Annotated in this window: 63 protein-coding genes (1 of these 63 running past the window's edge); 25 read left to right on the plus strand and 38 right to left on the minus strand. The window is 68.4% G+C overall.

What is annotated here, in order from left to right; translation table 11 throughout:
* Window positions 1-575: 575 nt before the first annotated feature.
* Window positions 576-2,189, plus strand: a complete 1,614-nt coding sequence (locus tag OEZ60_RS17400; RefSeq protein ID WP_263338956.1) for a hypothetical protein — start codon at window positions 576-578, stop codon at window positions 2,187-2,189.
* A 215-nt stretch (window positions 2,190-2,404) separates the two neighbouring features.
* Window positions 2,405-2,803: a cupin domain-containing protein gene (locus tag OEZ60_RS17405; RefSeq protein ID WP_290428762.1), complete on the plus strand. Its 399-nt coding sequence runs from the start codon at window positions 2,405-2,407 to the stop codon at window positions 2,801-2,803.
* A gap of 126 nt (window positions 2,804-2,929) precedes the next feature.
* Here the strand turns inward: OEZ60_RS17405 and OEZ60_RS17410 are convergent, their stop codons facing one another.
* Window positions 2,930-3,217, minus strand: a complete 288-nt coding sequence (locus tag OEZ60_RS17410; RefSeq protein ID WP_263338963.1) for a DUF1330 domain-containing protein — start codon at window positions 3,215-3,217, stop codon at window positions 2,930-2,932.
* Window positions 3,218-3,382: 165 nt separating this feature from the next.
* On the opposite strand from OEZ60_RS17410, the gene OEZ60_RS17415 reads away from it, so the two are divergent.
* Window positions 3,383-4,279 (plus strand): DUF817 domain-containing protein, encoded by an 897-nt coding sequence (locus OEZ60_RS17415; RefSeq protein ID WP_263338965.1) that lies wholly within the window; start codon window positions 3,383-3,385, stop codon window positions 4,277-4,279.
* Here OEZ60_RS17415 and OEZ60_RS17420 read toward each other — a convergent pair.
* On the minus strand, window positions 4,230-4,601 hold the full coding sequence (locus tag OEZ60_RS17420; RefSeq protein WP_263338967.1) for a hypothetical protein: 372 nt from the start codon (window positions 4,599-4,601) through the stop codon (window positions 4,230-4,232). The genes OEZ60_RS17415 and OEZ60_RS17420 overlap by 50 nt on opposite strands.
* Window positions 4,602-4,688: 87 nt before the next feature.
* Here OEZ60_RS17420 and OEZ60_RS17425 point away from each other — a divergent pair, with 87 nt between their 5' ends.
* Complete coding sequence (locus tag OEZ60_RS17425) at window positions 4,689-5,450, plus strand: alpha/beta fold hydrolase (RefSeq protein ID WP_263338969.1); 762 nt, start codon at window positions 4,689-4,691, stop codon at window positions 5,448-5,450.
* A 3-nt stretch (window positions 5,451-5,453) separates the two neighbouring features.
* Here the strand turns inward: OEZ60_RS17425 and OEZ60_RS17430 are convergent, their stop codons facing one another.
* Window positions 5,454-5,741, minus strand: coding sequence for a hypothetical protein (locus OEZ60_RS17430; protein WP_263338971.1), 288 nt, complete (start codon window positions 5,739-5,741; stop codon window positions 5,454-5,456).
* A gap of 121 nt (window positions 5,742-5,862) precedes the next feature.
* Here OEZ60_RS17430 and OEZ60_RS17435 point away from each other — a divergent pair, with 121 nt between their 5' ends.
* Window positions 5,863-6,000, plus strand: a complete 138-nt coding sequence (locus OEZ60_RS17435; protein ID WP_263338973.1) for an entericidin A/B family lipoprotein — start codon at window positions 5,863-5,865, stop codon at window positions 5,998-6,000.
* A 6-nt stretch (window positions 6,001-6,006) separates the two neighbouring features.
* On the opposite strand, the gene OEZ60_RS17440 is transcribed toward OEZ60_RS17435, so the two are convergent.
* The 6 genes from OEZ60_RS17440 to OEZ60_RS22305 form a co-directional block, all read right to left on the minus strand.
* Window positions 6,007-6,186 carry a hypothetical protein gene (locus tag OEZ60_RS17440; RefSeq protein WP_263338975.1) on the minus strand — a complete coding sequence of 60 codons (180 nt, stop codon included), beginning with the start codon at window positions 6,184-6,186 and terminating at the stop codon, window positions 6,007-6,009.
* Between the two features lie 126 nt (window positions 6,187-6,312).
* The gene (locus OEZ60_RS17445; RefSeq protein ID WP_263338978.1) at window positions 6,313-6,687 is read right to left on the minus strand and encodes a putative zinc-binding protein; all 375 of its coding nucleotides are present in this window, start codon (window positions 6,685-6,687) and stop codon (window positions 6,313-6,315) included.
* A 420-nt stretch (window positions 6,688-7,107) separates the two neighbouring features.
* Window positions 7,108-8,157 (minus strand): SIR2 family protein, encoded by a 1,050-nt coding sequence (locus OEZ60_RS17450; protein ID WP_263338981.1) that lies wholly within the window; start codon window positions 8,155-8,157, stop codon window positions 7,108-7,110.
* 10 nt (window positions 8,158-8,167) lie between these two features.
* A complete protein-coding gene (gene lepA / locus OEZ60_RS17455) occupies window positions 8,168-9,967 on the minus strand; it encodes a translation elongation factor 4 (RefSeq protein ID WP_263338982.1) in 1,800 nt (599 codons plus the stop codon).
* Window positions 9,968-10,035: 68 nt separating this feature from the next.
* On the minus strand, window positions 10,036-10,359 hold the full coding sequence (locus OEZ60_RS17460) for a potassium channel family protein (RefSeq protein ID WP_263338984.1): 324 nt from the start codon (window positions 10,357-10,359) through the stop codon (window positions 10,036-10,038).
* Window positions 10,275-10,946, minus strand: coding sequence for an NAD(P)-dependent oxidoreductase (locus OEZ60_RS22305; protein ID WP_411709810.1), 672 nt, complete (start codon window positions 10,944-10,946; stop codon window positions 10,275-10,277). Before OEZ60_RS22305 ends, OEZ60_RS17460 begins: the two co-directional genes overlap by 85 nt.
* 156 nt (window positions 10,947-11,102) lie before the next feature.
* Between OEZ60_RS22305 and OEZ60_RS17465 the strand changes: the two genes are divergently transcribed.
* Both OEZ60_RS17465 and OEZ60_RS17470 read left to right on the plus strand, forming a co-directional pair.
* Complete coding sequence (locus OEZ60_RS17465) at window positions 11,103-11,537, plus strand: universal stress protein (protein ID WP_263338986.1); 435 nt, start codon at window positions 11,103-11,105, stop codon at window positions 11,535-11,537.
* Window positions 11,538-11,597: 60 nt separating this feature from the next.
* Window positions 11,598-13,100: an alanine/glycine:cation symporter family protein gene (locus OEZ60_RS17470; protein WP_263338988.1), complete on the plus strand. Its 1,503-nt coding sequence runs from the start codon at window positions 11,598-11,600 to the stop codon at window positions 13,098-13,100.
* Between the two features lie 52 nt (window positions 13,101-13,152).
* Here the strand turns inward: OEZ60_RS17470 and OEZ60_RS17475 are convergent, their stop codons facing one another.
* A complete protein-coding gene (locus OEZ60_RS17475; RefSeq protein WP_263338990.1) occupies window positions 13,153-14,160 on the minus strand; it encodes a C-terminal binding protein in 1,008 nt (335 codons plus the stop codon).
* 91 nt (window positions 14,161-14,251) lie between these two features.
* Between OEZ60_RS17475 and OEZ60_RS17480 the strand changes: the two genes are divergently transcribed.
* Complete coding sequence (locus OEZ60_RS17480) at window positions 14,252-14,533, plus strand: acylphosphatase (protein WP_263338992.1); 282 nt, start codon at window positions 14,252-14,254, stop codon at window positions 14,531-14,533.
* Between the two features lie 9 nt (window positions 14,534-14,542).
* Here OEZ60_RS17480 and OEZ60_RS17485 read toward each other — a convergent pair whose 3' ends face one another.
* Together OEZ60_RS17485 and OEZ60_RS17490 are read right to left on the minus strand one after the other, a co-directional pair.
* The gene (locus OEZ60_RS17485) at window positions 14,543-14,968 is read right to left on the minus strand and encodes a nuclear transport factor 2 family protein (RefSeq protein WP_263338994.1); all 426 of its coding nucleotides are present in this window, start codon (window positions 14,966-14,968) and stop codon (window positions 14,543-14,545) included.
* A gap of 83 nt (window positions 14,969-15,051) precedes the next feature.
* Complete coding sequence (locus OEZ60_RS17490; protein ID WP_263338996.1) at window positions 15,052-15,507, minus strand: Lrp/AsnC family transcriptional regulator; 456 nt, start codon at window positions 15,505-15,507, stop codon at window positions 15,052-15,054.
* A 132-nt stretch (window positions 15,508-15,639) separates the two neighbouring features.
* On the opposite strand from OEZ60_RS17490, the gene OEZ60_RS17495 reads away from it, so the two are divergent.
* Together OEZ60_RS17495 and OEZ60_RS17500 are read left to right on the plus strand one after the other, a co-directional pair.
* Window positions 15,640-16,689 (plus strand): Glu/Leu/Phe/Val family dehydrogenase, encoded by a 1,050-nt coding sequence (locus OEZ60_RS17495; protein WP_263338998.1) that lies wholly within the window; start codon window positions 15,640-15,642, stop codon window positions 16,687-16,689.
* 58 nt (window positions 16,690-16,747) lie between these two features.
* On the plus strand, window positions 16,748-16,945 hold the full coding sequence (locus OEZ60_RS17500; protein WP_263339000.1) for a heavy-metal-associated domain-containing protein: 198 nt from the start codon (window positions 16,748-16,750) through the stop codon (window positions 16,943-16,945).
* Between the two features lie 59 nt (window positions 16,946-17,004).
* Here OEZ60_RS17500 and OEZ60_RS17505 read toward each other — a convergent pair whose 3' ends face one another.
* Complete coding sequence (locus OEZ60_RS17505; protein WP_263339002.1) at window positions 17,005-17,337, minus strand: GYD domain-containing protein; 333 nt, start codon at window positions 17,335-17,337, stop codon at window positions 17,005-17,007.
* A gap of 84 nt (window positions 17,338-17,421) precedes the next feature.
* Complete coding sequence (locus tag OEZ60_RS17510) at window positions 17,422-17,880, minus strand: low molecular weight protein-tyrosine-phosphatase (protein ID WP_263339004.1); 459 nt, start codon at window positions 17,878-17,880, stop codon at window positions 17,422-17,424.
* A gap of 42 nt (window positions 17,881-17,922) precedes the next feature.
* Here OEZ60_RS17510 and OEZ60_RS17515 point away from each other — a divergent pair, with 42 nt between their 5' ends.
* Window positions 17,923-18,636 (plus strand): NAD-dependent deacylase, encoded by a 714-nt coding sequence (locus OEZ60_RS17515; protein ID WP_263339006.1) that lies wholly within the window; start codon window positions 17,923-17,925, stop codon window positions 18,634-18,636.
* On the opposite strand, the gene OEZ60_RS17520 is transcribed toward OEZ60_RS17515, so the two are convergent.
* The 3 genes from OEZ60_RS17520 to rpmB form a co-directional block, all read right to left on the minus strand.
* Window positions 18,633-19,067, minus strand: a complete 435-nt coding sequence (locus OEZ60_RS17520) for a copper chaperone PCu(A)C (RefSeq protein ID WP_263339008.1) — start codon at window positions 19,065-19,067, stop codon at window positions 18,633-18,635. The genes OEZ60_RS17515 and OEZ60_RS17520 overlap by 4 nt on opposite strands.
* Window positions 19,068-19,103: 36 nt before the next feature.
* A complete protein-coding gene (locus OEZ60_RS17525; protein WP_263339010.1) occupies window positions 19,104-19,463 on the minus strand; it encodes a hypothetical protein in 360 nt (119 codons plus the stop codon).
* A gap of 97 nt (window positions 19,464-19,560) precedes the next feature.
* Window positions 19,561-19,848: a 50S ribosomal protein L28 gene (gene rpmB, locus OEZ60_RS17530; RefSeq protein ID WP_263339012.1), complete on the minus strand. Its 288-nt coding sequence runs from the start codon at window positions 19,846-19,848 to the stop codon at window positions 19,561-19,563.
* A 189-nt stretch (window positions 19,849-20,037) separates the two neighbouring features.
* On the opposite strand from rpmB, the gene nthA reads away from it, so the two are divergent.
* Genes nthA through OEZ60_RS17545 form a run of 3 tightly spaced genes read left to right on the plus strand, consistent with a single transcriptional unit; the run spans window position 20,038 to window position 21,628 of the window.
* Entirely contained in the window at window positions 20,038-20,652 is a 615-nt protein-coding gene (gene nthA / locus OEZ60_RS17535; protein WP_263339014.1) for a nitrile hydratase subunit alpha, read from the plus strand.
* Entirely contained in the window at window positions 20,649-21,320 is a 672-nt protein-coding gene (gene nthB, locus OEZ60_RS17540; RefSeq protein WP_263339015.1) for a nitrile hydratase subunit beta, read from the plus strand. Before nthA ends, nthB begins: the two co-directional genes overlap by 4 nt.
* A complete protein-coding gene (locus OEZ60_RS17545) occupies window positions 21,317-21,628 on the plus strand; it encodes a nitrile hydratase accessory protein (RefSeq protein WP_263339017.1) in 312 nt (103 codons plus the stop codon). Before nthB ends, OEZ60_RS17545 begins: the two co-directional genes overlap by 4 nt.
* A 3-nt stretch (window positions 21,629-21,631) precedes the next feature.
* Here OEZ60_RS17545 and OEZ60_RS17550 read toward each other — a convergent pair whose 3' ends face one another.
* On the minus strand, window positions 21,632-21,883 hold the full coding sequence (locus tag OEZ60_RS17550; RefSeq protein ID WP_263339019.1) for a DUF167 domain-containing protein: 252 nt from the start codon (window positions 21,881-21,883) through the stop codon (window positions 21,632-21,634).
* Window positions 21,884-21,949: 66 nt separating this feature from the next.
* Here OEZ60_RS17550 and OEZ60_RS17555 point away from each other — a divergent pair, with 66 nt between their 5' ends.
* From OEZ60_RS17555 to OEZ60_RS17565, 3 genes are all read left to right on the plus strand, one after another.
* Window positions 21,950-23,047 (plus strand): class II histone deacetylase, encoded by a 1,098-nt coding sequence (locus OEZ60_RS17555; protein WP_263339021.1) that lies wholly within the window; start codon window positions 21,950-21,952, stop codon window positions 23,045-23,047.
* Window positions 23,048-23,112: 65 nt separating this feature from the next.
* Complete coding sequence (locus OEZ60_RS17560; protein WP_263339023.1) at window positions 23,113-23,691, plus strand: nitroreductase family protein; 579 nt, start codon at window positions 23,113-23,115, stop codon at window positions 23,689-23,691.
* Complete coding sequence (locus OEZ60_RS17565; protein WP_263339206.1) at window positions 23,691-24,380, plus strand: EI24 domain-containing protein; 690 nt, start codon at window positions 23,691-23,693, stop codon at window positions 24,378-24,380. Before OEZ60_RS17560 ends, OEZ60_RS17565 begins: the two co-directional genes overlap by 1 nt.
* A 127-nt stretch (window positions 24,381-24,507) precedes the next feature.
* Here OEZ60_RS17565 and OEZ60_RS17570 read toward each other — a convergent pair whose 3' ends face one another.
* The 7 genes from OEZ60_RS17570 to OEZ60_RS17600 all read right to left on the minus strand — a co-directional run bounded on the left by OEZ60_RS17570 (window position 24,508) and on the right by OEZ60_RS17600 (window position 30,940).
* Complete coding sequence (locus OEZ60_RS17570; RefSeq protein WP_263339025.1) at window positions 24,508-25,047, minus strand: hypothetical protein; 540 nt, start codon at window positions 25,045-25,047, stop codon at window positions 24,508-24,510.
* A 184-nt stretch (window positions 25,048-25,231) separates the two neighbouring features.
* Complete coding sequence (locus OEZ60_RS17575) at window positions 25,232-25,810, minus strand: hypothetical protein (protein ID WP_263339027.1); 579 nt, start codon at window positions 25,808-25,810, stop codon at window positions 25,232-25,234.
* Window positions 25,811-25,985: 175 nt separating this feature from the next.
* Window positions 25,986-26,495, minus strand: coding sequence for a CarD family transcriptional regulator (locus OEZ60_RS17580; RefSeq protein WP_263339030.1), 510 nt, complete (start codon window positions 26,493-26,495; stop codon window positions 25,986-25,988).
* 312 nt (window positions 26,496-26,807) lie between these two features.
* The gene (gene fdxA, locus OEZ60_RS17585; RefSeq protein WP_263339033.1) at window positions 26,808-27,146 is read right to left on the minus strand and encodes a ferredoxin FdxA; all 339 of its coding nucleotides are present in this window, start codon (window positions 27,144-27,146) and stop codon (window positions 26,808-26,810) included.
* Between the two features lie 115 nt (window positions 27,147-27,261).
* Window positions 27,262-27,582: an RNA-binding S4 domain-containing protein gene (locus OEZ60_RS17590; RefSeq protein WP_263339036.1), complete on the minus strand. Its 321-nt coding sequence runs from the start codon at window positions 27,580-27,582 to the stop codon at window positions 27,262-27,264.
* Between the two features lie 7 nt (window positions 27,583-27,589).
* Entirely contained in the window at window positions 27,590-30,370 is a 2,781-nt protein-coding gene (locus OEZ60_RS17595) for a helicase-related protein (RefSeq protein WP_263339038.1), read from the minus strand.
* Window positions 30,371-30,379: 9 nt separating this feature from the next.
* Entirely contained in the window at window positions 30,380-30,940 is a 561-nt protein-coding gene (locus OEZ60_RS17600; protein WP_263339040.1) for a tetratricopeptide repeat protein, read from the minus strand.
* 69 nt (window positions 30,941-31,009) lie between these two features.
* Between OEZ60_RS17600 and OEZ60_RS17605 the strand changes: the two genes are divergently transcribed.
* Both OEZ60_RS17605 and OEZ60_RS17610 read left to right on the plus strand, forming a co-directional pair.
* On the plus strand, window positions 31,010-31,297 hold the full coding sequence (locus OEZ60_RS17605) for an SCP2 sterol-binding domain-containing protein (protein ID WP_263339042.1): 288 nt from the start codon (window positions 31,010-31,012) through the stop codon (window positions 31,295-31,297).
* A gap of 4 nt (window positions 31,298-31,301) precedes the next feature.
* The gene (locus tag OEZ60_RS17610; protein WP_263339044.1) at window positions 31,302-32,234 is read left to right on the plus strand and encodes an alpha/beta fold hydrolase; all 933 of its coding nucleotides are present in this window, start codon (window positions 31,302-31,304) and stop codon (window positions 32,232-32,234) included.
* A gap of 4 nt (window positions 32,235-32,238) precedes the next feature.
* On the opposite strand, the gene OEZ60_RS17615 is transcribed toward OEZ60_RS17610, so the two are convergent.
* Window positions 32,239-32,964, minus strand: coding sequence for a peptidase (locus tag OEZ60_RS17615; RefSeq protein ID WP_263339047.1), 726 nt, complete (start codon window positions 32,962-32,964; stop codon window positions 32,239-32,241).
* A 150-nt stretch (window positions 32,965-33,114) separates the two neighbouring features.
* Here OEZ60_RS17615 and OEZ60_RS17620 point away from each other — a divergent pair, with 150 nt between their 5' ends.
* From OEZ60_RS17620 to OEZ60_RS17630, 3 genes are read left to right on the plus strand one after another with little or no spacing between them, the layout of a single operon-like run.
* Entirely contained in the window at window positions 33,115-34,941 is a 1,827-nt protein-coding gene (locus OEZ60_RS17620) for a M3 family oligoendopeptidase (protein ID WP_263339049.1), read from the plus strand.
* The gene (locus tag OEZ60_RS17625) at window positions 34,938-35,909 is read left to right on the plus strand and encodes a hypothetical protein (RefSeq protein ID WP_263339051.1); all 972 of its coding nucleotides are present in this window, start codon (window positions 34,938-34,940) and stop codon (window positions 35,907-35,909) included. Before OEZ60_RS17620 ends, OEZ60_RS17625 begins: the two co-directional genes overlap by 4 nt.
* Window positions 35,910-35,960: 51 nt before the next feature.
* A complete protein-coding gene (locus OEZ60_RS17630; protein ID WP_263339054.1) occupies window positions 35,961-37,133 on the plus strand; it encodes a dipeptidase in 1,173 nt (390 codons plus the stop codon).
* Between the two features lie 9 nt (window positions 37,134-37,142).
* Here the strand turns inward: OEZ60_RS17630 and OEZ60_RS17635 are convergent, their stop codons facing one another.
* The 4 genes from OEZ60_RS17635 to OEZ60_RS17650 form a co-directional block, all read right to left on the minus strand.
* Window positions 37,143-37,592, minus strand: coding sequence for a host attachment family protein (locus OEZ60_RS17635; RefSeq protein WP_263339056.1), 450 nt, complete (start codon window positions 37,590-37,592; stop codon window positions 37,143-37,145).
* A gap of 78 nt (window positions 37,593-37,670) precedes the next feature.
* Window positions 37,671-38,648 carry a Gfo/Idh/MocA family protein gene (locus OEZ60_RS17640; RefSeq protein ID WP_263339059.1) on the minus strand — a complete coding sequence of 326 codons (978 nt, stop codon included), beginning with the start codon at window positions 38,646-38,648 and terminating at the stop codon, window positions 37,671-37,673.
* Between the two features lie 102 nt (window positions 38,649-38,750).
* Complete coding sequence (gene rpoH, locus OEZ60_RS17645; RefSeq protein ID WP_263339060.1) at window positions 38,751-39,647, minus strand: RNA polymerase sigma factor RpoH; 897 nt, start codon at window positions 39,645-39,647, stop codon at window positions 38,751-38,753.
* A 167-nt stretch (window positions 39,648-39,814) separates the two neighbouring features.
* On the minus strand, window positions 39,815-40,867 hold the full coding sequence (locus OEZ60_RS17650) for an RluA family pseudouridine synthase (RefSeq protein WP_263339062.1): 1,053 nt from the start codon (window positions 40,865-40,867) through the stop codon (window positions 39,815-39,817).
* Here OEZ60_RS17650 and OEZ60_RS17655 point away from each other — a divergent pair.
* Window positions 40,854-41,186, plus strand: a complete 333-nt coding sequence (locus OEZ60_RS17655; RefSeq protein WP_263339063.1) for a DUF6476 family protein — start codon at window positions 40,854-40,856, stop codon at window positions 41,184-41,186. The two genes, OEZ60_RS17650 and OEZ60_RS17655, sit on opposite strands and share 14 nt — an antisense overlap.
* Here the strand turns inward: OEZ60_RS17655 and OEZ60_RS17660 are convergent.
* The 4 genes from OEZ60_RS17660 to OEZ60_RS17675 form a co-directional block, all read right to left on the minus strand.
* On the minus strand, window positions 41,170-43,935 hold the full coding sequence (locus OEZ60_RS17660) for a DUF2339 domain-containing protein (protein WP_263339066.1): 2,766 nt from the start codon (window positions 43,933-43,935) through the stop codon (window positions 41,170-41,172). The genes OEZ60_RS17655 and OEZ60_RS17660 overlap by 17 nt on opposite strands.
* Window positions 43,936-44,014: 79 nt before the next feature.
* A complete protein-coding gene (locus OEZ60_RS17665; protein WP_263339067.1) occupies window positions 44,015-45,025 on the minus strand; it encodes a YcjF family protein in 1,011 nt (336 codons plus the stop codon).
* Complete coding sequence (locus OEZ60_RS17670) at window positions 45,022-45,468, minus strand: GNAT family N-acetyltransferase (RefSeq protein WP_263339069.1); 447 nt, start codon at window positions 45,466-45,468, stop codon at window positions 45,022-45,024. Before OEZ60_RS17670 ends, OEZ60_RS17665 begins: the two co-directional genes overlap by 4 nt.
* Window positions 45,465-46,880 carry a YcjX family GTP-binding protein gene (locus OEZ60_RS17675; RefSeq protein ID WP_263339073.1) on the minus strand — a complete coding sequence of 472 codons (1,416 nt, stop codon included), beginning with the start codon at window positions 46,878-46,880 and terminating at the stop codon, window positions 45,465-45,467. Before OEZ60_RS17675 ends, OEZ60_RS17670 begins: the two co-directional genes overlap by 4 nt.
* A 94-nt stretch (window positions 46,881-46,974) precedes the next feature.
* Between OEZ60_RS17675 and truA the strand changes: the two genes are divergently transcribed.
* On the plus strand, window positions 46,975-47,742 hold the full coding sequence (gene truA / locus OEZ60_RS17680) for a tRNA pseudouridine(38-40) synthase TruA (RefSeq protein WP_263339075.1): 768 nt from the start codon (window positions 46,975-46,977) through the stop codon (window positions 47,740-47,742).
* A 370-nt stretch (window positions 47,743-48,112) separates the two neighbouring features.
* The gene (locus tag OEZ60_RS17685) at window positions 48,113-48,622 is read left to right on the plus strand and encodes a ribosome modulation factor (protein WP_263339078.1); all 510 of its coding nucleotides are present in this window, start codon (window positions 48,113-48,115) and stop codon (window positions 48,620-48,622) included.
* Between the two features lie 488 nt (window positions 48,623-49,110).
* On the opposite strand, the gene OEZ60_RS17690 is transcribed toward OEZ60_RS17685, so the two are convergent.
* The 4 genes in view from OEZ60_RS17690 to OEZ60_RS17705 are tightly spaced (at most 10 nt apart) and all read right to left on the minus strand, a layout consistent with a single transcriptional unit that may run on beyond the window.
* Window positions 49,111-51,225 carry a 3'-5' exonuclease gene (locus OEZ60_RS17690; protein ID WP_263339081.1) on the minus strand — a complete coding sequence of 705 codons (2,115 nt, stop codon included), beginning with the start codon at window positions 51,223-51,225 and terminating at the stop codon, window positions 49,111-49,113.
* Window positions 51,170-51,580, minus strand: a complete 411-nt coding sequence (locus OEZ60_RS17695) for a response regulator transcription factor (RefSeq protein WP_263339084.1) — start codon at window positions 51,578-51,580, stop codon at window positions 51,170-51,172. The genes OEZ60_RS17690 and OEZ60_RS17695 overlap by 56 nt, the downstream gene beginning before the upstream one ends.
* Entirely contained in the window at window positions 51,567-52,103 is a 537-nt protein-coding gene (locus tag OEZ60_RS17700) for a hypothetical protein (RefSeq protein ID WP_263339086.1), read from the minus strand. Before OEZ60_RS17700 ends, OEZ60_RS17695 begins: the two co-directional genes overlap by 14 nt.
* A gap of 10 nt (window positions 52,104-52,113) precedes the next feature.
* Window positions 52,114-52,619: the 3' portion of a DUF294 nucleotidyltransferase-like domain-containing protein gene (locus OEZ60_RS17705; protein WP_263339090.1), read on the minus strand. The gene runs 1,321 nt beyond the window's last position; the window shows 506 of its 1,827 coding nt (coding positions 1,322-1,827); its start codon lies off the right edge, out of view; its stop codon occupies window positions 52,114-52,116.

Below are 52,619 nucleotides of genomic sequence, written 5' to 3' on the forward strand. Positions count from 1 at the left end.
GACCCTCTGCGCCCGCTTCCCGCTCTACCCGAGCCTCTGAGCCCGGCGAGACCCGAACACGGCAAGGCCCCCGCGACAACGCGGGGGCTTTGTCTTTGGGGGCACAACGCGCAATGGTCCGGTTCGAAGGACGAACCTGACGTTTGATGTTCCTCGAAGAAGCATTTTTACTCTGCCGGCATCTGGCGTACGTCGCCCTGTGCGGGGCGGATGTAGAGCGACCGGATCCTTGCCCAGAAAGTCGCGCGGAGGGATGCACGCCCCTGACCGACTTTTCGAAACGGCATTCGTTATTGAGATACCGTTTGTTCTGCCGGTCACGCTCTTTCGCGGCATCGAGCGCGTTCATAAATGCGCCGGGAACTGTTGCGTCATAAAGTATCTCGTGCAGCATCTGACTTCTCCTTTTGGGAAGCGACGGCTGGTCCGCCGCACCAACGAAGATCAGTCTCCACGTCGCCTGTGATTGTCCCGTCAGCGCGGTCGTGAGTGGGCACTTGCGAGCGCTAGGACAAACGTGATTTCGCCGTTAATAATATCCTGATGATCGTTATTTCGCGCAGCCGAACCAAACCATGCTTCGCTTGAGCCTTTTTGGGCGCTTCTCGCTGACCGATGCGGGCGGTGCCGAAATTCCGATCAGGTCCCAGAAGGCGAAGGCGCTTCTTGCCTATCTTGCGCGGCCTCTTGGGCGGGCGCGGAGCCGGGAGGAAATCGTCGCGCTCCTCTGGTCCGACCGGGCCGAGGCCCAGGAGCGCGCCTCGCTTCGACAGGTGCTGACCGGGCTGCGCAAGGTTCTCGGGGCGAAGGCGGGCATGGCACTGCACACCTCGGATGAGGCGGTGGCCCTGAAGCCCGAGTGTATCGTGCTCGACGCCGGTGCGCCCGGCGAGGAGCTGCTGGCCGGCTTTTCCCTCCGCGACCCCGCCTTCGAGGACTGGCTTCGCGACGAGCGGCTGGCGGAGGAGAATGGCGCCGACACCGGACCGGCCTCGCCCGGCGCGCCGGCGGCTGCGAAGCGCGGTATCGCGGTGCTGCCCTTCGCCAATCTCAGCGGCGACCCGGCGCAGCAATACTTCTCTGATGGTATCACCGAGGACATCATTACCGAGCTCAACCGTTTCCGATCGCTCTTCGTGATTGCGTCGAACTCATCCTTCGCCTTCCGCGAGCGGGAGGTCGACCCGGTCGATGTCGGCGAGAAGCTGGGGGTTCGCTTTCTCGTCCAGGGCAGTGTGCGCAAGGCTGGCAACCGGGTGCGGATTTCGGCCCAACTCATCGACGCCAAGACGGCGGGCCATCTCTGGTCCGACCGCTACGACCGCGAGATTGCCGACATCTTCGCGCTGCAGGACGAGATCGCCGCCAGCGTCGCGACCATGGTCGGGGGCCATGTCGCGACCGCCGACCGGGTCGAGTCGTTGCGCAAGCCGCCGAACGACATCGACGCCCATGATCTGGTGCGCCGGTCCGACTGGCTGTATCTGAGCGACAGCACTTCTCCCGAGATCCGGAGACTCCTGGAAAGGGCGGTCGAGCTCGATCCGAGCTTCGCGGAAGCCCACGCGAAGCTGGCCGCCCATCGGGCCTACGAGGCCTTCACGCAGGCGCTACCGTTATCGGAGGTGGCCGCGGAGGTGCAGCGCCACGCGGCGGCTGCGTCGCGGCTGATTTCAGGCGAGTCGGATGTCCATGTCGAGCTTGCCAAGGCTTATGCGCTGATCGGCGAGCACCCGAGCGCGCGGCATCACCTGCAGCGAGCAATGGCGCTGAATCCCAACAGCTTTGTCACAATGGTGCATGGCGCCGAGACGATGACGCTCCTGGGCGACCATCGCGACGCCCTTGAACTGGTCGAGCTCGCCATGCTGCGGGATCCGTTCAAAGGATTTACCTTCCGGGAAGATCTGTTCGACATCAATTTCATGCTAGGCCGCTACGAGGCAGCCTTGGAGCAGTTCGTCGGCTGGCCCGATCCGGCGATCCACATGAGGCTCGCGAAGGCGGCCGCGCTGGCTCATCTCGGGCGAACGAAGGAGGCCGCAGCCGCGTTGCGCGATCTGGAGGCGCGGCGGCCGAAAGGCTGGGACGCGCGCGTTGTCGCACAGAACTGTTGTCGGATGTGCGCCCGGCCGGAAGACGGGGAGCGCTGGCTCGAGGGGTTCCGCAAGGCCGGATTGACGGTCTAAACGCTCTGCAAATTGCGGTAGGACCACCTTTCCGGGCTCAAACCGGACCCACACGACTTGCGGACATGCCCTTGTCGTTTGGGGGCCGCAATTCGTTCCGGACCATACCGAGCGCAGCCTCCTCACATCCCGGCCCTCGCCCCGATTTTCCTACGCCGCGCGCTGCCAATCACCTATCCTCGACCGATATGCGGAAAAGCTGAAAGGGCGTCAGGATGGGAAATTGCGTGAAATTGCGGCCCGGCGGGATCTATTCGGGCAAGCAGGGTTTCGATTACTTCGAGGGCATCGCGAAGGAGACCGTCGGTAGCCAGGGCGTCTGCATGCACCTTCTGACGATCCCTCCGGGTGGTCGCGCCAAGGCACACAAGCACGAATCCCACGAAACCGCGATCTATGTGATCTCCGGCTCGGCGAGGATGTACTGGGGTGAGAAGCTGGAACATGTCATGGAAACGAATGCGGGCGACCTGATCTACATCCCCGCCGACACGCCGCATCTGCCCTTCAACGACGGAACGGAGCCCGCCGTCGCAGTGATCGCGCGCACCGATCCGAACGAGCAGGAAAGCGTGGTCCTGCTGCCCGAGCTTGAGGCGCTTGTACCGCGGTGATGCCGAACCGTCGGCGGGACGCGGTCATTTAACGGGTTTGCGCCCGAAGCACGCCCTCGGGCGGGATGGCTTCGGCGATCCGACCGTTCGCAGCCACAGGCGCGGCAAAGCCGACGGCACCCCGGATCAGATCCCCTCGACCACGATGATGTCGTTGTCGCTGGATGCGGTCTGCCATTTCTGGGCATCCCGGTACTCGGGTGAGTTGTAACAGGCCAGTGCCGCCTCGAAGCTGTCGAACTCGATGACGACGTGCCGCTCGCGCGCCTTGCCCGCGAGGCACTCGAACCTGCCACCCCGGACGATGAAGCGCCCGCCGTACTTGTCGAACGGAATCGCGTTCGCCGCCTTGTAACGCTCGTAGGCCGCAGGGTCCGTCACTGTGATGTGGCCGATCCAGTATCCTTTCGCCATTGCGTGCCTCCCTTCGCATGGCGCGAGCGCGCGCTCCAGATCACGCTGCACGAACTTCGGGCATGTCGCAAGTGAAGCCGGACGGAAGTCAGGCCGCGCATTCCGCATCGGGAACCGCAGCAAGGGGGCGACAGCGCCCGCGCTTCGTGCCATCAACGCCCGATGATGACCGGTGGCACCCATCAGATCGAACGCGCGCTTGGCGTCTGGATGCGCGCCCGCCTGCCGCATGGCCTCGCGGAATTCGTGATGTTCATCCTGAAGCAGGGCTGGGCCTCGCTCTTCGGCGGGCTCCTTCTGGCCGCGCTCATCGTCAGCAGGGCGGTCTGGCAGCCGGACTGGGCTCTCCAGCGTTACGACGCGCTCCTGATCTTCGCCGTATCGGTGCAGGCGCTCTTTCTCTGGGCGCGGCTCGAGACCTGGAACGAGGCGAAGGTGATCCTGCTCTTCCACCTCACCGGCACCGCGATGGAGATCTTCAAGACCGGCGCGGGATCCTGGAGCTATCCCGAGCCCGGTCTCCTGAAGCTCTGGGGCGTGCCGCTCTTTTCGGGCTTCATGTATGCCTCGGTCGGCAGCTACATGGCGCGGGTGATCCGGATCTTCCAGATGCGTTTCACCCCCTATCCGCCCTACTGGATGACGGTCGCGCTGGCGGCGGCGATCTACGTCAACTTCTTCGCCCACCACTACCTGCCCGACATCCGCCTGGTCCTCTTCGCCGCGACGGTCCTGCTTTTCGCCCGCACCCGGATCTGGTTCCGGATCGGCGAGCGCGACTACTGGATGCCGCTGCCGGTCGCGGCCCTGCTGACCAGCTTTTTCCTCTGGATCGCCGAGAATGTCGGCACCGGAACCGGAACCTGGCTCTATGCCGGGCAGAACCCGCTCGACCGCGTCTCCTTCGCGAAGCTCGGGTCGTGGTACCTGCTGCTCTACGTGAGCTTCGTCACCGTGACGCTGGTCTACCGAAGCGTTCTCGGGGCCATGGCGCCCGCCGCCGGCGACGCGGTCACAGGAAACCCCGCCACGACAGGAGCGCCGCAACCACAAGGGCGGTGACGAGCAGCCCCGTCGCGATCCCGGTCAGAATGTCCAGGAAAAGCGCCTTGCGGCGCAGCCCGGCGCCGATCGGCTCGAGCTCGCGCCGGCAGCGGTGATAGGCTGCGGCGATCCGCTCGTGGTCGAGCCGCACCCGGAGCTTCGGCACCTGGTCCTCCTCGGCGGCGCGGGCCAGGTAGCCGGCATCGCGGCGCAACTTCCGCGACAGGCCACGCCCGCCGCGCCGCAGCTTCTCGGCGAGTCCGTCGCCCCGGATCCTGAGCCGGTCCTCGAGCAAATCGGCGATCCGCCCGGCCTTCTCGTGCACGGTCGCGTCACGCATGTCTTCCCCTCCGCCGACCAGACTACCGCGCCAGCGCCCGGCCCGCAACGCACTGGAAGCCGGCGCGACGCTCGGCTAGGAAGGGGCATGTTGACCTTCACCGATCACGGCGCTCCGACCGCGCTTCCGACGCTTCTCATCGTGCATGGGCTCTTCGGCTCGGCGCGCAACTGGGGCGCGATCCAGCGCCGTCTCGGCTTCGACCGCCGCGTCGTGGCGGTCGACATGCGCAATCACGGCGAAAGCTTCCGCGCCGAGCGCCACGGCTATCCCGAGATGGCCGGCGACCTCGCCGAGGTGATCGAGGCGATCGGCGGCCCGGTCGACCTCGTCGGCCATTCGATGGGCGGCAAGGCGGCGATGCAACTCGCGCTCACCCGCGGCGACCTCGTCCACCGGCTGGTCGTGGCCGACATCTCGCCGGTCGCCTATGGCCACAGCCAGGTGCCGCTGGTCGAGGCGATGCAGGGGCTCGATCTCAACGGGATCGAGGCGCGGTCGGAGGCGGACAAGCGGCTCGCGGGCGCGGTCGCGGATCCCGGCGTGCGCGCCTTCCTGCTGCAATCGCTCGACCTGAAGGGCGATGCGCCGCGCTGGCGGCTCAATCTCGACGTGCTCGGGCGCGAGATGGACAAGGTCACCGGCTGGCCCGGCACCGGAGGCCGGTTCGAGGGGCCGACGCTGATGCTCGCCGGAGCGCAGTCCGACTACGTTCTCCCCGAGCATCGGGCCGAGACCAAGCGGCTCTTTCCGAATGCCCGGTTCGCTAAGATCCCCGGCGCGGGGCACTGGCTGCATGCCGACAAGCCGCGGGAATTCGAGGCGGCGTTGCGGGCGTTTCTCGCCTGATGCCTAGCAATCGAGATCGAACCACGCCACGCCGGTGTCGCCGGGGATTTGCGTGACCATCGAATTGGAGACCACCCGGCAGCCCGTGACCTCCGCCGCCGCTTCCTCCATCAGCCTTGGCACCGGCGCCCGTTCGGCGCGGGTGAGATAGCCCATCCGCACCACCTCGGCCCGGCTGCCGGCGTGGTAGACGACGAAGCGGATCCCGCCCTTCGTCACCTCGTCGCGGATCGCGCCGAACATGCCCGGCGAGGGCGAGGCGCAGGCGGCGAGGAGGAGGAGGGCGGGCATGAGACGCATGGCGCCACCATGCGCGCCCTTGGTTAACAGCTGCTTAACACCCTGATTCTACCCTTGTAATGCGGCCGCTAAGTGCCCAGAATTGCACGGTATCGAACATGGAGAGATGACGATGCTGCGCCTGACACTGCCACTCCTCGCGCTTCTCGCGCTCGCCGCCTGCGAGACGGTCAAGGGCGCGGGGCGGGACATTGGAACCGCCGGCGACGCGATCAGTTCGGCGGCGCAGGACGTTCAGTCGGGGATCTGAACGGGCTCAGTTGGCGATCCGGCCGGCGAGGCCGGCGGCCGAAGCGCCGATGCCTGAGACGGCCGAGGAGGCCTTGATTTTCGGGGCGGAAGCCGGGGTCAGCCGGAAGCTCGAGCCCGGTTTCTGGCTGTCGTGGAGCGCGTAAAGGCCGAGGATGAGGATCCCGGCGACGAGGAATTTGGCCATGTCGGTCCTCCCGGTTGACCCCGACAAGGTAGCTCCACAATCGGGCGGAAATCGGGCCGGCGGCGGGCGGCTTTCCGTGCAGCCTGCGTCTGCCTTCCGTACAGCACGCGTCCCGACAGCGGGCGCTCAGGCCCGCGCCTCGGGCGTGAGGCCGGCGGCGATCCGGGCGAGGACCTGCTCGGCCTCCTCGGGGTCGAAATCGGTGCCGTAGCGCTTGCGCACCCCGAGGTCGGAGAGGAGATGGTAGCGGGTGGCGGCGACACCGTGGCGGGCGAGGCAGTTCTTCACGCAAGAGAGCGCGCAGCCGTCGAGGGCGACGATGGGGCGGCCGGATTTCGCGGTTCTGACCAGCTTCGGCACGTCGCCGCCGACGCCGGCGATGCAGGACATCTCGGCGAGCCCCTGCCGGTCGAGCCGGATCGCGAGGTGATTGGCCATCTGCGCGGCACTGGAACAGCCCGAGCAGGCATAGACGAGCGGCAGGTGATCGCGTGACGACATGGCGGGCCTCCCCTTCACCGCGCGGCAGGCTAGCAGCGGCGGGGCGGGCCGGACGCTTGGACAAAGTGACGCAAGGGAAGCGGGCGCCCGGAGGACCGGCAGGTGCGGGTCCAGTGGACCCGCGCCCGGTCCGATTGGCCGGAGCCGTGAGCCGGAGGGTGAGGCGTGGTCGGGCCTCGGCCCGATCAATCGCTCCAGAGGAGCGATTGAAACGCCGAACGCCCGGTCGGCAACGACCGGGCCGGGTGGGGGTATCGGGTAGCGCCGTGCGTTCGGAAATCGGGGCGCGCCTGCCTGGGCTGGCGCGGTAACGCGCCTGCCGGGGGCAGGCAGGCGCGGCCCGATTTGTCGGGGGACAAATCGGGCGGGAGGGGCGGTGATGTTCGGGACATGGCGGGCTGAATCCCGCACTACGGTTTGCTAATTTCTCAGATCTGCTTCCGATAGAAACATCGAGTGGCGCCAGATCAGTTCGCCAGCTCCAACCTCATGAAACTCAAGGTCATAGTCCGCGCCTCCGTACCACTCATGCCGCAGTATGTTTCTTGCTATCTGCAGATTATCTGCCGACATTCCAAACGATGTCCCCAAAACGCGACCTTTTGAGTACCTATCACCCTTGTTAGGTCCCAAGATCCTTATGTTTAGAGGTAGAAAGCTAAATCCCAAGAATATAAGAGTCTTGCAGTCCCTTATCCAATCCTTTGCCAGAGCAATCTGTTCCGAATCATGAACGCCCTCTGTAAAGGTCTTTATTTTTGACGCCGCCTCGACAAGGTATTGCGCATCGTCATTTCTTCCAAAATATCTTGATTTATGGCAGCTAACCTCTCCGAGCCCTCCATAAACATGGACTACCGAAAGGTGAGTGCGACATAATTCGTCGACTTCCATATCGCTCAAATCGAAGTAACTCTTGATCGATTGATGAAAGAATTGCTCAATAACCCGATCGTAGTTGAAGGTTATGAATCTACAGGATGCTAACGCAATGCAAAAATCTTCCTTGTCCTTTCGCGTGACCAGAATCCTAAATAACTCTGTAAGCCAATTCTCAGGGAACCGCGCAAAACTCGGACCATCATTTGTGTGACGAAAGTCAAACCACAATTCCGAAGAACGCTCCGCATCCAATATTGATCGAGCGATGGCGAGTTTACCGACCTCTGACCATCCTTCCTGCCCTCGCCGCGAATCCAAAAAATTATCAATAGAAGGAGCGAGCCCCATGTTCTGACGAACTTTGGTAGCGACCCGAGCCAAACCATTAGGATTCCAACGCTTTCCGTCACTTTGGGGTAAGATTTCGAAAGCCCGCCACAGAAGGCCATCACCCGAAATCGGCCTTCCGAAGTCATCGGTACGCAGATCACAAATCTGCTCAATTTCCGAAACCAACTTTCGACCCGTAGGAAACTTAAACTCCGCGCTCGCTCCAGCGCCAACAATAAAAGTAGTTTTACGCTGCATACAGTTTGGCCTAGGAATCCATCTTCAACGCCGAGATGAACGCCGACTGCGGGATCTCGACCTTCCCGAACTGGCGCATCTTCTTCTTGCCGGCCTTCTGCTTCTCCAGCAGCTTCTTCTTCCGGGTCACGTCGCCGCCGTAGCATTTCGCGGTCACGTCCTTGCGCATCGCGGCGATGGTCTCGCGCGCGATTACGCGGCCGCCGATCGCGGCCTGGACCGGGATCTTGAACATGTGGCGCGGGATCAGCTCCTTCAGCTTCTCGCACATCACCCGGCCGCGGCTCTCGGCGCGGTCGCGGTGGACCATGATCGAGAGCGCGTCCACCGGCTCGTCGTTGACGAGGATCGACATCTTCACGAGGTTGTCCTCGCGGTATTCGAGCATCTGGTAGTCGAAGCTCGCATAGCCCTTGGTCACCGATTTCAGCCGGTCGTAGAAGTCGAAGACGACCTCGGCCAGCGGCAGGTCGTAGACCACCATCGCGCGGGAGCCGGCATAGGTCAGGTCCATCTGGATGCCGCGGCGGTCCTGGCAGAGCTTCAGCACGTCGCCGAGGTAGTCGTCGGGGACCATGATCGTCGCCTTGATCCGCGGCTCCTCGATATGGTCGACGTAGGTGAGGTCGGGCATGTCGGCGGGGTTGTGGAGCTCGCGCACCTCGCCGTCGCGCATGTGGAGCTTGAAGACCACCGAGGGCGCGGTGGTGATGAGGTCGAGATCGTATTCACGCTCGAGCCGGTCGCGGACGACCTCGAGGTGGAGGAGGCCGAGAAAGCCCATGCGGAAGCCGAAGCCGAGGGCGGCCGAGGTCTCCATCTCGTAGGAGAAGCTGGCGTCGTTGAGGGCGAGCTTCTCGATGGCGTCGCGAAGGGCCTCGAAATCGGCGGCGTCGACCGGGAAGAGGCCGCAGAAGACCACGGGTTGCGCGGGCTTGAAGCCGGGGAGCGCCTTGTCGCAGGGCTTCTTCTCATGGGTGATGGTGTCGCCGACGCGGGTGTCGCGGACCTGCTTGATCGAGGCGGTGAAGACGCCGATCTCGCCCGGGCCCAGTTCGGCGATGTCGACCATCTGCGGTTTCAGGACGGCGAGCTTGTCGACGCCGTAGAGCGCGCCAGTCTGCATCATCTTGATGCGGTCGCCCTTGCGGATCACGCCGTCCATCACGCGGATCATGACGACGACGCCGAGGTAGGGGTCGTACCATGAATCGACGAGCATCGCCTTCAAGGGGGCGCTGCGGTCGCCCTTCGGGGCCGGCAGGCGGGCGACGATGGCCTCGAGCACGTCGGGGATGCCGATGCCGGTCTTGGCGGAGATCGGCACGGCCTGCGAGGCGTCGATGCCGATCACGTCCTCGATCTCGGCCTTGACCTTCTCGGGCTCGGAGGCGGGCAGGTCGATCTTGTTGAGGACCGGGACGAGCTCGTGGTCGGCGTCGATCGCCTGGTAGGCGTTGGCCAGCGTCTGGGCCTCGACACCTTGCGTCGCGTCGACGACGAGGAGCGAGCCCTCGACGGCGCGCATCGAGCGCGAGACCTCGTAGGCGAAGTCGACATGGCCCGGCGTGTCGATCAGGTTGAGGATGTAGGTCTTGCCGTCCTTCGCCGGGTACTCGATGCGGACGGTGTTGGCCTTGATGGTGATGCCGCGTTCTCGCTCGATATCCATCGAGTCCAGCAGCTGGGACTTCATGTCGCGTTCGGCGACGGTCCCGGTCAGCTGGATCAGCCGGTCGGCAAGGGTGGATTTGCCGTGGTCGATATGGGCCACGATGGAGAAATTGCGGATCTGGGCGAGCTCGGTCATGATGGCGCGGATATGCGCGGGAAATGGCGGGCGGTCAATGGGGGAGAAGGGTCCGCGCTGCGGCTGCGTCACTCCTTGCGGCGGATGAGCGCGTTGGCGATCTGGCCGACGAGTGCCACGAAGAGGCCGATGCCGAGCAGCATGAAGGCGATGGTGAAGATCTTGCCCGCATCGGTCTGGGGGGCGAAGTCGCCGTAACCGACCGTCGACATCGTCGCCACGCAGAAGTAGAGCGCGTCGAGCCAGCTCCAGCCCTCGACATTGTGGTAGAAAACGGTGCCGCTGAGGACCGTCGCGAACACGAGGGTCACCGTCGTTCGGAAGGCCGGATCGCCCCACGATCGCCGGATCGCGCGGAAGAGCCTCGCCAGCGTGAGAAAGAACGGAACCATGCGCCCCCCTGGTCTGCGTCACTTGCGGCCAGAGACTGGCGTATGGCGCCGAGCCCCGCAAGCCCCGGCGGGCGGGGCGGTCTCGGGGAGGATCGGGGCGGATGTGACCCTGCCGCTACCGGCTTGCCCCCGACTCCCATCCCCTCCCCACCAGGGGGAGGGGAGGCGCAGGGCCGCGGTGCGGATCGCCCCGGCCCGAACGGGATCCAGGCGAAGCGCGCGCGGGTTCCCTGCGTCCTGAGCCGCGGGGCGCGGGATATCGCGAGGCCCGGCCAGCCGGAGAGTGCCTCGTCGCAGCGGTCCAGCGTCCGCACCCGGGAGGAGTTGATGAGGGCGGAAGCGGGTTTCATCGCGGCGAGCTCCGCCCTGCCGATGATGTGCCGCGTCGTATCCTTGAGCGTGCAGCGAAGCGGGACGACATCCGCCCGCAGCAGGAAGGCGCGCAGGTCATCGACCTTTTCGCCCCCCGCGCGGCCATCATCTCCGCGCTCCGGCCCGGATCGAGGGCGGCCACGCGGGGCGCGGCCCCCCTGCCCCGCCGCCCGCGCAAGACCGCGAAGCGCCGGCCGGAAAAGGAGCCGCCGCACCCCAAACGGCGCCCCATTCTGGACTCAGGATGCCTCGCAGTCTGGCCCTAACATCGGGAATCCCCACCCGCTACGGTTGCCGGATACCAAATCTCATGATCCGGGCGGCAGCGATCAGCCGCCCCAACTCACTTGACCGCAACCAAGGGAGGACCGATGAGCAATACGGTTTTGCTAGCGACAGACGGCAGCCCCGGCTCGGCCCGGGCACTCGACCACGCGATGGAGCGGGCGGGGAAATCCGGTGCGCGGGTGCTCGTCGCCTATGTCATCGAATGGTCGCCCTACTCGTTCAACACGCCGGAAGAAAACGCCCTGCGGCACACCAGGCGGGAATCCGAGATCGAGCGGGCCCGCGCCACCATCGTCGATCCGGCGCTGGCCAGGCTCAGGGCGGCCGGGATCGACTGCGAGGGGATCGTCCAGCACGGCCATCCGGCAAAGACCCTCGCCGAGATCGCGGAGGAACACGGCGCGGCGCAGATCGTCATCGGCAAGCAGGGCCAGAGCGGGCTCAAGGCGATGCTCTTCGGCAGCGTCGCGGGCAACCTGGTCCAGCTCGCGACGGTGCCGGTCATGGTCGTGCCCTAGGGGCCCGACTGCGGCCCTCGGGGTCCGGCCCGAAAGCGAAACCAAGGAAACGGAGGAACCATGTCGCGTCTGATCGCAGCCCTGCTGCCTCTCGCCGTCCTGCCGTCGCCCGCGCTCGCCGCGGGCATCGACGAAACCATCAACAACCTCACCGCCCCGCTCGCGACCCTGATCGGGCAGATCGTCTTCTTCAAGGTCACCCTCTTCGGCGCCGGCCTGCCGCTCGTCGTCCTCTGGCTCGTCGCGGGGGCGGTGTTCTTCACCTTCTACATGGGCTTCGTGAACCTGCGCGGTTTCAAGCACGCGATCGAGCTGGTTCGCGGCGACTATGCCGACCCGGATAGCGCGGGCGAGGTCAGCCACTTCCAGGCGCTGGCCACCGCCGTTTCGGGCACCGTGGGCATCGGCAACATCGGCGGCGTCGCGGTCGCCGTGACCGTCGGCGGGCCGGGGGCGACGTTCTGGCTCATTCTCGCGGGCTTCCTCGGCATGTCGACGAAGTTCGTCGAATGCACGCTCGGCGTGAAGTACCGCAACGAGAACCCCGACGGCTCGGTCTCGGGCGGGCCGATGTACTACCTGTCGAAGGGCTTCGCCGAACGCGGCATGGAAGGCTTCGGCAAGGTCATCGGTACCTTCTACGCCATCGGCATCTTCGTCGGCGCGCTCGGCATCGGCAACATGTTCCAGTCGAACCAGGCCTATGTGCAGCTCAACACCGTCGCGGGCGGCCGGCTTGACGGCTATGGCTGGCTGATCGGGCTGATCCTCGCCGCGGTGGTCTTCGCCGTGATCATCGGCGGCATCAAGTCGATCGCGCGCGTTACCGAGAAGATCGTGCCCTTCATGGCGGTCTTCTACTGCGTCTTCGCGATCATCGTGATCCTGATGAACTTCACCGCGATCCCGGAGGCCATTGCCAATGTCTTCACCGGCGCCTTCACCGGCGAGGGGGTCGCGGGCGGCGCCTTGGGCGCGCTGATCATCGGCTTCCAGCGCGCGGTCTTCTCGAACGAGGCCGGCATCGGCTCGGCCTCGATCGCCCATTCGGCGGTCAAGACCGACGAGCCGGTGACGGAAGGTTATGTCTCGCTTCTCGAGCCCTTCATCGACACGATCGTGATCTGCACCATCACCGCGATGGTGATCGGCACGAGCCAGGTCGCCGATCCGGGCTTCGCCGGCGAGGCGACCGGGGTCGCCATGACCTCGGCGGCGTTCGAGCGGCAGCTGAGCTGGTTCCCGCTGCCTCTGGCCTTCGCGGCGCTCCTGTTCGCCTTCTCGACGATGATCTCGTGGTCCTATTACGGCCTGAAGGGCTGGACCTACCTCTTCGGCGAGGGCGATGCCGGGCAGACGGTCTACAAGCTGATCTTCTGCGCCTTCGTGGCCCTCGGCTGCGTCGTCCAGCTCGGCCCGATCCTCGACATCTCGGACGCGCTCGTGTTCCTGATCTGCGTTCCGAACATCCTCGGGCTCTACTTCCTCGCCCCGATCGTCCGGCGCGAGATGGACGACTACCGGGCACGGCTCGCGCGCGGCGAGATCCGGAAATACGCCTGAGCAAGGATGCCGCCCGCCGGTCGCGCGGCGGGCGGATCACTGGCCCTCGGCCTCACCCGAAGCGCACGCCCTGTTCCTGCGCCCTGAGCCGAGGGTCGCGGGATTTCACCAGGAGCGGGCGGCCGGAGAGGGCCTCGTCGCAGCGCTCCAGCGTCTCGCGTTCGAGCCGCTCCATCGCTTCGGCCGTGTAGAAGGTCAGGTGCGGCAGCAGCAGGACGTTCGGGAGCCTGAAGAGCGGGCTCATGAGGTGGCCGGAAAGGCTCAGTGGTTCGGAAGAGAAGACGTCGAGGCCGGCGCCGGCGATCCGGCCCTCGGTCAGCGCGGCGACCAGCGCCGCCTCGTCGACGAGCGCGCCGCGGGAGGAGTTGATGAGGAAGGCCGCGGGTTTCATCGCGGCGAGTTCCGCCGCGCCGATGATGTGGCGGGTCATCTCGTTCAGGGTGCAGTGGAGCGAGACGAAATCGGATTGCGCCAGCATCTCGTGCAGGTCATCGACCTTCTCGACCCCGTGCGCGGCCATCTCCTCGGCGCTCATGCCTGGCGTAAAGGAGATCACGCGGGCGCGGAACCCCTGCCCCGCCATCCGCGCGAAGCTCTTGCCGATGCGGCCCAGCCCGACGATGCCCACGGTCTTGCCGGCGATGTCGCTGCCCATCCAGCGCGCCGTGGGCCAGGCCCAGCCCTCGGCCTGCATCTGGCGGTCAAGCGGCACCAGTTTCTTCGCGAGAGCGATCATCAGGGTGAAGGCGCCCTCGGCCACCGTCTCCTCGGCATATTCGGGGATGTTGACGACCGGGATGCCCTTCGCGATCGCCGCGGGGATGTCGATCGCGTCGATGCCGACGCCGTATTTGACGATGCCCCTGAGCCGGGTCGCGGCGGCGATCACCGCGGCGGTCACCGGGGTGTAGCACATCACGAGGAGGTCGGCCGAGGCGACCTCGGCGGCGAGTGCGGCCTCGCTCACGCCCTCGGGCAGGAGCACGAGTTCGCCGCGCCGGCGCAGCTCGGCATCGAGCTGCGGCGTTTCGAGTTCGCAATCGGTCCGGACGATCTTCATGTTTCCTGCCCCCCTGGCGGCCACGCACTTTGGAGTGTTTCGTGCTATGTTAGAGGGGCGACCGGCCCGGCCGCCAGAGAAAGAGCAAGCGATGAAGGAGATTGCCTACAGCGTGCGTGTCACCGGCCATGTCCAGGGCGTCGCCTACCGCGCCTGGGCGCGCTCCGAGGCGGGGCTTCTCGGCCTCAGGGGCTGGGTCCGCAACCGCGGCGACGGCTCGGTGGAAGCGCTGGTCGCGGGGCCCGAGGCGGCCGTCGAGGAGATGGTCGCGGCGATGAGCGAGGGCCCCGGCGCGGCCCAGGTCACCGACGTCTGGACCGAAGCCGCCGATCCCGCCACAGCACCTGACGGGGAGTTCCGGATCACCGGCTGACGGTCGCGCTCATTTCGGCGTGATCTTGGCCGTGAAGGTCTGGGCGACGATCTTGCCATCCTCGACAAGGAAGGTGTCGGTGCCGGTCTCGTAGGTATTGTCGGGCGTGTCGGCGTGCCAGGTAATGTAGCCGATCCGCCCGTTGTAGACCTCGCCGGTCATCTCGAAGACAACGTCGGGCTTGCCGAACTCGGCGAAGAAGGCCTCGAAGGCGGGGCGCATCTCTTCGGGGCCGGTCATGACCGTGCCGTTGGCAATCATCACCGACGTGTCGGTAAAGTCCGCGAGCATGGCGTCCATGTCGCCCGCCCCGAAGGCCGCCAGATGACGGTGCACGACCTCTTCGGTCATCGCCGCGTCGTCCGCCCATACAGGACCCGCGAGCGCCAGGATAACGGCAGTCAGAACCGCCGGCTTCGTGAGGATTGCGGTCATTTCGTCCCCCTATGTTCGATTTCGCAAGGCCGCGCTGGCCCGAGCCGCGACTATAGCACATCCGGGCCGCCACCGCCCGGCGCTCACCCGACCGGCAGGACCTGGCGCTTGACCATCGCGCGGAGCGCGAAGGAGGAGCGGGTCGAGCGGATGCCCGGCACCCGCATCAGCTTTTCCTCGAGGAAGCGGTCGAAATCGGCGAGGTCGGCCGCCACCACCCGCATCAGGATGTCGCGCGATCCGGTCATCAGGTGGCATTCCATCACCCGGTCGAAGCCCCTCACCGCGCGTTCGAAGGCCTCGATCGCGTCCTTCGACTGCTTTTCCAGCTCGACCCAGATGAAGATCGAGACCGGCAGGCCGACCCGGTGCTGGTCGATCCGCGCCGAATAGCCCTCGATCACGCCTTCGGATTCGAGTCGGGCAAGACGGCGGGCACAGGGCGTCTGCGACAGGCCGATCTCGGCGGCGAGGTCGGTCACGGTGAGGCGACCGTCGCGCTGGAGAGCCGCGAGAATCCGGCGGTCTATGGCGTCCATGGGGAATTTTACCTTCTTGACCGTTACATTTAGTTAATATCACCACATGAAAGAACATCAAAGGTGGATATTGGCGAAAACCTCCGCGCGAGCGGTGGTATTCTGGACTCCGCATCATTCACGGAGCCTGCCATGCAGATCACGCCGGTCGAAACCGCCGAGCACGAGGAAGTCTATCGCGTCGAGGACAGGGAGGCGGGGCTTGTCGGCTTCATTGCCGTGCATTCGACCGCGCTCGGCCCGGCGGCGGGCGGGCTCAGGATGCGGGTCTACCGCAGCGAGGACGAGGCGCTTGGCGACGTACTCAGGCTCTCGCGCGGGATGACCTTCAAGAACGCGGCGGCGGACCTGCCGCTCGGCGGCGGCAAGGCGGTGATCCTTGGCGATCCGGCGCGCGACAAGACGCCGGAACTGCTGCGCGCGATGGGCCGCGCGGTCGAGACGCTCTCGGGCCGATACTGGACCGCCGAGGACATGGGGATGACGACCGCCGACATGGCCGTGCTGGCCGAGACGACCGCTTACGTCGCCGGGCTCGCGGGCGGGGCGTTCGCCTCCGGCGATCCCTCGCCGGTGACCGCGCGCGGCGTCTTCAACGCGGTCCGGCGGGTGGCGCAGCACCGGTTCGGGCGCGCGGATCTCGACGGGCTGACGGTGTCGGTACAGGGGCTTGGCAACGTCGGGCGGCATCTCTGCGCGCTGCTCCACGGCGAAGGGGCGCGGCTGATCGTCACCGACATCGACCCGGCGCGCGTTGCCGGAGCGGTCGCGGAATGGTCGGCCGAGGCGGTGGCCGAGAGCGAGATCTACAGCGCGGGCGCCGACATCTTCGCGCCCTGCGCGATCGGCGGCATCCTCAACGAGGGGACGATCCCCGAGCTGCGGGTCTCCGCGGTGGCGGGCGGTGCCAACAACCAGCTCGCGACGCCCGAGGACGGCGCGCGGTTGGCGGCGCGCGGCATCCTTTACGCCCCGGATTTCGTCGCCAATGGCGGCGGCATCATCAATGTCGCGGCCGAGATCCTGAAGATCGCCGACCGGCAGAGCTGGGTCGCGGCCAAGCTCGACGCGCTCGACGGCACGATGGAGGCAATCCTGAGCGCCGCCGCGGCCGAGGGGGTCGGCCCGAACGCCGTCGCCGAACGCATCGTCGCCGAGCGGATGCGCCGCGTCGCAGCCTGAGCCCTTGACGGCGGCGTCGCGCGGGCCGATCTATGCGGCAAAGCGAAGGGTAAAAGCGATGAAGTTCCTCATCCCGGACATGAGCTGCGGACACTGCAAGGCCGTGGTCGAGCGCACGATCATCGACCTCGACAGCAATGCCGACGTGGTCGTCAATGTCGCCGCCAAAACCGCCGAGGTGAAGACCACCTCGGCGCCCGAGGCGATCCTGACCGCGCTCAAGGCCGAGGGTTACCCAGCCAAGCTGGTCGGCTGAGCGTCGCACCATCATCTGTCCCGAGAGCGGTGACCGGGCGCCATTCGCCCGGTCCCGTTTCAGTCGAGCGCCGACTTGAAGGAGGGGGCCGCGTCCTGGGCCGCCTTCATCGCGGCCATCGCGTCCTCGATCGAGATGAGCTTGGTGGTGCGGCCTGCGGACATCGAGCCGGACCCCCCGACCAGCATCGAGCCGGCGATCATCGCCTTGTCGTCGGGCGCCTCGACCAGCGCGACGATGTCATCCGAGCCGAAGCAGAAGAACATGTGATGCAGCTTGCCGCCGATCGCCTCGATCATCTTCGCGGCAGCGGCCCTGCGATCCTGCGGCTTCTCGATCATCGCCTTGATCGCGGCTGGCGCGTAGCTTCCCTGAAACAGATAAAATCCCATGTCCCGTCCTCCCTTGTGTGATTGTTGAGGGCGGGATTGTATCATGCGCGGCGACAGTTTTCCGGGGAATAGGGTATCGTCGCCTCACCCCCTGTGGAGTAGCCGGGCGATGAGCGCGTCCGCGCCGGCTTCGACGAGGTCGAGCACGGTGTCGAAATCGCCGGTGTAATAGGGATCGGGCATGTCGCGCGGCGCGGAGCCCGCCACGCCGTCGAGAAAGAGTGCGAGCGGGGTGGCGTTGCCGCGGGGACGGAGCGCCTCGAGTGCTGCGTGGTTGACGCCGTCCATCGCGAGGATGAGGTCGAAGGCGGTGAAGTCGCCCACCACGGCCTGCCGGGCGCGCAGGCCAGAGAGGTCGTAGCCGCGCCGCAGGGCGGCGGCGACCATCGGCGGATGCGGCGGATTGCCGACATGCCAGCCGCCGGTGCCGGCGCTGTCGACCGCCACCGCAAGCCCGGCGGCGGCGGCGCGGGCGGCGAAGACCGCCTCGGCGGCGGGCGAACGGCAGATGTTGCCGAGACAGACGAAGAGTATACGGTGCATCGTGGGCCTCCCGGCCCCGGGCGATGCCAGAAGGACGACAGGATGTCAAAACCCGGTGCCCATATCGTGATCCTGACCGGCGCGGGGATCTCGGCCGAGAGCGGGCTCGGCACGTTCCGCGATGTCGGCGGGCTCTGGTCGCGCTACGACTGGCGCGACCTCGCGACGCCCGAGGGATTCGCGCGCGATCCAGGTTTCGTGCTCGATTTCTACAACTGGCGGCGCGAGCGGGTGCGGGCGGCGAAGCCCAACCCGGCGCATCTGGCGCTGGCGCGGCTGCAGCGCGACTGGGAGGGCGAGGTGACGCTAGTCACCCAGAATGTCGACGACCTGCACGAGCAGGCCGGCAGCGCTCCGGTGATCCACATGCACGGCAGCCATCTGACCGCGCGCTGCGCCGCCTGCGGCCACCGCTGGCCGGCGCCGCGGGAGATGGCGCCCGAGGACCGCTGCCCCGCCTGCAGGGCGGAGGCGGCCCGCCCCGACGTGGTCTGGTTCGGCGAGACGCCGCACCATCTGGAGGCGATCGGCGCCGCACTCGCGGCGGCCGATCTCTTTGTCGCGATCGGCACCTCGGGCACGGTCTATCCGGCAGCGGGCTTTGCCGGTGCCGCCCGCGCGGCGGGCGCGCGGACGCTGATGCTGAATCTCGAACCCGCCGAGAACGCGGAGCTCTTCGACGAGACTCGCCACGGCCCGGCGAGCCGGATCGTACCCGACTGGGTGGCCGGGCTTTGCCCCGGCGGCGCGCCCTAGCGGGCGCTGTCGACCGGGATCTCGACCGCGACCTCGCCGGCCTCCTCGAAGGTCAGCGTGACGGCGACGGTCTCGCCCTCGGCGGGGCGGCTTTCCAGTCCCATGAACATCACATGGTCGCCGCCGCGTTCGAGCGCATGGCTCGCCCCGGCGGGGAGCGCGATGCCGCCCTCGATCGGGTGCATCTGCATCGCGCCGTCGGCGCCAATCGTGTGGGTGTGCAGCTCGGTCTTGGCGGCGATGCCGGAGGCGACGCCGATCAGGCGGTCGTCGCTGTCGCCCTGGTTCTCGATCACCATGAAGGCGGCGCCGGCCATCGCACCGGGCATGAAGCGGGCATAGGCGTCGCTGACGACGATCGTGTCGGCGGCAGCGGCGGGAAGGGCGAAGGCGACCGCGGCGGCGGTCAGGGCGGATTTCAGGAATGTCATGTTATTTCCTCTGGTTTCGGTGTCATCGAAGGGCGATCACACCGGAACCGGAGGCCCCCGCGCGCCGAAGGGCGCAGGCGCGGCCGCGCCGGGCACCCGCTTCGCCGCGGGCAGGCTTGTCTTGACCGGCGTCACGGGGCGCGCTGCTTCCGCAGGGGCGGGATCGGTGACTGCGGCGAGGAGGCCGAGCGCGAGGTCGGGGCAGAGATGGGCGGGGCCGGAGGGCGCGCCGGTCGCGTCGCGCGGCACCTGGACAAGGCCCGCGCCGGAGCAGAGGACGAGCGCCTCGCCCCCGGCCCGGACCTGGCCGCGCGCGGCGGCGGCCGCGACGCCCATCGCGGCGAGCGCGAGGGCGAGCGTCAGGATCAGCGCGGAGCGGAACGTCGGCCGGGTCATGGCCCCGTGATACGGCGGCTCCGCAGGGAAGGGAAAGGGACAAAACGAAGCGGCCCCGCCGGGGCGGGGCCGTTTCGGGTCACGTCAGACGGTCCGCTCAGGCGGCAGCCTGGGCCTTCGCGACGTCCTTCTTGATCTTCAGCGCCTTCGCCGACAGCTCTTCGTCCTTCGCCTTGGCGAGGAAGGCGTCGAGCCCGCCGCGATGGTCGACCGAGCGCAGGGCCGCGGCCGAGATCTTCAGCTTGTACGACTGGCCAAGCACGTCGGAGATCAGCGTGACATCGTTAAGGTTCGGCAGGAAACGACGGCGCGACTTGTTGTTCGCGTGGCTCACGTTGTTGCCCGACATCGGGCCCTTACCGGTCAGTTCGCAAACGCGCGACATGGGTTCGTTCCTTGTTTCTCGGGCCTTGCGCCCGGCGTTCCGATAACATCAATGGGCGCTGCCGTGGCAGCCCCCCGAATTCCGTTCGCGCCGTTTACGGCCAAAGCCGGGCGAGGTCAAGCGATTCATCCCGCCCGTCCCGCCCGCGCGAGGCTGGACAAGGCCCGGCCGGAGGACCATCCTTCGCGCATGCCCCATGACGACCCCGATCATCCACATTCCCTGCTGCCCTCTGACCCCGCGCTGAGGGTGAAGGCGCTGGAGACGATCCTCACCGCGAAGGGGCTCGTCGATCCGGCCGCGCTCGACGCGATCCTGGAGACCTATGAGGAGAAGGTCGGCCCCCATCTCGGGGCGCGGGTGGTGGCGCGGGCCTGGAGCGATTCCGCCTTTCGCGACCGGCTCCTGGCCGACGCCACCGCCGCTGTCGCGGAGCTTGGCATTTCCGGCCGGCAGGGCGAGCATGTCGTCGCGGTGGAGAACACGCCCGAGACCCACAACATGGTCGTCTGCACGCTCTGCTCCTGCTATCCGTGGCCGCTTCTCGGCATTCCGCCGGCCTGGTACAAGTCGGACGCCTACCGCGCCCGCGCGGTGCGCGAGCCGCGCAAGGTGCTCGCGGAGTTCGGTGTCGCCCTGCCCGAGGGGCAGAGGGTGCGGGTCTGGGATTCGACCGCCGAGGTGCGCTACCTCGTGGTGCCGATGCGGCCCGAGGGGAGCGAGGGGCTGGACGAGGCGGCGCTGGCGGCGCTCGTTACCCGCGATTCGATGATCGGGACCGGATTGCCGGAGCGTCCGGCATGAGCCGGGTCCATGACATGGGCGGGCGCTACGGCGACGGCGCGGTGGTGCCCGTGCCGCAGGACGCGCCGCCCTTCGCCGCGGAGTGGCATCGCAAGGCGCTCGCGCTGACGCTCGCGGCGGGCGGGCTCGGTGCCTGGAACATCGACACCTCGCGCCATGCCCGCGAATGCCTCGCGCCGATGGATTACGCGCGCTTCTCCTATTACGAGAAATGGCTCGCCGCACTTGCCGACCTTCTCGTCGCGAAGGGGCTTGTGACGCGGGCGGAACTGGCCGCGGGCCGGGCCGATCCGGCGCCATTGCACGCGCGCGCCTTGCGCGGCGAGGCGGTCGGCGCCGCGCTCGCGCGCCGGGTGCCCTATGCGCGGCCCGGCCCCGCCCCGCGCTTTGCCGTCGGCGACCGGGTAAAGACCCGACTGCCGGCGCGGAACGCCTTCGTGGCGGGCGGGCATACCCGCCTGCCCTCCTATGCCGCCGGCCAGACCGGCACGGTGGTGCTCGTCCACGGGCCGCATGTGCTGCCGGATGCCAATGCCCACGGGCTCGGCGAGAATCCCGAGACGCTCTACACCGTCGCCTTCGCCGCCGCCGATCTCTGGGGCGCGGCCGAGGGCCCCGGCGACGAGGTGACGCTCGACCTCTGGCAAAGCCACCTGGAGGCGCCGTGACCACGCCCGCGCAGTTCGACGAGCCCTGGCAGGCGCAGCTCTTCGCGCTGACCGTGGCGCTGAACGAGGCCGGGCGTTTCGGCTGGGCCGACTGGACCGCGGCCTTCGGCGCCGAGCTGAAGGCGCGCGGCGCGGTGCGGGAACTTGACGGCGGGGCGGATTACTGGGCGGCCTGGCTCGCGGCGCTGGAGGGGCTTCTCGACCGCTCCGGCATGGCGGCGCGGGGCGAGGCCGAGCGGGTCCGGGCCGACTGGGAGCGGGCCTATCTCGCGACGCCGCATGGCCAGCCGGTGCGGCTGGAGGGCTGAGCGTCAGTCCTCGATCCGGAAGAGCTTGTCGCGCGCGGTGGCGCCGCGCACCAGCGTGAGCCGCGACTTCGCGATACCGAGCGCCCTCGCGAGCAGCTTCACCACCGCGGCATTGGCCTTGCCGTCCTCGGGCACGGTGGTGACCTGCACCCGGATCGCGCCATCGACGAGCGTGACGGCGTTGCGCGAGGCCTTCGGCGTCACCCGCACCGCGATCTCGGCGCCGGGCCGGGCCAGATGGCTGAGATCGGTCATGGCGTTCTCCTCTGGCCCAAGTCCTACCCCGCCGCTAGGCTGGCCGCCAGAGCCCGGGAGGATCCGATGACCACCGCCTTCTTCACAGACGAGCGCTGCTTCTGGCATGGCGGCGGCAACTATGCCTTCACGCTGAAGACGGGCGGGCTTGTGCAGCCCGGAGCCGGTCTGCCGGAGAGTCCGGAGACCAAGCGGAGGTTGAAGAACCTTCTGGAAGTCACGGGACTTGCTCGGGAAATGTCGATTCAGTCCGCGCCGGAGGCGAGCCGGGAGGTTCTTTTGAGGGTCCACCCCGCCAGCTATCTCGACGCCTTCGAGGCGGCCTCGGAGGCGGGAGGCGGCGAGCTTGGCCTGCGCGCGCCCTTCGGGCCGGGCGGCTACGCGATCGCGGCGCTGTCGGCGGGGCTCGCGGCCGGGGCGCTGCGGGCGGTGCTCGAGGGGCGCGCGAAGAACGCCTATGCGCTGTCGCGCCCGCCGGGGCACCACTGCCTGCCCGACTGGCCGAACGGCTTTTGCCTTCTGAACAACATCGGTGTCGCGATCCGCGCCGCGCAGGCGGCAGGGCTCGCGCGGCGGATCGCGGTGGTGGACTGGGACGTGCATCACGGCAACGGCACCGAGGCGGTGTTCTGGACCGACCCCGAGGTCCTGACGATCTCGCTCCATCAGGAGCGGAACTACCCGCTCGACACCGGCGGGCAGGAGGCGCGCGGCGCGGGCAAGGGTTTCGGCTTCAACATCAACATTCCCCTGCCCCCGGGCACCGGCCATGCGAGCTATCTGGAGGCGATGGAGCGGATCGTGCTGCCGGCGCTTCACCGCTTCCATCCCGAGGCGATCGTGGTGGCCTGCGGCTTCGATGCCTCGGCGGTCGATCCCCTGGGCCGGATGCTGGCGACGGCCGAGACCTTCCGGGCGATGACCCGGCAGCTTCGCGAGACGGCGGAGGCCTTGTGCGGCGGGCGGCTCGTCCTCGTCCACGAGGGCGGCTATTCGGAGGCGCATGTGCCATTCTGCGGCCATGCGGTGCTGGAGGAGCTGACCGGCTCCGCGATCCGCGCGCCCGATCCCCTTGGCGAGACGCTCGCGGCGCGCCAGCCGGGGCCGGAGTGGCAGGCCCATGTCTCGGCCCATATCGACCGGCTCGCGGCCTATTTCCTTTGACCGAAGCGGCTTGACCCCGGCGCGGCGCTGACCGACATCAGGGCGAGACCCGAACGGAGCACGACATGCCGATCCCCAATCCCGCCGCGATGGAGTTCCTCCTCACCCGCCGCTCGCGGCCCGCGAAGATCCTGACCGCCCCGGTGCCCTCGCGCGAGGAGCTTCTGCCGATCCTGACCGCCGCGGCGCGGGTGCCCGATCACGGCAAGCTCGAACCCTGGCGGTTCCTCGTGCTGGAAAAGCAGGCACTTGCCCGGCTCGCGGCGCTGGCGCGGCGGCGGGGCGCCGAGATGGGGCTGGAGCCGGAGCGGATCGAGAAGGGCGTTCTGCAGCTCTCGGAAGCCGATCTCGCGGTCGCGGTCGTCCGTGTGCCGCGCCCGACCGTGAAGGTGCCCGAGATCGAGCAGATCCTCTCCGCGGGCGCGACCTGCCTGACGCTTCTCAATGCCGCGCTAGCCTCGGGCTGGGGCGCGTCCTGGCTCACCGGCTGGCACGTCCATGACGCGGAGTTCTGCCGCGAGGGGCTCGGGCTCGGCGCGGGCGAATGGGTCGCGGGGCTGATCCACATCGGCACCGAGACCACGACCCCGCCGGACCGGCCCCGGCCCGACATCGCGGCGATCACGACCTGGGTGTCGGAATGATCCTCGGCGATTTCCTGAAGGCGCTCGGGCAGCTCTCGGACCGGCGCTTTCTCAAGGTCGTGCTCCTTGGCGTGGCGCTGTCGCTGGCGCTTCTGGTCGCGGTCTACGCGGGCTTCGCGCAGGTCGTGGCCTGGCTCGTGCCCGACGCGATCTGGCTGCCCTTCGTCGGCGAGGTCACCTGGGTCGAGACCCTGATGAGCTGGGGCTCGCTCCTCCTGATGATCGGGCTCTCGGTGTTCCTGATGGTGCCGGTCGCCTCGGCCTTCACCGGGTTTTTCCTCGACACGGTCGCCGACGCGGTGGAGGACCGGCATTATCCCAGCTTGCCGCCGGCGCCGAACGTGGCCTGGATGGACGCGCTCATCGACAGCGTCAACTTCTTCGGCGTGCTCGTCGCGGTGAACGTGCTGGCGCTGGTCCTTTACGCCTTCGTCGGCCCCTTCGCGCCGCTGATGTTCTGGGCGGTGAACGGCTACCTGCTCGGGCGCGAGTATTTCCAGATGGCGGCGATGCGGCGGCTCGGGCGCGAGGGCGCGCGGGCGCTGCGGAAGCGCCATTCCGGTCAGATCTGGGTCGCCGGGATTCTGATGGCCGCGCCCTTGTCGCTGCCCGTGGTGAACCTCGTGATCCCGGTTCTCGGGGCCGCGACCTTCACGCATCTCTTCCACCGGCTGTCGCGGGAGCGGTAGGCGGGTTCATCGAGGTCCACAGTGGCCGCATCAACCGCCGTGCGGACATGACGGGCATCGCTCCCAGACGGAACGGTTTCACACGCTCGCCGTGCCTTTAAGGAGAACGATGTCGATCAACGCGGGATTACTTGACGACACGAATGCTCAGGAGCGTCTTCCCGAGGCGCTTCTGCACCGTCGTCGTCGCGCTTTGCGCGCCGCGATTGGCGCCGTCGTAAGCCGATTGCCCGGTCTCCCTGTAAAGAGCCGCCGCGGCATCGAAGTCCTTCGCCAAAATCAAGTCCGCAATCTGAGGCGCCAATGCGATGAGCACGTTCACGTTCTCGAAGGCGGCTTCGGCGCCCTTCAACTCGTCCTCCGTGGCGAATTTGCTCTTTTTCACGCTGTTATAGGCTGTGGCGACTTCCGCCGCGGCCCTGTCCGCGTTGCTGCGGATGGCGTAGTCGTTTCCGATCTCCTTTTCCATCACGCGCCAGCCGCCGCGCTCCGCCTCGATGCTGTAGACGAGGAAATGGTTCACCTGGCTCGTCATCCTTTCAAGCACTTGTAACGAGGTCAGCAGTCGCAGTTCGTCGGATGCCTTCGCGGCGAGTTCCTTGGCGGTTTCCTGCGCGTTTGCTGACAGACCAGAGAGGGCGAGACAAAGGCCGGTTAGGGCAGCCATCCAAAATGAGCGCATTTCCTGTACTCCTGTCACTAAAGCACTGACCGTGGCATGGCATCGACCTTTCTGACAACCCGAGCCCGTGTCCGGGTGGCCGCCAGCGGCGGTCCGCTCCGGGCTGGCATCCGGTGGTCTCCGGACGTGTACGACGCCTGATCGCGCGGCCGTGGCCTGCCGGGGAGCCTCAGCGGCAGTGCAGCGACATCCGTTTCACCTGCCGCTCCAGTCCGGAGGAAACGGTATAGGCCGCCCCGACGGCGACCACCTGGGCCGGTACGGATTGCTCCGCATAAAGACCGGTCGCTTGCCGGATCTCTCCGGCTTCGAGCAGCGGCACCATCGAATGGCCGACCGAGACGATTGCGTCCGCGCTCGTTTCGATCTCGGAAAGCCGCGCCTGCGCATCCTCGTCCATCGGCAGGCGGCGACCGGACGTCAGGATGGACTTGATCGCGCTCTGGCCCTTGTCCATGCGCTTGCCGAGAAACCCGGTCGGCCCGAAGAAGCCGCCGTCATCCAAGCTGCTGATGACGACCCCCTGCGCGACCTCCAGGATCGCCTCCGACTGCGCCTGCATCAGGGTCGCGATCTCCAGTTGCAGCTTGCGGAAAACGGCGACGGCGGCGTGATGGTTCGCGATGCCTTGGGGATCGCACGCGGCCGATTGTGCGGCCGAACGCAGGGGAGCCAGGCTGGCCAGTACGCCGACGAGGAGTCCTGCCAGGAGCCATAACCACCGACGCCCAAACGGATTTCTCGTCATGGAACCTCCTCCCAGCAACCATTCCGCACTCTATCACGGACGGCGGGAGGAGTCTGTTCACGGCTCGGAGCTGGTCTCGGCGCGGCCGCGACGTATACCCCCGGCGCAGCCCCCCGCGCAAAGAAAAACCGCGGGGGTTGCCCCCCGCGGTCTCATCATTGCATCCCCTGAAAGGTCAGGCCGCGCGCGACAGGAGGACGTCGTCCACCTTCTTCTGCGCGCCCGCCTCGTCGACGCCGGAGACGGCGGCGACTTCGCGGGTCAGCCGTTCGAGTGCCGCCTCGTAGAGCTGGCGCTCCGAGTAGGACTGCTCGCGCTGGTCGTCGGTGCGGTGGAGGTCGCGGACCACCTCGGCGATCGCCATGAGGTCGCCCGAGTTGATCTTCTGTTCGTATTCCTGGGCCCGGCGCGACCACATCGCGCGCTTGACCTTGGCCTTGCCCTTCAGCGTCTCGAGCGCCTTGGTGATCAGGTCGGGTGAGGAGAGCTGGCGCATGCCGATCTCGGTCGCCTTGTGCGTGGGCACGCGCAGGGTCATCTTGTCCTTCTCGAAGGAGATGACGAAGAGTTCGAGCTTCAGCCCGGCGATCTCCTGCTCTTCGATCGACATGATCTTGCCAACGCCATGCGCCGGGTAGACCACGAATTCGTTGGGGCGGAAGTCGGTCTTCTTGGTCTTGGTCATATACGCCTATCCTCGCACGGACCCCACCGTCGAGACCAAACGATACCGCCGGGGATACGCGATCTCCGGACAGCAATCATACTTGGCCTAAAACACCTTCCGCTGCGGAGGGACGCAACGGCGACGGTGAGCAATCCTCATCCAGTTGTAACGGAAATATATCAGAAAAATGGCATATCCGGAAGCGCCGCATCGCAGCGCGTCAATCAAATACGACATATGGGGTCGTCAAAACATGGTTGCGCTGGGCGGTTTTCCGCCGAAACCACAAGATATTGTCGATTCGCCGCCGCCCAGGGGGCGCGCCTCGAATCAATCGCCCGCGCCGGGGGTCTCGGAGAAATACTTGTCGAGCTTGCCGGTCTCGCCGTCGCGTTCCTCCGCCTCGGGAAGCGGATCCTTGCGCTGCGTGATCACCGGCCACATCTCGGAGTACTTCCGGTTGAACTCGACCCAGGTCTCGAGATCGGGCTCGGTGTCGGGGCGGATCGCGTCGGCGGGGCATTCCGGCTCGCAGACGCCGCAGTCGATGCACTCGTCCGGGTGGATGACCAGCATGTTCTCGCCTTCGTAGAAGCAGTCCACCGGGCAGACTTCGACGCAGTCGGTGTATTTGCAGGCGATGCAGTTGTCGGTGACGACATAGGTCATGGCGCGGATCCGGGCTTTGGCTTCACGCTGCTACCTAGCCCCATGACGGGGATCATTCAAGACGGGCCGGGCCGGAAAGAGCGGCCAGTCGCGGCCGGGTCGCGACGCCGGGACATCATTCCTCGGGCGGGGCTTCCGGCAGCACGGTGTCGCGCGGTTCGGCGGGATCCGGGGCAAGATCGTCGTAGAGCGCCTGCGCCTCGGGCGCGGGGCCGCGGCGAGTGCCGCAGGCGCGGATGCAGACCACGCGGATCCGTCCGCCTTGCGGGAAGGTCAGCACGTCACCCGGGCCGACGGCATGGCCGGGCTTCGCGGTCTTTGCCCCGTTGAGCCGGAGATGTCCCGACGAGACCGTCGCGGCGGCGAGGCTGCGGGTCTTGAAGAACCGCGCCTGCCACAGCCACTTGTCGACGCGAATCCGCCCCTCGGCCGCCAACGCCGCCTCAGAACTTGTCCTTGAGCCCCATCAGCGCCGCGGCGAAGGGGTTGTCGGGGTCGATCCGGTCCTTCTTCGGCGGGCGCGACTCGAACTGGCGGCCGCCCTGCTCGTCGCGCTTGCCCTTGGCGCCCGGCTTACCCTTGCTGGGCTTGCCGCCGCGGTCGCCGCGCTCCGCACGGTCGCCGCGCGGCTTGCCCTCGCGCTTCTCGGCCCCCTCGCGCGGGCCGCGGTCGTTGCGGCGGCCGCGTTCCGGGCGCTCGCCACGCTCGCCGCGCGGCGCGCGCGGGCGCGGCGCCCAGGTGAAGGTGTAAAAGACCTCGGTCTCGGTCACGGTCTGGAGGGCGGCCTCCTCCTCGGTGATCGGATTGGCGCTCTGGCCCTCCTCGGCGGGCGCGGCGACGGGTTCGGAGCGCACCTTCTCGCGCTCGCCCTTCTCGCCCTTGTAGCCGAGGCCGGCCATCAGGTCGGCAAACTGCTCGAGCGTCATGCCGGTGATCGAGAGCATGTCCGGGTTGGCCTCGAAGCCGGCCTTGCTGTCCTGGCCGCGCAGGATGTCGGCGAGCCGTTCGAGCATGTCGATGCGGATCGCGCGGGCACCGGCAGGGTGATAGCCCGAGAGCGTGTAATAGCCCTTCGGCACGTCGGGGATGTTCGGCACTGTGACCAGACCCGGCGGCGGGCTTTCGGGGAACTCGTCGAGCCCCTCGTTAAGCGACCAGAGCACGAGCCGCAGCCGCGTCGGCGCGGGCTTCAGCAGGAGCGGCTGGAAGATCGTGTACTGGCCGAAGCGGACGCCGTGCTTCCTGAGCGCGCCGCGCATATCCTGGTCGAGCGCCTTGACCTCGTCGGCCACGCCTTCGCGCGGCAGGACGCCCAGCGCCTCGACAAGACGGAAGGCGAAGCCGCGGGCGAGCCCGGCAAGCGCCTCGTCGCGCTGGAGCGTCAGCAGCGGCTCGAAGAGCGTCGCCACCTTGCGGTCAATGAAATGCTGGAGCCGGCGGCGCACCTTCTCGGCGACGTCGAAACCGGCTTCCTCGTCGACGAAAGCCTCGACCTGCGGCTTCATCGCCTCGGCGCCCTTGACGAGCTTGCCGACGGCGGAATTGCCCCACATGAGGCCGCCCTGCTCGGTGAAGTCGAGCTCGGTGTCGGGCGCGTTGTAGAAGCGGTCCGCGCGCAGGTGGAACTCGGGCTTGAGCGCCTCGTAGGCCGCCTGCTTCAGCGTCTTCGCCTCGTCGGGCGAGGCCGATCCGTCCTGCTTGAAACGGAACCCTTCGAGACGGCCGACGAATTCGCCTTCCACCGTCACCTCGCCCTTGTCGTTCACCTCGGCCACAAGGCTCTCCTTCTGCTTGAGCCGGCGAAGGAGGACGCTCGTCCGCCGGTCCACAAATCTCTGCGTCAGCGCGCCATGCAGCGCGTCCGACAGACGGTCTTCTACAGCGCGCGTCTCGTCGCGCCAATGACTTTCGTCGGCGACCCAGCCGGAACGCTGCGCGACATAGGTCCAGGTGCGGATATACGCCAATCGCTTGGAAAGCGAGTCGATGTCGCCCTCGGTCTTGTCGATGCGGCGAATTTGCGCGGCGAGCCAGTCGTCGGGGACGTGGCCGTCCTGCAGGAAGCCGAAGATCCTTTGCAGCAGATTGGCGTGTTCCTGCGACGAGATGCCCTGGAAATCCGGGATCCGGCAGACGTCCCAGAGGAGCCTCAGGTCGCGCGGATGCCGGACCCTGTCGCGGATCTGGCCGATCTCGGCGAGCGATTTCAGCGCGCGCAGATCGTCCGCCTCGCGCCCGCGCATGAGCCATTCGTTCTGGGGCGGCGCTTCGAGCGAGGAAATCAGACGGTCGATCGTGCCGAAGTCGAGTTCGCCCGAGCGCCAGTTCAGCCGCTCGATCGGGCGGAAGCGGTGGTTCTCGATCGCGTTCACGACCTCGTCGGCGAGGGGCGAGGCCTCACCGGTCACGCCGAACGTGCCGGGCGTCATGTGCCGCCCCGCCCGCCCGGCGATCTGCGCCAGTTCGTGCGGGAAGAGGTGGCGCATCCGCCAACCGTCGAACTTCGCGGTGGCCGAGAAGGCGACATGGTTGATGTCGAGGTTGAGCCCCATTCCGATCGCGTCGGTGGCGACGAGGTAATCGACGTCGCCGTTCTGGTACATCGCGACCTGCGCGTTGCGGGTGCGGGGGCTGAGCGCCCCCATCACCACCGCCGCGCCGCCCTTCTGGCGGCGGATCAGCTCGGCCATCGCATAGACATTTTCAACCGAAAACCCGACGACGGCCGACCGCGCGGGCATCCGGCTGATCTTTTTCGAACCTGCGTAGCTCAGGGTCGAGAACCGTTCGCGCTTGAGGAACTGCACCTTCGGCACCAGCGCCGCGATGGCGCCGCGCATCGTGTCGGAGCCGAGAAACAGCGTCTCGGCGAGGCCGCGGGCATGGAGCAGCCGGTCGGTGAAGACATGGCCGCGCTCGGGGTCGGCGCAGAGCTGGATCTCGTCCACGGCGAGGAAATCGGCGCCGATCTCGGTCGGCATCGCCTCGACGGTGCAGACCCAGTACTGCGCGCGGGCGCCGACGATGCGCTCCTCGCCGGTCACGAGAGCTGCGACCGCGGGGCCGCGCTGGGCGACGATGCGGTCGTAGACCTCGCGCGCAAGGAGACGCAACGGCAGGCCGATCACGCCGGTGCGGTGCGCCAGCATGCGTTCGATCGCGTAATGGGTCTTGCCGGTGTTGGTCGGGCCGAGGACCGCCGTGATCCTCGTCTCCGCCGCCATGGGATGCTCCTAGAGTCTGGTGCCGGAGGTCTTGCGCTCAAGCCGGGCGAGCGATTCCCTTATCCGTTCGTGGTGCGGATGTATAGCGAGGGCCGCGCGGTACGCCTCGATCGCGCGGGTATCATAGCCCAGTTCCTCCAAGATCAGGCCGAGCCCCGAGAGCGCGCCGAAATGGTGGTCGTTGAGCGCGAGCGTGCGGCGGATATCGGCGACCGAGGGACCGAACTGGCCGGCCATGTAATAGGCGGTGGCGCGCGCGTTCCAGCCCTCGGCGAAATCGGGCGCGTGGTCGGTGAGCGCGGTGAGATGCTCGATCGCAGCTTCGAGATCGCCGGCCTCCATCGCCTCGCGGCCGCGCTTGAGCAGGAGGTCCATCGCGGGCGAGCCGGACTTGGACCATTCGCGGAGGATATCGGACTGGGTCCTCTGCCACTCCCGGTTGTCAGGGTCGGCGAGTTCGGCGTAAAGCTCGTCGAGCGTCGCCGCGCCGGCGGAAACCGGCAGGGCAAGCAGTAACGCGGCGGCACAGGCCGCGAAAACCGATCCGAGCGGGGTGGCGAAACGTCCCATTACACGGCAGAGTGTAGCCGATGCGCGCCGGTCAGCGAAAGGCCCCCGGCGGTCACAATTGGAGGAAGAATGAGCGACGTTGTGAATGCGGCCGTGGCCGCACTGAGCGAGAAACTGTCGGGCGGATTCGCCGGCCGCGCGAAATTCATCATCGAGGGCGAAGGCGCTCTGATGCTCGACACCGCCGGCGTGCGCGCGGGCGACGAGGAGGCCGACGTGACGCTCACCGCCGACCGCGAGACCTTCGAGGGGATCCTCTCGGGCGACGTGAACCCGACCGCGGCCTTCATGCAAGGCAAGCTCAGCGTGGACGGCGACATGGGGCTCGCGATGCAGCTCGGCGCGGTTCTCTCGTAGGGCGATGGAACGCGCGCCGTTCCACGCGGATGTGGCCGAGGCGCCCGCAGGTGAGACCTGCGTCTGGCTTGACACCTCGGACGGCGTGCGCGTCCGCGCCGCGCATTGGCGCGAGGGAGCGAAGGGGACGGTGCTCCTGTTCCCCGGCCGCACCGAATATGTCGAGAAATACGGCCCCGCCGCGGCGGAATTCGCCGCGCGGGGCTACGCGATGGCGACGATCGACTGGCGCGGCCAAGGCATCGCCGACCGGCTCCTGGACGACCGGGCGCCGGGCCATGTCGGCGAGTTCCTCGACTACCAGAGGGATGTGGCGGCGCTGCTGGAGTTCGTCCGCGCCGAGGACCTGCCCGTGCCCTATTACCTCGTCGGCCATTCGATGGGCGGCTGCATCGGGCTAAGGGCGATCCATGACGGGCTGCCGGTCCACGCGGTGACCTTCTCGGCGCCGATGTGGGGCATCAAGATGCACTGGGCGCTGAGACCCGTCGCCTGGACGCTGGTCACGCTCGCGCCGCCCTTCGGGCAGGGCCACCGGATGGTGCCGACGACCTCGCCGATGACCTATGTGCTGGAAGCCCCGTTCGAGGGCAACGTGCTGACCCGCAACGAGGAGATGTTCGCCTTCATGCGCCGCCAGCTCATCGCCCATCCCGAACTCGCGATCGGCGGGCCGACGCTGCAATGGCTCGGCGAGGCGCTGCGCGAGACGCGGGCGCTCAGGCAGATGCCCTCGCCCGCCCTGCCCTGCCTGACCGTACTCGGCGCCGAGGAGCGCATCGTCTGCGCCCCGGCGATCCACGACCGGATGCACCGCTGGCCGGGGTCGGAGTTCGACCTCGTCGGCTCGGCCGAGCACGAGCTGATGATGGAAGGCCCCGAAATGCGGGACAAGTTCTACCGCCGCGCCACGGCGCTGTTCGACGCGAGCCGCTGAGGCGTCAGAGCGGGATCTTTCCGAAGCTCGACCGGAGCGCCTTCGACCAGGCCTCGCTGGTGCGGCGGAAATCGGCGTCGCCGGGCTCGAACCGGCGCTGCTGGGTGACGCGGCATTCGTCGCGCGCGATCACGGCGAGGTCGAGCGGCATCCCGACCGAGAGATTGGAGCGCAGCGTCGAATCCATCGACAGCAGGACCGCCTTCTGGCCGTCGGCGAGCGAGGTGTCAGGCCGCACGATGCGGTCGAGGATCGGCTTGCCGTACTTATGCTCGCCGATCTGCAGGAAGGGCGTGTCCTCGGTCGCCTCGATGAAGTTGCCCTCGGGGTAGATCAGGAACATCCGCATCACCCCGCCCTTGCGCTGGCCGGCGACGATCATCGAGGCGGGGCCGAACTGGCCGCCGGTGCGGAGCCGCTGGTCGACCGCGTCGCGCACCGCCCAGAGCGTGGCGCCGACGATCTCGGCCACCTTCAGGAGCGTCGGCGCGAGGAGGATCGAGGTTTCGGGTGAGGCCTCGGGGTCCTCCACCGCCTCTTGCAGCTTGGCGATCGTGGCTTGCGTCACCGAGAGGCTGCCGGCGGTGAGGATCGCGACGACCCGCTCGCCCGGCACCTCGAAGCTGAACATCTTGCGGTAGGAGGAGATGTGGTCGATCCCGGCATTGGTGCGGGTGTCGGACAAAAGCACCATGCCCTCGTTCAGGAGAAGCCCCACGCCATAGGTCATGTCCGATATCCCCTCTGCCCCGACCGCGCCACACTAGGGCGCGGCGGGACCGCCCGCAACACCCCGCGGCAGGGCGATTTCCACCCCTTGCCGCTTGCCTTGCCCGGCCCGCCGCCCCTATGTCTTGGGCGGACAGAAAAGGAGTTTCCCATGCCCATCCGCCTGCCGCGCCCGGTCTTCGACACCCATGCCGCCGCCGGGGGGCTCGGCGATTTGCCGGAATGGGACCTGAGCGATCTCTACACCGCCCCCGACGCGCCGGAACTGGCGCGTGACATGGGCTGGCTGGAACAGGCCTGCGCCGATTTCGCCGCCAGCTACGAGGGCAAGCTCGCCACGCTCGACGCGGCCGCGATGCTCGGCTGCATCCGGGCCTACGAGCGGATCGAGGCGGTGGCGGGCCGGATCATGTCCTACGCTGGCCTGCGCTACTACCAGAACACGGTCGACGCCGCGCGCGCCAAGTTCATGTCGGACTGCCAGGACAAGGTCACCGACTTCACCACGCCGCTCGTGTTTTTCTCCTTGGAATTCAACCGAATCGAGGACGAAGCTTACACGTCGCTTTTCAACGCAAACGCCGACATCGCCCGCTACAAACCGGTCTTCGACCGGATGCGGGCGCTGCGCCCGCACCAGCTTTCGGACGAGCTCGAGCGGTTCCTGCACGACCAGTCGACGGTCGGCGCCTCGGCCTGGAACAAGCTCTTCGACGAGACGATGGCAGCGCTGGAATTCACAGTGAAGGGAGAGGCGGAGCCTCTGAGCCTCGAAGCCACGCTCAACCTCCTCTCGGAGCCCGAGCGCGGGCGGCGCGAGGCCGGGGCGCGCGCTCTCGCCGAGGTTTTCGGAAGCAATGTCAAACTCTTCGCGCGCGTACACAACACGCTCGCGAAAGAGAAGGAGATCGAGGACCGCTGGCGCAAGATGCCCACGCCCCAGCACGGCCGGCACCTGTCGAACGATGTCGAGCCGGAGGTGGTGGAGGCGCTCAGGAACGCTGTCGTCGCCGCCTATCCGAAGCTCTCGCACCGCTACTACCGGCTCAAGGCGAAGTGGATGGGGCTCGACAAGCTCCAGGTCTGGGACCGAAACGCGCCCCTGCCGATCGAGACCAAGCGCACCGTCGGCTGGGAGGAGGCGCGCAATACCGTGACCTCGGCCTATGCCGCCTTCTCTCCCGATCTCGCCGCGCTGACCGAGCCGTTCTTCGACAACGGCTGGATCGACGCCGGGGTGAAGCCCGGCAAGGCACCCGGCGCCTTCGCCCATCCGACCGTGACCGAGGTGCATCCTTACGTGATGCTCAACTACCTCGGCAAGCCGCGCGACGTGATGACGCTGGCGCATGAGCTTGGCCACGGCGTTCATCAGGTGCTGGCGGCCCCTCAGGGCGAGATGCTGGCGTCGACGCCGCTGACGCTGGCCGAGACCGCGTCGGTCTTCGGCGAGATGCTGACCTTCCGCAAGCTCCTCGCGCAGGCGAAGGATGCAAATGAGCGCAAGGTGCTGCTGGCCGGAAAGGTCGAGGACATGATCAACACCGTGGTCCGCCAGATCGCCTTCTACGACTTCGAGTGCAAGCTCCACGCCGCACGGCGCGTGGGTGAGCTGACGCCCGAGGACATCAACGCGCTCTGGATGAGCGTGCAGGGCGAAAGCCTTGGCGACGCGTTCGAGTTCATGGAGGGCTACGAGACATTCTGGGCCTATATCCCGCATTTCGTCCACTCGCCATTCTACGTCTATGCCTATGCCTTCGGCGACGGGCTCGTGAACGCGCTCTACGCGGTCTACGAGGAGGGGCTGCCGGACTTCCAGGCGAAGTATTTCGAGATGCTGAAGGCGGGCGGCTCGAAGCACCACAAGGCGCTCCTGAAGCCCTTCGGGCTCGACGCCAGCGATCCGAAGTTCTGGGACAAGGGGCTGTCGATGATCGCCGGGATGATCGACGAGCTCGAGGCGATGGAGGGATGAACCCCGGCCGGGACGCGGGGCCGGGTCTTGTCCTGCATGTCCCGGGCCACATGCTCGACCCCGACGAGGCCGCGCTGCCGGGGCTCTTCCAGAAGCTCGCGGCCGGGTTTCGGGCGCGTGGGGTAAGGGTGGAGACCCGCTGGCGCGACCGCGTGGCGCTGGCGGAGATGGGCGAGACGGCGGACCTCCACCTGATCCACAACGGCGCGGTCCGCCACCCGCGGGCGCTGAACACCGGCCTCGCCTACGTTTTCCCGTTCTGGTACTGCGACGCGCAAGGCATCTTCGCGGACTCGAGCCTCGCGAGTGCCGCGTTCGATCCCGGCGCCGAGGATCCCGAAGCCGCGGCATCCTTCTTTGCCGCCCATGCGCGGCGGATCGTCGGGCAGCGGCTGAGCCGCTACGACCAGCCCATCCGGCGCGCGGAGTTTGCAGGCGGTGCGATCGCGGTCTTCCTGCAGGGCGACAGCGAGCCGGTCGAGCGGATGCGCCACATGCGCGAGGCCGAGATGTTCGAGGCGGTCGTCGCGGCGCGGGGCGAGCACAAGCTGATCGTCAAGGCCCATCCGCGCAACCGCACCGGCGACACCGGGGCGGTCCTGGACCGCGCCCGCGAGTTGCCCGGCGTGATCGTCACCGATGCCAATGTCCACGACATCCTCGCGGCCAGCGCGGCCACGGTCTCGATCTCGTCGGCGACCGCACTCGAGGGGATGTTCCACCGGGTGCCGGCGGTGCTCTGCGGCCGCTCGGACCTGCATCACTGCGCCGAGACCGCGCCCGACCCCGGCGCAGTGGCGGACGCGCTCCGCACCGCGCTCGAGCGGACCTATCCGTTCGAGGCCTTCGTGCACTGGTTCCTCGGCGCGGGCATGCTCAACACCGGGCGCGACGACCTTCTCGATCGGGTGGTGGCGCGGTTCCGGGCGCGAGGCGTCGACATGGCCGCGCTCGGCCTCGGCGATTGACCGGGGTGCTGTGGTCGGGAAGAGTGGGCGCAACCTGACCGCGAGGCCCGGATGGCGAAAATCCTGCTCAGGCTGATCCTTCTGCTCGCCGTCCTCGGCGCGGCCGGGTTCTTCACGTTCGCCCCCGGCATCGTCGACCGCCGGTTGAACCCGGTCGCCGCGCATGATCCCTGGCCGGTGAGTCCGGCCGCCAAGGCGATGCACGAGCGGCTGATCATCGGCGACCTCCATGCCGACACGCTGCTGTGGGACCGCGACCTGACGCGGCGCTCAGATCGCGGCCATGTCGATCTGCCGCGCCTTGCCGAGGGCAATGTCGCGCTGCAAGTGTTTACCACCGTTACCAAAAGCCCCTCCGGCCTCAACTACGCGAAGAACACCGCCGATGCGCCCGACGACATCACCCGGCTATTCATCGGCCAGTTGCGCCCCCTGCGGGCCTGGCGCGACCTGACCGAGCGCGCGCTGGTGCAGGCCGATGCGCTGGCGGCGGCCGAGGCGGCGGCGCCCGGCGCCTTGAAGATCGTCCGAACCCGCGCCGACCTCGCCGAAGTTCTCGCGCGCCGGGACGCGGGCGAGCGGGTCACCGGCGGCATCCTCGGCGCCGAGGGTGGCCACGCGTTGTTGGACGATCTGGCCAATCTCGACCGGCTTTACGACGCCGGGTTCCGGCTGATCGGGCTCACCCATTTCTTCGACAACGCGCTCGGCGCCTCGCTGCACGGTGAGGCCGGGGGCGGGTTGACGCCATTCGGCCGCGAGGCGGTGCGGGCGATGGTCGGGCGCCACATGATCATCGACCTCGCCCATGCTTCGCCACAGGTGGCGCGCGAGGTCCTGGCGATGGTCGATGTCCCGGTCGTGGTCAGTCATACCGGCATCCGCTCGCACTGCGAGACGGTGCGGAACTATCCCGACGCGCTGATGCAGGCGATCGCGGCGAAGGGCGGATTGATCGGCATCGGCTTCTGGAAGGACGTGACCTGCGACGACAGCCCGGCGGGCATCGCTGCGACGATCGTCGCCGCGATCCGGCTTGTCGGCGAGGACCATGTCGCGCTCGGCTCGGACTGGGACGGCTCGGTCGGGGTCGCCTTCGACGTCTCGGAGCTTGCCGCGCTGACCGGGGCGCTGATCGACGCCGGGCTTTCGGAGCCGGTCATCGCCAAGGTGATGGGCGGCAACATGCTGCGCTTTTTGGAGTCGGCGTTGCCTGACCGCTGAGGGCGGGCCTCACATCGGCTGGATATCGGCGAAATGCGGCGGCAGGTCGTGCACCGGCACCTTCACGAGGTCCTTGGCGAGATCGCCGTGCAGCGCCGCGGCGGGGGCACCGGTCAGCTTGGCGCGCAAGGCGCCGAGCATCTTCGGCGGTGCGGCAACGATCAGCCGATCGGGCTTGACGCGCGCCCAGGTCTCCTGCACCGCCTCGACCACATGCTGGGCGAAGTTCGAGCGGGCGATCTCCTGATCGTGTCCGTGAGTGTCGAACCCGTGGCGCGCGGTACCGCCGGGGCCTCCGGTCTGGCGCCCGGGCCGGTCTTCGTACTCGATCTGGGCATCAGCAAACTGGGCGACCGACAGTCCGGCGCGTTCCGTCAGCCCCTTGCCGATTCCGTCGTTTATGAGAAGCCGGGCATTTTCCTCGCCGGCGACGAGTACAAGCGTGCGTACTGGCTTCATGACCATCCTCCGCTTTTTTGTATGCCCTTCAATATAGGGCAAACCCGTGTTCATTACACCGCGACGCGCGCGGCGGCGTCACTCCGCCGCGGCGAAAACCCGGTCGATCACCGCCTGGGTGCCCTGCGCGTCCTCGAGCCGCCAGGGAAAGGGCGCGCCGCCCCGGACCGCGCGGCCGAAGGCCTCGACCTGGAGGCAGTATTGCCGCGCGCCGGGGAAGCGTTCGAGATGGTCGGGCTGTCCCGCGCGAAAAAGGTGCAGCTGCGCCTCTCCGAAAAGCCCGGCGTTGAACGGCGCGGTGAGCCGGAGGAGCCCAGCCTCGCCTTGGAACACCACCTCCTGGCGCGGAAAGAGCCGCATCGAGGTCATCGCGTGGAAACTGAAGCGCCCGCCCGGTCCCTCCATGTCGCCCGAGACGAGCGCGAAGGTGTCGACGCCGTTCTCGCGTTCGATCCGGGTGCGGAGCGTCACCGGCTCGGCCCCGGTCGCCCAGCGCAGCGAGCCGTAGGTGTAGACGCCGATATCGGGGATCGAGCCGCCGCCGGTCTCGGGACGGTTGCGGATATTGCCGGGATCGGCGCGGTTGTCATAGCTGAAATGGGCATCCGCATGGAGCACGCGCCCGATCGCCCCCTCGGCGATGAGCGCCTGCGCCCGCTGCCATTGCGGGTGGTGGACGATCATGTAGGCCTCGGCAGCGAGAAGCCCGGTGGCGTCGCGAAGCGCGATCAGCGCTTCGATCTCGTCCGCCGTCATCGCGATCGGCTTTTCGGTCAGTACATGCTTGCCGGCCTGCAGCGCCTTCCTTGTCCATTCGACGTGAAGGTGGTTCGGTAGCGGGATATAGACCGCTTCGATGCCGGGATCGGCGAGCAGCGCCTCGTAGCTCGGGTAGACTGTCAGGTCCGGGCAGAAGGCCCGGAACCCCTCGGCCTTGGCGGGATGCGCGGTCGCGAGAGCGGCGAGCCGCGCGCCCTCGGCCTCGTGGATCGCGCGGGCCATGTGCTCGCGGGCGAAATTCGCGGCGCCGAGAACGCCCCAGTTGACGGTGGTCATGCCTACCCTCCCGCAGCCTGCGCTGTCGCTGACAGCTACCCGACGGCCCCGCGTCCGGCAAGCAAGGGCGGCGCGGGCCGGGGGATCGGTGGTGCCGCCCGGTCAGGCCGGCACCACCATGCCCTTGTCCTTGGCGAGCTTGCGCATCTCGTTTTGCAGCTTCTCGAAGGCGCGGACCTCGATCTGGCGGATCCGCTCGCGGCTCACGTCGTACTGGCCGGAGAGATCCTCGAGCGTCACCGGATCGTCCTGCAGCCGGCGCTGGATCAGGATGTCGCGCTCGCGGTCGTTCAGGACCGCCATCGCCGCCTCCAGAAGCTCGCGCCGGATCGCCAGCTCGTCGGCCGCCTCGTAGTCGCCCGCCTGGTCGGCATCCTCGTCCTCAAGCCAGTCCTGCCACTGCGCCGTGCCCTCGCCCTCCGAACCGATCGTCGCGTTCAGCGAGGCGTCGGAACCGGCGAGCCGGCGGTTCATGTCGATCACCTCGTCCTCGGTGACATTGAGGTCATGGGCGATCTTGGCGACATGCTCGGGCCTGAGATCGCCGTCCTCCAGCGCGCCGATCTTCGACTTCGCCTTGCGCAGGTTGAAGAACAGCTTCTTCTGCGCCGAGGTGGTGCCGAGCTTCACGAGGCTCCAGGACCTGAGGATGTATTCCTGGATCGAGGCGCGGATCCACCACATCGCGTAGGTCGCAAGCCGGAAACCCTTTTCCGGGTCGAAGCGTTTGACCGCCTGCATCAGGCCGACATTGGCCTCCGAGATCACCTCGGCCTGCGGCAGTCCGTAGCCGCGATAGCCCATCGCGATCTTCGCGGCGAGGCGCAGGTGCGAGGTGACCATCTTGTGGGCGGCCGAGCTGTCCTCGTGGTCCACCCAGCGCTTGGCCAGCATGTATTCCTCTTCGGGCTCCAGAAGCGGGAACTTGCGGATTTCCTGCAAGTACCGGTTCAGCCCCTGTTCGGGGCTCGGAGCGGGAAGATTGGCGTAACTCGTCATTCAGACCCCCTGTTCCTTACAAGGACCAAGCAACCTAGGCGCGCATGGATATCCGCGCAAGGCGCAAGGCCTATCATCGGTAGTTTAACGTCAGATGAGCCGGTTTCCGTCGCTCTGCCAGATTTGTGTCGGTCCGATCACGGTCTTGTCAGAAATTGTAAAGCATTTTAGTCGGAATTGCGCGAGTTGTCACCGAGAACCGCGAGGAGCCCGGCGAAATCCTCCGGCAGCGGGCTTTCGAATTCGAGCCGTTCGCCCGTCACCGGATGGTCGAAGCCGAGCGTCGCGGCATGGAGCGCCTGGCGCGGGAAGGCGATGACGGCTTCCGCCGCCCCCTGCCCGAGCGCCTTTGCCGCCGGCTTGCGTCGGCCGCCATAGGTCTGGTCGCCCACGAGCCCGTGGCCGACATGGGCCATGTGGACGCGGATCTGGTGGGTGCGCCCGGTTTCGAGCCAGCATTCGACGAGCGCCACCGACGGCGGGGTGCCGAAGCGGTCGAGGACGCGCACCCGCGTCACCGCGTGGCGACCGCCGTGGAACAGCACCGCCTGGCGCTGACGGTCGGTTTTGTGGCGCGCGAGCTGGGTGGTGATCTTGAGAATCCCGCCCGCCTCGAAATTCGTGCCCTTCACGCCGTGCAGCCGCGGGTCGGCGGCATCGGGCGCGCCATGCACCAGCGCGAGGTAGCGCCGGGTGACGCTGTGCTTCTCGAATTGTTTCGCAAGCCCGTGATGCGCCCGGTCGGACTTCGCCACGACGAGAAGCCCGGTCGTGTCCTTGTCGATGCGGTGGACGATGCCCGGCCGCCGCTCGCCGCCGATGCCCGAGAGCGTCTCGCCGCAATGATGGAGGAGCGCGTTGACGAGCGTACCCGCGGGCGAGCCCGGCGCGGGATGGACCACCATGCCGGCGGGCTTGTCGATGACGATGAGGTCGTCGTCCTCCCAGATGACATTCAGCGGAATCGCCTCGGGCCGGGTCTCGACCGCCTCGGCGGGGCCGAGCGCGATCTCGAAGACCTCGCCCTCGGCCACCTTCACCTTGGCGTCTGTGACGGGGGCGCCGGCGTGCGTCACCGCGCCCTCGGCCAGGAGCTTCGCGAGCCGCGAGCGCGACAGGGCGGCTTCCTCTGGCACATCGCGGGCGAGCGCCTTATCAAGGCGGTCGGGCGGGTTCTCCCCGATCACGACGGTAAGGACAGGGCCGGTGGCATCCGACATCAATCAAGCTCCGAACGACGAGGGCACCGGCACGCCGCCGGAGCTCCGCTTCCTGAAAGTTCTGGTCTCGGTTCTGGCCGGGACCATGATCGTCGGCCTGATAACGATCATCGGGCTGCTTGTCATCCGCTTCCCGAAGGCGCTGGAGCCGCGCCCGGCGCTGCCCTCGGCGATCGCCCTGCCCGACGGCGCCAAGGCCGAGGCGGTAACGATGGGCCGCGGCTGGGTCGCGGTGGTGACCGAGGCGGACGAGATCCTGATCCTCGACGCCGAGACCGGCGAGCTGCGCCAGCGCGTGGCGATCACTCCGGCGGAGTGACGCCGCCCTGCCGGCCGGCCGCCCAGCGGTTGAGCCAGGCGAGTGCCGCGAGCGAAAGGCCGAGGGCGAGGAACGAGGCGACCCGCGTCAAGCCGGACAACCCCGAGGCGTCGATCAGGAAGACCTTGGCGATGGTCAGGGCGATCACCGTCATGGCGATGCGCCTCAGGTCCTGCGAGCGCCGGGCGATGGCCTGGTAAAGGAGGACCGCGCCTACCAGCATCAGCGCGATCGTGTAGCTGTAGAGTTCTCCTTGCGTGACGCCCGGCACCGAGAGGTCGTCGCCGCGCCAGAGCCTGCGGATCTCGAGCCCGGCATAGAGCGCCGCGAAGGCCACGCCGACCGCGCCGAGGCCGATCCGCAGCCAGCGGTTCAGATGGCCGAGCCGCGCCGCGCCCAGAAGCAGGAGGAGCCCCGGCAGGCCATAGGCGACGAGGAGCGTGTCGAGGACCGGCGGGCCGTAGACGCGCCATTCCGGCGCGCCCGGCCCGCCGATGAAACGGGCGAAGAGCGGGTTCGCCGGCCCGGTCGCGAGCAGAAGTCCGCCGAAGCCGATCAGCGCCGCGATCCCCGCAATGGCCCAGCGCAGCCAGCGGAGCACGCCGCCAAGCTGCAACCGGTAGAGCTGCACCAGCATCAGCACCAGCCAGGGCATCGCGTTGAGCGCGAGCCCCCAATGCGACAAGACCCACTCGCCGGTTCCGCGCGTCGTCAGCCAGCGGGTCAGGAGAACGTTGACCGTGAGCGCCGTATAGCCGGCAAAGGCGCTTTCGAGAAAGACCCGCGCCGCGCGCCGCTCGAGCCCGGAGAGGAGGAAAAGCCCCGCCGCCATCGCCGCCGCGGCGCCGCCATAGGAGGCGATGACCTCCCAGAGAGCCGCTCCGTCCACCGCCCAGGCGAGCCCGGGGTCGATCACGAGCCGCCACGACAGCACGATCACCGCGGCCTGGATGAAGAGCCCCATCTCCGGCAGCCGGAACCGCCGGTCAAGCGCGGCGGCCGCGACGACGAGGGCCGAGAGCGCCAGCGTCAGCGCGCCCTTGGTGGTGATCAGGAACAGCGCGAGCGCGATCAGCGACAGTGCCGAGAGCGTGGCATAGGCCGCGCGGCGGCGGTCCTCGCCGTCGGCGCGGGCGAAGCCCAGCGCCAGCGCCACCATGATCGCGGCGAGGCCGATGACATGGAGCGCCCAGGTATAGGTCCCGAGCACCGCCGAGGGCGCCCAGAAGAGTTCCATCACCAACGCGGTGAGCGGCGCGGCGAGGGCCGCGCCCGCCGCCCAGAACGGTTTCAGCCGCCCCGCCGCGCCGCTCGCCCAGGCCGCAGCCAGCGTCACCGCGAGCGCGAGCGCGAGGAGGAGCGTCGCGGTCAGCGGCGGCGCGGTCTCGGGTTCGCGCAGATGGATGGCGCGGGCGGCGAACTCGCGGGCGAGCGGCCAGCGGTCGAGCCCCTCCAGCCCAAGCCGGAGGAGGAACCCCGCCACGGGCAGGAGCGTCAGGTCGGAAAGCGCGGGCGCGGGGCCCGACCAGGTGGTGAGCGCGAGCGCCAGCGCCGCGAGGCAGAGGAAGACGAGGAGGCTTTCCGCCCCGGTCTCGGCGGGCAGGAGCGTGAGGATGACCGCCGCCGCCGCCACCGCGCCGCCGGCAAGGCGGGTCGGAAAGTACGGCCAGCCGCCCTGCCCCTTGCGCCAGAGCGCCTCGGCGAACATCGGCCCCTGATGGTCGGGCAGGATCCCGCGCGCCGGGATCAGGATGGCGAGCGCCACGAGGACGGTGAGCGTCAGCGCGTACCAGCCGCCCCCGCCGGTTCCGGCGAAGGTGAGCCAGGCCCCGGCATGACCGAGAACCAGCGCGAGCACCGAGACCCAGGCCCAGCGCCGGATCGTGTCGATGGCGAGCCCTGCGCCCGCGATCACCGCGAAATAGCCATAGAGCCAGTAGGGCGCCTCGCTCTCGCCGCCGACGAGGAAGGGCGCGGCGGCGGCGCCAAGGAGGCCTACGGCGGCGAGGAACGGTCCGTGGAACCAGCCGAGAACGACCGCGAGCGCGGCGGTGGCCAGAAGCCCGGCAAAGGCGACCTCCGGCCCGATCAACTCGTAGAGCTGGCGCGCGGCGAGGACGCCGCCGAAGATCGAGACGAGCCCGGCCCCGGAGAAGGTCGAGGGCAGATAGGCGGTGGCCGAGTGCTCGCTGTCGCCCCAGCGCCGGCGCAGCCACTCGCCCGCGCCGATAAGCGCGAGGCCGAGGAGGATCGCCGCGGCGACCCGCATCGGCGGCGGCAGGAGCCCGTTCTCGACCCCGTATTGCACGAGGAAGATCCCGGCAAGCGCCAGCGACAGCGCCGAGACCGCGTAGACCCAGTTCGCGACCAGCCAATCGCCGAGGGTCGAGCCCCGCTCGGGCCGCGCCACCACGACCGGCTCAGAGCTCCGCGCGGCGGCGGGGGGCAGGTTCTCCCAGGGGCCGGGCGCAATCGGTGGTGCCTCGGCCGCTTCCGGCAGTTCGGGCGCCGGAGGTTGTGGCGGCGCGGGCATTTCGGGCAGGTCCGGCACGGCCGGCGTCGCGGGCACCTCGGGAGGCGCCGCGCGGGACCTTGCGCGCAGGTCCTTCACCTCGTGTTCCAGCATGGCCGCGCGCCGTTCCAGCAGCGCGAACTGGCGCCTGAGACCCGAGACCGCGACCAAAAGCACGATCACGAGGACCGGGATCGCGAGCGCTACGAGTGCCGCAAATACGAGCAGAGCTTCCATGCCTCACCTCCCCTGCCGCCCCGGATCTGCGTCCGGTCTCGTTGCCTCCATTGATACCGAAGGCGACCCGCGAGGAAAGTCAGGAATTCCCCTTGGCCTCTCCCGCCCCGCCGAAAAGCCCCGCGAGGCCGCGGCTGACGAGGTTCGTGACCTTGGGCTTCGGCAGGGCGGCGAAGGGCAAGGGCCGGCAGACCTCGATTGCCGCGACGCCGACCCGCGCGGTCAGCGCGCCGTTGATCACCCCCTCGCCGAAGCGGCGCGAGAGCTTCGAGAGAAGCCCGCCGCCCGCAACCGACTGGATCAGGTCATCGCCGACCGCGACCGCGCCGGTCGCGACGAGATGGGCAAGGACCGCGCGCAGGAGCCGCCAGCTGCCGATCGTGCCGGCGCGGCCGCCGTAGATCTCGGCGATGCGGCGCACCATGCGCAGATTGGCGATGAGCGCGGCCGCGACATCGGCGAGTGCCAGCGGCACGATCGCGGTCACCGTCGCGACCTGCCGCGCCGAGGCTTCGATCTCGGCCCGCGCGGCGCGGTCGAGAGGCGCCATCAACTCGGCCTCGGCGAGCGTGAGGAGCGCGTCGGCATCGAAGACCTCGCCCCGCCGCTCGGCGAGCCGGGAACGGCCCCAGGCGGTCTCGTCGCGGGCCTCGTAAAGCGCGACGAGCCGGTCGGCGACGCGGTTCGCCTGTTTCAGATCGCCCGAGGCGAGGGCATCGAGCGCGGCGCGGTGCACCCGGTCGAGCCGCGCGAGGCGGCCATAGGCGGCCCATTCCCGGAGGGCAATCAGGACGGCCGCGAGAAGGAAGAGCCCGACCAGCGCCGCCGCGATTCCGCCGAGGAGCGGGTTCTGGCTGAGGAGGGTCTCGACGAAGCGCCAGGCGGAGATCGACAGCACGAAGCCGAAGAGCGCACCGGCCGTGGTCCAGAAGAACCGGCCGAGCGGCGACCGGCGCCGGGCCCCGAGCGCCGCCACCGTCTGCATCGCCCGGCCCTCGGGCTGCAGCTCGGGAACCGGCGGCGCCTCAGCCGGACCCTCCGCGGCGGGGCGCTCCATCTCGATCAGCACCGGACCCTTGGGTTTCGTCATGCCGCACCTCCCGCCTTCCGCACCAGCCGGACATCCGGCAACCGCTCCGCGTTGCGGTTGCCGTCCGTGCGTTCCGTTTCCACAAATCCGCGCGCAGAATAGAACCGCAGCGCCCCGGCATTCGCCTGAAAAGTCCAAAGCGAAAGATCGGACTCCGCCGCCCCCGCCGCCGCCAGCAGCGCCGATCCGACGCCCCGTCCGCGCGCCGTAGCGGCCACATAGAGCGCGTCGATCTCGCCGCCCTGTCGCGCGAGGAAACCCGCGACTCCGCCCGCCCGCGCCACCAAGACCTCGTGGCTGGCGAGCAGTCCCGCGACGAAGGCGCGGTCCTCGTCCCGGCTGTGGAGCCGCGGCATCCAGGGGGTCGCGTCGATCCAGTCCGACAGGATCGACGCCATCGCCGGAACATCCTCCGGCCCCGCGCTCTCGACTACGATCCTCACAGCCGGTCCCCGATCAGGAACTCCGCCGCGCGGTCGAGCCTGATATGCGGCGGCCCCTCGCCCGGTTTGAGCTTCAACACCGCCGGCGCGAAGGCCATCACCTCGTAGTCGGCGTCGAGCCACTGGGTCGCCCCTTCCCGCGCGGGGGCCAGGAGAGCGGCGGGATTGTCGGGCAGGTCGCCCGGATAGAACGCCGCCTCGCGCCCGCCGTCGAGAAGCCGGCCGCGCACGCAGTCGAGCATGCGGCCCTCGTGGCGGACGCTCTCCTCGACGGTGGCGCGCAAGGACGCGATCGCCATCGCGGCGGTCTCGGCCCCGGCGAACTCGGCCCGGTCCTTGGCGTCGCGCATCAGCGCCGCCATGATCCGGGTGAGCTTGGCATGTTCCAAATGGTGCAGGTGGTCGGCCTTGGTCGCGGCGAAGAGAATGCGTTCCACCCGGCGCAAACCCAGAAGCCCGGTGAGCCAGCCGGTGCGGCCCGGCCGGAACGCCGCGAGGATGCCGGCCATCGCCCGGCGCATGTCCTCGACCGCGCGCGGGCCGGCATGGATCGCGCCGAGCGCGTCGACCAGCACGACCTGGCGGTCGATCTTCGCGAAATGGTCGCGGAAGAAGGGCTTCACCACCTTGGCCTTGTAGGCCTCGAAGCGCCGCTCCATCTCGCGCCAGAGCGCGCCGCGCGGGATCTCGGCAGGCTTCGGGAGGGGCGCGAAGGTCAGGACCGGCGAACCCGCAAGCTCGCCCGGCAGGAGGAACCGGCCCGGAGTGCAGTCCGAATAGCCCGCCGCCCGCGCGGCGCCGAGATAGGAAGCGAAGCCCTCGGCCAGCGCCTTCGCCCGCATCTCGTCATGCGCCGCCGCCGCATCGAGCCCGGCGATCTGCGCCAGGTAGCCGGCCGCCTCGACGCGGGGCTCTATCCGGGTGAGCACCTCGGCGCTCCATCCGGCATAGTCCTGTTCCATAAGCGCGAGGTCTAAAAGCCACTCGCCGGGATAGTCGACGATGTCGAGATGGAGCGTACGCGGCCCCCGCATCCCGCCGAAGAGCCCCGCCTCGGCGAGCCGGAACGACAGCCGCAACTCGCTGACGGCACGGGTGCTTTCGGGCCAGCGCGGCGCGGGTCCGGTGAGCTCGTCGAGGTGCACCTCGTAGTCGAAGCGCGGCACGGTGTCGTCGGGCTGGGGCTGGAGGAAGGCCGAGAGGATCCGCCCCTCGGCGGCGGCCCTGAGCCCCGGCATCCGGCCGCGATCCATCAGGTTGGCGACGAGCGAGGTGATGAAGACGGTCTTGCCGGCCCGCGAAAGCCCGGTGACGCCGAGCCGGATCACCGGGTCGGAAAAGGCCTCGGTTAGCCCCGAGCCGAGCCCGCCGAGCCCGCGCAGAAGATCGTCCGCGATGTCACCGATACCCAAGACCTGCCCCTCGCCTTTCCGCCCAAGATAGGCACCCCGGCCACGGCTGTGTAGGGGCGATTGCCAAGCCGCGTCTCGGCGGCTAGGGAGGGCCATGCCCCGCTACGCGCTTCTGATCGACTATCACGGCGGCCCGTTTTCGGGCTGGCAGCGGCAATCCGGCCAGCCCTCGGTGCAGGAGGCGGTGGAAACCGCGCTCCGGAAGCTCGAAGCGGAAGCCCCCGGCATCGCGGCGGCGGGGCGCACCGATGCCGGTGTCCACGCCACGGGCCAGGTCGCGCATTGCGACCTCGCGAAGGACTGGGACCCGTTCCGTCTATCCGAGGCCTTGAACTTCCACCTGAAACCCGCCCCGGTGGCGATCCTCAAGGCCGCCCGCGTCGCCGACGACTTCCACGCCCGCTTCTCGGCCAACGAGCGGCGCTACCTCTTCCGGCTGATCGCGCGCCGCGCGCCGCTCACCCATGACGCGGGGCTGGCGTGGCGGGTGCTGAACCGGCTCGACGCGGAAGCGATGCGCGCGGGCGCCGCCCATCTCGTCGGCCATCACGACTTCACCACCTTCCGCTCGACTCTCTGCCAGTCGAAGAGCCCGGTGAAAACACTCGACGAGATCACGATCACCGAGCACGCGATCCCGCAGGGAACCGAGTACCGTTTCCAGCTTCGTGCCCGGAGCTTCCTGCACAACCAGGTCCGCTCCATCGTCGGCACGCTCGAACGTGTCGGCGCCGGGTCCTGGGCGCCCGAGGACGTGCGCGCCGCGCTCGAGGCCCGCGACCGCACCGCCTGCGGGCCGGTCTCGCCGCCCGACGGGCTCTATCTCACCGGCGTTGGCTATCCCGAGAACCCCTTCGTGTGAGTCTATTGCGCCGCGGTTCCGGGGCGCCGAACGCCGCCCTGGGGATGGCGCGCGCGGAAACTGACGCTCGATTGCCGGAGATTTCACGACGGCACGCCCGACGGTCTGACGTCGCGCTGACAGGTCCGTTGCAGGATGAACCATCGAAACCCAGCAAGGAAAGGCCAGACCGATGCCCCGCCCCCAGCCCCGCCGCGAAACGCCCCGCATCTACCGCCCCGCGCCGCCGCCCGGTCCGCGCATGCCCAGGACCTACCGCTTCACCGACTTCGCGATGATCTGACCCCCGCAAACGCCAGCGCGGACCCTTTACCCTCCGCCCGCTCTCCGCATAGGCTTTCAGGACCACAGTCAGCCCCGGGTGGAGCGCATGTTTCAGGACGACTTTCCCCTTCTTGGTACCCCGAGCCTCCTCGCGCTGATCCTGCACGGGGCGGAGGCCGGACCGGTGACCCTCGACGACTGCGCCGCCCGTCTCGACGCGCTTTTCCGCGACGCGAACGAACGCCCCGCCCTGCCGCCCGATGCCATCCGCGACCGGCTCGCGCGCCACGTCCGCCAGCTCGAGATTGCCCGGCTCCTCGAGCCGGTCGGGGACAGCGCCTATCGGCTCACCGACCGCGGCAGCGAGACGCTGCGGCACCGGACCGGCCGGATCGACCTGCCCGACCTGATGTCATACCCCGAATACGCCGCGCATATCGGCGAGAGCGGCGGCCATGCGCCGCGTGCGGATACCCGCGGCGCGAGCTACGACGAAGGCTACGAGGCCCGGCGCGCCGGCCGGAGGTTCACCGCCAATCCGTACACGGTCAATTCCGTCGACCACCTCTGCTGGGAGAACGGCTGGATGGAGGCGCTCGACGACGAGCAGCCCTGATCCCGCGTGGATGGCGCGCCCGCCCCGGACGGTCAGTCCGCAGGGTCGGGATTTCCCTACCTGTCGCGCGGAACCACAAATGCTATCCTTTCCGTATTGACGAAAGGCATTTTGAAGGGGCCGACGGGTGGCAAAGGCTGGGGTCCCGACATTCAACGCGGATCCCGGCCGGCAACACATGATCTCACGTCCCCGCCAGCGGACCGACACATTTCTGGATCCGCGCCGGCCGGCCCCCATGTCCTTCCGTGAACGAAGGAGAGAGTCATGAATCGACAAGCCCCGCGCCCGCCCGTTCCGAAGCCCCGCCCCGGAGACCGCAAGCCGCGTCCGCCGCGCGCCCCACGCGTCACCTACCGGTTCACCGACTGGGCCGCGATCTAACTGGCTGTATCTCTCGGGTCAGTCAGGCCGGAACGCGGCAGACAGGCGATGCCGTCGCGTCGGCTTCGGCGCCCCCCCCGGGCCGTGACCCATTCGGACGACGCTCAAGCGTTCAGATCCCTGAGCAACCGACCGTGCTTCCTGACCTCGGTCAAGACATCGCCGAAGGTCACGATCCCCTTTCCCTTCAGCATCGGCAGGAGCTTCAGGAACGCCTCGGCCGTGGCGATCGTGTCGCCGATCGCGGTGTGGCGCGCCTCCTCGGGGATGGTGATGCCGAGCCGCGCGGCGAGCGCGTCGAGAGAATGGCTCTCGGTCTGGCCGTAGACCACCGCCGAGAGAAGCACCGTGTCGAGGATCGGGTGGTCGAAGGCCTGCCCGATCTCGGCCTCGCGCCGTTTGAGGAAGGTCATGTCGAAGGGCGCGTTGTGGGCGATCAGCACGGCGCCCTCGGCGAAGCGATGGAACCGGGTGAGCGCCTCGGCGATGCCGGGCGCGCCGGCCACCATCCGGTCGGAGATCCCGTGCACCGCGGTCGCGCCGGGCGGGATCGGGCGGCCGGGATCGACCAGCATGTCGAGAACTTCGCCCTGGATGCGCCGCCCGTTCACCAGCCGGAGCCCGGCAATCTGCACGATCTCGTCGCCGGCCTCGGGCAGAAGCCCGGTCGTCTCGGTGTCGAAGACGACATAGATGAGATCGCCGAGCGGCGTCGCCGCGAGCTCCGCCGCTGGTGGCTTGAGGAGCAGGTCGAAGTCGTAGACCACCTGCCGCGCGATCGCCGCCACACGCGCACCCGCCCGGCGCGCCTCGCGGATCGGCAGCAGGATCGCGGCCCTTCCGTCCTCCGCTTCCGGCCAGCATTCGGTGGCATGGGAGGTCAGCACCGCCCGCCCGGTCGCCTCGCCTGCCGCCGGGTCGAGCGGCCCGGCGAGCCAGTCTTCGAGCATGCCCACGGTCAGCGCCGGCCCGGTCCAGCCGAGCTCGATCATTGCGCCGGCACCGTCCTCGACGAGCCGGAGCGTCACCGCCCCGGCGATCCCCGCCGCCTTCAGCCGCCGCGCGAAGCCTGCGAGCAGCGCGACGGTCTCGAACCCGTCGCAGCGCAGGATCAGGTCGTCGGCCTCGACCTTGACCGCCACGCCCGCCGCCTCCGCCCGCGCCCGGAAGCCGTCGACGAGATCGGCCGAGCGCGTCGACGGCAGCGCCGCCCAGCTGCCGCGCGCCGCGTCGTAACGGTCGGCGAGCTCCTTCACCGAGGCCGCGAGGGTTCCGACTTCCTGAAGCAGCGCCGCGTTCAGCGCCTCGCTGCCCGCGTCCTCGGCGAGGACGCCGATGACGGTCTGCAGGTTCGCCGCCGGGCGGCGGATGCGGTCGAAGATCTCCTCCAAAAGCCGGTCGCGGCCGGCATGGGCGGCAAGGTCGCCGGTCACGTCGCGCAGGGTCAGCACATAGCCCGGCGCCGACCCGCCGCCTTCGAGAAGCCGCATCCGGCCCGAGAGCACCCGCGCCCCGTCGCGCGTCGCCACCAGAAGATCCGAGACCGCCTCGGCGTCACCCGCGGCCACCAGCCGCTCGTAGGCATGCATCAGGGGCGCCTCGCGCAAGGCGTCGAAGACCTTGCGGTCGAGGCCGGGCGCCGCGCCTGCGCCGAGGATGTCGGTCGCGGGGCCGTTGTAGAACACCAGCTGATGCGCCCCCGAACACAGGAGCACCCCCGCCGGCACGTCCGACAAGAGCGCCTCGAGCCGGGCCTTCTCCTCCTTGAGGCGGGTCGTCTCGCGCTCCACCGCCTCGGCAAGGGCATCCCGGGTCTCGGCGAGCGCGTCGGTCAGGGCCGTCGCGGCCGGGCCGAGATCGCCGAGGTAGCGCCCCGGCGCCGCGTCGAAGGTGCCCGCGCCGTCGGCATGGGCCTGTGCCCGCATCCCCGCGGCGAGCCGGTCGAGCGCGCGGCCGACATTCTCGTCGAAGAGCAGCCAGACCCAGGCGGCGATGCCAATGATCCCGAAACTCGCCACAGCGCCCGCCGTGACGAAGGCCGACTGCGTTTCGGGCAACCCGGAGTGCTGAAATCCGAGCCAGAGCCCGCCCACCACCGACACCACCCCGCCCACGGCGATCGCCGCGAAGAAGAGAAGCAGCCGCTGGCGCAGGCTGAGGCCGTTACCCATCGCCTCCCGCTCCCTCGGCGCCGGGCTCGAGAAGTTTGCGAACTTCATCGCGCAACTCCTTGAGTTCGAACGGTTTCGCAATAAACCCGTCAGCACCGAGCGCGAGCCCCTTGCGGCGTTCCATCGCCGAGCCGCGCGCGGTCATCATCAGGATCTTCACGTCCTTGAGCTTGGGGTCCATCCGCACGTTCTGGCAGATCTCGTAGCCCGAGACCTCGGGCAGCATCACGTCGAGCAGCACCAGATCCGGCGCGGTATCGCGGATCTTCGGCAGCGCCTCGGCGCCGTTGGCGATCCGGTCGTGGTCGTAGCCCTCGCGCGTGAGCACGTAATCCAGCGCCAGCGCGATGTTGTCCTCGTCCTCGATAATGAGGACCCGGTGGCGTTTCTTAGCCTCTGCCATTGCCTCCTCCCTCGCATGCTGCCCGGAGCGCGGGATCCTCCGGGTCGAGTTCCTGCCAGTCCGCGACCGCCAGCTCGGCGGCGGTCGCCCCGGCCGCGCTGGCGTCAACGCGCCGCGCGCCGGCACAGTCGAAGAGCACCGTGAGCCCGTAGGAGGGCCGCCAGCGCTCCATCAGGTAGAGCTTCGCGTGGCGCATCTCGGGGCCGGGATCGGCGGGCAGTCCGGCTTCCGGGCCGCGATCGAGCAGCGCCATCCGCGTCGTCACCGGCGCGAGGTAGGTCCAGGGCCGCCAGAAGTCGCTGCGTTCGTTCTTGAAGGTGACGACGGCGCTTTCGGGCAGGGTCAGTCGGGTCCGGTCGGCCCAACTGTATTCGTTCCAGACCATGAACAGGAGCATCGCCACGCCCGCCCCCGCCGGCATTGTCCATTTCGGCAGACGCCGCCCGGAAAGCCGGTTGAGCCCCATCACGAGGCCGGCGGCGGCGAAGCCCGCTGCGACGATGGAGATGAAATCGATCAGCATGGCCGCTCCTTCAATTCAACGCTCCCTTGCCGTGGCCAAGCGCCGACTGCATCGTGCGCACCACGACGAAGGCATCGCGCAGATGGCTGCGCTCAAAATCGGAAAGGCTCGCGGGCGCGAGGTAGTTGTCGGGCTTCTCACCCGCCTTGACCCTTGCCGCCTGATGCTCGAGCCGGGTCTCGGCGATGAGGTCGTAGGCCTCGATCAGGTCGCGCCCGCCCGAGGCCGAGACCACCCCAGCCTCCACCGCCGCGACGAGCCGCGCGCGGGTGTTGACCGGCGGGAGGCGCCCCTGAAGCGCGTAGACCCGGGCGAGGTCGGTGACCGGCACGACGCCGGAATGCTTCATGTCGATCTGATTGCGGTGCTCGCCCGAGCGAATCGTCGCGAAGCCGCGGATGAGGCCCAAGGGCGGCGTGTGCTTGAGCGAGTTGGAAATCATGTGGGCGACGAAGATCGAGTTCTTCGCGGCGGCGTCCAGCGTCTCTTGCTGGAGGCCGCCGAAGAGATGCGCCG

Origin of the sequence: Albidovulum salinarum (genome assembly GCF_025673475.1) — a bacterium.
In the GTDB taxonomy this organism is placed as follows: domain Bacteria; phylum Pseudomonadota; class Alphaproteobacteria; order Rhodobacterales; family Rhodobacteraceae; genus Albidovulum; species Albidovulum salinarum.

Bases quoted from the DNA above. Each gene is read 5' to 3' on its own strand.
- OEZ60_RS17660 (WP_263339066.1), bottom strand. From the start codon at position 43,935: ATGGAAGCTCTGCTCGTATTTGCGGCACTCGTAGCGCTCGCGATCCCG.
- OEZ60_RS17440 (WP_263338975.1), bottom strand. From the start codon at position 6,186: ATGGCCAAATTCCTCGTCGCCGGGATCCTCATCCTCGGCCTTTACGCG.
- rpmB (WP_263339012.1), bottom strand. From the start codon at position 19,848: ATGTCGCGCGTTTGCGAACTGACCGGTAAGGGCCCGATGTCGGGCAAC.
- OEZ60_RS17700 (WP_263339086.1), bottom strand. From the start codon at position 52,103: ATGCTGATCGATTTCATCTCCATCGTCGCAGCGGGCTTCGCCGCCGCC.
- nthA (WP_263339014.1), top strand. From the start codon at position 20,038: ATGCCCCATGACGACCCCGATCATCCACATTCCCTGCTGCCCTCTGAC.
- OEZ60_RS17615 (WP_263339047.1), bottom strand. From the start codon at position 32,964: ATGACCTATGGCGTGGGGCTTCTCCTGAACGAGGGCATGGTGCTTTTG.
- OEZ60_RS17610 (WP_263339044.1), top strand. From the start codon at position 31,302: ATGGAACGCGCGCCGTTCCACGCGGATGTGGCCGAGGCGCCCGCAGGT.
- OEZ60_RS17640 (WP_263339059.1), bottom strand. From the start codon at position 38,648: ATGACCACCGTCAACTGGGGCGTTCTCGGCGCCGCGAATTTCGCCCGC.
- OEZ60_RS17665 (WP_263339067.1), bottom strand. From the start codon at position 45,025: ATGACGAAACCCAAGGGTCCGGTGCTGATCGAGATGGAGCGCCCCGCC.
- OEZ60_RS17425 (WP_263338969.1), top strand. From the start codon at position 4,689: ATGTTGACCTTCACCGATCACGGCGCTCCGACCGCGCTTCCGACGCTT.
- OEZ60_RS17460 (WP_263338984.1), bottom strand. From the start codon at position 10,359: ATGGTTCCGTTCTTTCTCACGCTGGCGAGGCTCTTCCGCGCGATCCGG.
- OEZ60_RS17635 (WP_263339056.1), bottom strand. From the start codon at position 37,592: ATGAAGCCAGTACGCACGCTTGTACTCGTCGCCGGCGAGGAAAATGCC.
- OEZ60_RS17495 (WP_263338998.1), top strand. From the start codon at position 15,640: ATGCAGATCACGCCGGTCGAAACCGCCGAGCACGAGGAAGTCTATCGC.
- OEZ60_RS17485 (WP_263338994.1), bottom strand. From the start codon at position 14,968: ATGACCGCAATCCTCACGAAGCCGGCGGTTCTGACTGCCGTTATCCTG.
- OEZ60_RS17510 (WP_263339004.1), bottom strand. From the start codon at position 17,880: ATGCACCGTATACTCTTCGTCTGTCTCGGCAACATCTGCCGTTCGCCC.
- OEZ60_RS17470 (WP_263338988.1), top strand. From the start codon at position 11,598: ATGTCGCGTCTGATCGCAGCCCTGCTGCCTCTCGCCGTCCTGCCGTCG.
- OEZ60_RS17415 (WP_263338965.1), top strand. From the start codon at position 3,383: ATGACCGGTGGCACCCATCAGATCGAACGCGCGCTTGGCGTCTGGATG.
- OEZ60_RS17630 (WP_263339054.1), top strand. From the start codon at position 35,961: ATGGCGAAAATCCTGCTCAGGCTGATCCTTCTGCTCGCCGTCCTCGGC.
- OEZ60_RS17505 (WP_263339002.1), bottom strand. From the start codon at position 17,337: ATGGGATTTTATCTGTTTCAGGGAAGCTACGCGCCAGCCGCGATCAAG.
- OEZ60_RS17550 (WP_263339019.1), bottom strand. From the start codon at position 21,883: ATGACCGATCTCAGCCATCTGGCCCGGCCCGGCGCCGAGATCGCGGTG.
- OEZ60_RS17465 (WP_263338986.1), top strand. From the start codon at position 11,103: ATGAGCAATACGGTTTTGCTAGCGACAGACGGCAGCCCCGGCTCGGCC.
- OEZ60_RS17695 (WP_263339084.1), bottom strand. From the start codon at position 51,580: ATGGCAGAGGCTAAGAAACGCCACCGGGTCCTCATTATCGAGGACGAG.
- OEZ60_RS17475 (WP_263338990.1), bottom strand. From the start codon at position 14,160: ATGAAGATCGTCCGGACCGATTGCGAACTCGAAACGCCGCAGCTCGAT.
- OEZ60_RS17410 (WP_263338963.1), bottom strand. From the start codon at position 3,217: ATGGCGAAAGGATACTGGATCGGCCACATCACAGTGACGGACCCTGCG.
- OEZ60_RS17480 (WP_263338992.1), top strand. From the start codon at position 14,252: ATGAAGGAGATTGCCTACAGCGTGCGTGTCACCGGCCATGTCCAGGGC.
- OEZ60_RS17570 (WP_263339025.1), bottom strand. From the start codon at position 25,047: ATGGCTGCCCTAACCGGCCTTTGTCTCGCCCTCTCTGGTCTGTCAGCA.
- OEZ60_RS17690 (WP_263339081.1), bottom strand. From the start codon at position 51,225: ATGAAGTTCGCAAACTTCTCGAGCCCGGCGCCGAGGGAGCGGGAGGCG.
- OEZ60_RS17445 (WP_263338978.1), bottom strand. From the start codon at position 6,687: ATGTCGTCACGCGATCACCTGCCGCTCGTCTATGCCTGCTCGGGCTGT.
- nthB (WP_263339015.1), top strand. From the start codon at position 20,649: ATGAGCCGGGTCCATGACATGGGCGGGCGCTACGGCGACGGCGCGGTG.
- OEZ60_RS17500 (WP_263339000.1), top strand. From the start codon at position 16,748: ATGAAGTTCCTCATCCCGGACATGAGCTGCGGACACTGCAAGGCCGTG.
- OEZ60_RS17575 (WP_263339027.1), bottom strand. From the start codon at position 25,810: ATGACGAGAAATCCGTTTGGGCGTCGGTGGTTATGGCTCCTGGCAGGA.
- OEZ60_RS17625 (WP_263339051.1), top strand. From the start codon at position 34,938: ATGAACCCCGGCCGGGACGCGGGGCCGGGTCTTGTCCTGCATGTCCCG.
- OEZ60_RS17490 (WP_263338996.1), bottom strand. From the start codon at position 15,507: ATGGACGCCATAGACCGCCGGATTCTCGCGGCTCTCCAGCGCGACGGT.
- OEZ60_RS17555 (WP_263339021.1), top strand. From the start codon at position 21,950: ATGACCACCGCCTTCTTCACAGACGAGCGCTGCTTCTGGCATGGCGGC.
- truA (WP_263339075.1), top strand. From the start codon at position 46,975: ATGCCCCGCTACGCGCTTCTGATCGACTATCACGGCGGCCCGTTTTCG.
- OEZ60_RS17435 (WP_263338973.1), top strand. From the start codon at position 5,863: ATGCTGCGCCTGACACTGCCACTCCTCGCGCTTCTCGCGCTCGCCGCC.
- lepA (WP_263338982.1), bottom strand. From the start codon at position 9,967: ATGACCGAGCTCGCCCAGATCCGCAATTTCTCCATCGTGGCCCATATC.
- rpoH (WP_263339060.1), bottom strand. From the start codon at position 39,647: ATGACGAGTTACGCCAATCTTCCCGCTCCGAGCCCCGAACAGGGGCTG.
- OEZ60_RS17560 (WP_263339023.1), top strand. From the start codon at position 23,113: ATGCCGATCCCCAATCCCGCCGCGATGGAGTTCCTCCTCACCCGCCGC.
- OEZ60_RS17420 (WP_263338967.1), bottom strand. From the start codon at position 4,601: ATGCGTGACGCGACCGTGCACGAGAAGGCCGGGCGGATCGCCGATTTG.
- OEZ60_RS17605 (WP_263339042.1), top strand. From the start codon at position 31,010: ATGAGCGACGTTGTGAATGCGGCCGTGGCCGCACTGAGCGAGAAACTG.
- OEZ60_RS17650 (WP_263339062.1), bottom strand. From the start codon at position 40,867: ATGTCGGATGCCACCGGCCCTGTCCTTACCGTCGTGATCGGGGAGAAC.
- OEZ60_RS17685 (WP_263339078.1), top strand. From the start codon at position 48,113: ATGTTTCAGGACGACTTTCCCCTTCTTGGTACCCCGAGCCTCCTCGCG.
- OEZ60_RS17620 (WP_263339049.1), top strand. From the start codon at position 33,115: ATGCCCATCCGCCTGCCGCGCCCGGTCTTCGACACCCATGCCGCCGCC.
- OEZ60_RS17430 (WP_263338971.1), bottom strand. From the start codon at position 5,741: ATGCCCGCCCTCCTCCTCCTCGCCGCCTGCGCCTCGCCCTCGCCGGGC.
- OEZ60_RS17525 (WP_263339010.1), bottom strand. From the start codon at position 19,463: ATGACCCGGCCGACGTTCCGCTCCGCGCTGATCCTGACGCTCGCCCTC.
- fdxA (WP_263339033.1), bottom strand. From the start codon at position 27,146: ATGACCTATGTCGTCACCGACAACTGCATCGCCTGCAAATACACCGAC.
- OEZ60_RS17405 (WP_290428762.1), top strand. From the start codon at position 2,405: ATGGGAAATTGCGTGAAATTGCGGCCCGGCGGGATCTATTCGGGCAAG.
- OEZ60_RS17595 (WP_263339038.1), bottom strand. From the start codon at position 30,370: ATGGCGGCGGAGACGAGGATCACGGCGGTCCTCGGCCCGACCAACACC.
- OEZ60_RS17600 (WP_263339040.1), bottom strand. From the start codon at position 30,940: ATGGGACGTTTCGCCACCCCGCTCGGATCGGTTTTCGCGGCCTGTGCC.
- OEZ60_RS17450 (WP_263338981.1), bottom strand. From the start codon at position 8,157: ATGCAGCGTAAAACTACTTTTATTGTTGGCGCTGGAGCGAGCGCGGAG.
- OEZ60_RS17515 (WP_263339006.1), top strand. From the start codon at position 17,923: ATGTCAAAACCCGGTGCCCATATCGTGATCCTGACCGGCGCGGGGATC.
- OEZ60_RS17580 (WP_263339030.1), bottom strand. From the start codon at position 26,495: ATGACCAAGACCAAGAAGACCGACTTCCGCCCCAACGAATTCGTGGTC.
- OEZ60_RS17400 (WP_263338956.1), top strand. From the start codon at position 576: ATGCTTCGCTTGAGCCTTTTTGGGCGCTTCTCGCTGACCGATGCGGGC.
- OEZ60_RS17520 (WP_263339008.1), bottom strand. From the start codon at position 19,067: ATGACATTCCTGAAATCCGCCCTGACCGCCGCCGCGGTCGCCTTCGCC.